The organism is Vibrio sp. 10N.286.51.B11 (assembly GCF_041469245.1).
Taxonomy (GTDB): Bacteria; Pseudomonadota; Gammaproteobacteria; order Enterobacterales; family Vibrionaceae; genus Vibrio; species Vibrio crassostreae_C.
The window spans coordinates 15017-72687 of sequence record NZ_JBFRKI010000037.1 but is presented as its reverse complement, the minus strand read 5'-3'; the positions used below and the strand labels follow the sequence as shown (position 1 = coordinate 72687).

Genomic DNA, 57671 nt, shown 5'->3' with positions numbered 1-57671 from the left:
AAGAGATTCAGTTTTTACTCGACCTGTCTGCTGACCTAAAAAAAGCTAAGTATGCAGGCACTGAGCAGAAGAAACTCAACGGCAAAAACATTGCTTTGATCTTCGAGAAAGCATCAACTCGAACACGATGTGCGTTTGAAGTGGCCGCCTTTGATCAAGGTGCTCAAGTCTCTTACCTTGGCCCTTCTGGTTCTCAGATTGGTCAAAAAGAATCAATGAAAGATACGGCGCGTGTATTGGGACGCATGTACGATGGCATCGAGTATCGTGGCTTTGGTCAGAGTATCGTTGAAGACTTAGGCGCTTATGCGGGCGTGCCGGTTTGGAATGGCTTAACCGATGAGTTCCACCCTACTCAGATCTTGGCTGATTTCCTCACTATACTTGAGCATGGCCGCGGGAAGCATCTACACCAAATCAGCTTTGCTTATCTAGGCGATGCACGCAATAACATGGGTAACTCTCTGTTAGTCGGAGCCGCGAAGATGGGCATGGATATTCGCCTTGTCGCGCCTAAAGCATTCTGGCCAGAAGAGCAGCTTGTTGAAGAGTGCCAAGCTATCGCGCAAAGCACAGGTGCCAACATCACGCTGACAGAAGACGTTGCTGAAGGTGTTCAAGGCTGTGATTTCCTTTATACCGATGTTTGGGTTTCAATGGGCGAGGCCCCTGAAGCTTGGGACGAACGTGTAGCGGTAATGAGACCATACCAAGTGAATATGGATGTCATTAAGCTCACTGGCAATCCTCAAGTGAAATTCATGCACTGCCTACCCGCTTTCCATAACAATGAAACCGTGATCGGCCAGCAAGTCGCAGATAAGTATGGAATGAACGGTTTAGAAGTTACTGATGAAGTCTTTGAATCGGATTACTCAATTGTGTTTGATGAAGCTGAGAATCGCATGCATACCATCAAAGCGGTGATGGTTGCGACACTGGGTCAATAGCGAATACTGAAAGTAAACAAAAGCTTGATGTAATCGCTTGCGCTCACAAATTGAAAGCGTATAATTCTCGGCAATTTGTCTGAGAGTAGTGAAAATGACGCCAACCAATATTGTGATAACACATAGTAATATTGTGAAAACACCAAATATTGCTCGTAAGCTAAGATGCTTACCAGGCCGTCTATTCTGCTTTTCAGCACTTTTTTAAAGCCTCCCATTATGGGGGGCTTTTTTATGGCCAAAACATTATTGTGGGGAAGAAGATCATGGCGAACTCGCTCTATCAAAAGCACATCATCTCAATTCCAGAGCTTTCTCGTGAAGAGCTAGAATTAATTGTTCAAACGGCAGGTCAGCTAAAGGCTGAACCAAACCCAGAACTCATCAAGAACAAAGTTGTTGCCAGCTGCTTCTTCGAACCTTCTACACGAACTCGTCTCTCTTTTGAAACTGCGATTCAACGCATCGGTGGTGATGTGATTGGTTTCGACAGTGGTGGTAACACTTCTTTGGCAAAGAAAGGCGAAACGCTAGCGGACTCGGTACAGGTTATCTCTTCATACGTTGACGCTTACGTGATGCGTCACCCTCAAGAAGGCGCAGCGCGTCTGGCTTCTGAGTTCTCAAACGGTGTTCCTGTTATTAACGCAGGTGACGGCGCAAACCAACACCCAACACAAACGTTATTAGACCTATTCTCTATCGCTGAGACACAAGGCCGCCTCGACAACCTAAACGTTGCATTCGTTGGTGACCTTAAGTACGGCCGTACGGTTCACTCATTGACTCAAGCACTAGCGAAGTTCGACAACATCTGTTTCTACTTCGTGGCTCCAGAAGCTCTAGCGATGCCAGACTACATTTGCGAAGAGCTTGATGAAGCGGGCATCAAGTACCAACTATTGACGGACATGGAAGATGTGATTCCTGAGCTCGATGTCTTGTACATGACTCGAGTTCAAAAAGAGCGCTTCGATGAGTCAGAATACGCGCACATAAAATCCGCATACATCCTGACCGCTTCGATGCTGGAAAATGCACGCGATAACCTGAAGGTTCTGCACCCTCTTCCTCGCGTTGATGAAATTACTGTCGATGTCGATAAAACACCTTACGCTTACTACTTCCAGCAAGCAGAGAATGGTGTTTACGCCCGTGAAGCATTGCTAGCCCTTGTTCTTAACGAAACGCTGTAGAGGAGAGATATCATGTCTAAAGAGACTCAATTAAAAGTTGAAGCAATCAGAAACGGTACTGTTATCGACCATATCCCAGCCAATATCGGGATCAAGGTTCTAAAACTGTTCGACATGCACAATTCTCATCAGCGCGTGACGATTGGCCTGAATCTACCGTCTTCTGCACTAGGCGGAAAAGACCTGCTCAAGATTGAGAATGTGTTTATCACAGAAGAACAGGCGAGCAAGCTGGCACTTTATGCGCCTCACGCAACAGTGAATCAAATCGAAGATTACGAAGTGGTTAAGAAACTACCACTAGAACTTCCTGAGCAAATCAACGATGTGTTCGAGTGTCCAAACACCAACTGTATTACTCACAATGAACCGGTTGAAAGTAGCTTTAAGATCTTTGAAAAGAAAGAAGATATTCGATTGAAGTGTAAGTATTGCGAAAAAGTCTTCTCTCGCGAGATCGTAACAGAAAGATAACGTCATACGGCAAAGCAGACCGAATGTAAAAACTATCAAATACCTCGCCTGTGCGGGGTATTTTGCGCTTTACCTATCCAAAGTTTGAAGGCACACTGAAAATTGATTTTTATCTAATAACTGATGGAATAAACCAATGACTAAAGTACTTCACACAGAATCTGCTCCAGCTGCAATCGGCCCATACGTACAAGGCGTTGACCTTGGCAACATGGTACTGACTTCTGGTCAAATCCCAGTAAATCCAGCAACTGGTGAAGTATCTGCTGATATCGCAGAGCAAGCTCGCCAATCTCTAGACAACGTTCAAGCGGTTGTTGAAGCTTCAGGCCTGACTGTAAAAGACATCGTAAAGCTAACAGTATTCGTCAAAGACCTAAACGACTTCGGCACAGTAAACGAAGTTTACGGTAAGTTCTTCGATGAGCACGGCGTTGCAAACTACCCTGCACGCTCATGTGTTGAAGTAGCTCGTCTGCCAAAAGATGTAGGTATCGAGATCGAAGCTATTGCGGTTCGCAAATAGGTTTTAATCTTTAGATTAAACACCTTCTAATAAACGACTTAGCGTAATACTGGGTGTTTATTAGATACAAAAAAAGGTTGCCCAGTTGGCAACCTTTTTTATTGTTCATCGTTTCGCTTAGATAATTACTTTTTATTAAGCTCAACCACTTCTTTGTCTAACTCTTCAAGTTTCGCAGCCATCTGCTCACGAGCTAGGTTAGCCAGTTCACGAACATTAGACTTGTCGTAGCCTTCAGTGCTGATTGGTGGCAGCATTTCAACAATCACGTGACCATTGTTCCAACGGTTTAGCTTCACGCCACCGGTTGAGCTACACACGATAGGGATGATAGGCAAGCCAGCACCAATCGCAGCATGGAATGCACCTGTTTTGAATGGCAGCAGACCACGGCCACGAGAACGAGTGCCTTCAGGGAACATCCAAACTGAAACATCGCTCTCTTTTAGACTCGTCACGACCTGATCAATCGTACCTACCGCTTTGCTACGGTTAGCACGGTCAATTAGGATGTTACCCGTCAACCAGTAAAGCTGACCAAATAGAGGCATCCACACTAGGCTTTTCTTACCAACAGTTACCACTTTTGGCGTTACCGCTGATGAAATCGTGAATAGATCCCAGCTGTTTTGGTGGTTCGCCACATAAACATGTTGGCCGCGAGAGTAGGCATCTTCTGGGATGCGAAGCTCTAACTTCATGCCGAAGATCTTCGACATGCGACCGAAATAACGGCCAAAGGTAAATACGTGTTTCGGGTTGCGTGGACTTAATAGGCAGTAACCACAACCAAATACAAACATAAGAATCGCAAATATCGCCACTGCGAAAATACGTAATATTGCTATCATTTTGTTCCTCACCGACCGCCAAGTTGATTCATCTATTCGCGCAAAAATGAGCAATAGATTTACTCGCGGTAAATACAACTATAAAAAAGCCGAAACCAAGGTTCCGACTTTTATGTTTTCATCTTACTGATTCATGAATCCACTAACCTAGGTTAGTTCGACTCACTAAATCGTGTAATGTTTGCGCCTAAGGCTGACAATTTATCTTCAATCTTATCGTAGCCACGATCGATGTGATAAATACGGTCAACGATGGTTTCACCTTGAGCAATACAGCCAGCAATAACAAGGCTCGCAGATGCGCGAAGGTCCGTTGCCATTACTTGAGCGCCGCTCAGTTTTTCCGTTTCACCACAGATAGCCGTGTTACCTTCGATTTCCGCTTTTGCACCCATTCGCTGTAACTCAGGAATGTGCATAAAACGGTTTTCAAAGATAGTCTCAGTGATAACACCACTGCCCTTCGCCATCATGTTAAGCAGAGTAAACTGTGCTTGCATGTCGGTTGGGAAACCAGGGTGAGGTGCCGTTACGATTTTCACCGCTTTCAGTTCACGACCCGTCATATCAAGACTGATCCAGTCTTCGCCCGTTTCAACCTTCGCACCCGCTTCTTCAAGCTTCGCTAAGGCAGCTTCAAGAAGATGAGCGTTGGTGTTGCGACAAACCACTTTACCGCCAGAAACAGCAGCAGCAACCAGGAAAGTACCTGTTTCAATACGGTCAGCAACCACAGAGTGTTGGCCACCACCAAGACGTTCAACGCCTTCGATAGTAATCGTATCTGTACCTGCGCCAGAAATTTTAGCACCCAGTTTGTTTAGGAAGTCAGCCGTATCAACAATCTCAGGCTCACGCGCTGAGTTATCGAGTACTGTTGTTCCTTCCGCTAGCGTTGCTGCACACATGATAGTAATGGTGGCACCCACACTTACTTTATCCATCACGATGTGCGCGCCTTTCAGACGGCCATCAACACTTGCTTTCACATAACCATCTTCCAACTTAATGGTCGCACCTAGTTGCTCTAGGCCGTGGATATGCAGATCAACAGGTCGAGCACCAATTGCACAACCGCCTGGAAGTGACACTTGGCCTTCACCAAAACGAGCGACTAGAGGACCTAAAGCCCAGATAGAAGCACGCATTGTTTTCACTAAATCGTAAGGCGCACAAAATTCATTAATTTCGCTGCCATCAACATGAACACTACCATTACGCGATACTTTTGCGCCTAAACGCTTAAGCAGTTCCATCGTAGTATCGATGTCACGTAGGTGAGGAACGTTACTTACTTCCACTGGCTCTTCAGCAAGAATTGAAGCAAATAAGATAGGTAGCGCTGCATTTTTTGCGCCTGAGATCGTCACTTCACCGCTTAGCGGCTTATCCGATCCAATAACTCGAAACTTTTCCATCATAAACCTTAAAGTGACATCAGTTTCTTATCACGTTCCCACTCTTCCGGCGTGAAAGCCTTAATAGAAAGAGCATGGATGTCATTGCGTTGAATGTATTCCATTAGTGGGCCGTAGATTAGTTGCTGCTTCTTAACTCGATTCATGCCGTCAAAACATGGATCAACCGCAACAACTTCGTAATGACTGCCTTCCCCTTTCACGAAAATTTCCTGAAGGTTCAGTGCTTCTGCTAATAATTCTTGTACTTTTGTGCTGTCCACAAATAGCTCCTGCCTAATTTTTTATGTGTTCTGCCATCATTGGCTGGATATTGCTCAATTGGAACAACGTTCGTAATTGTTCTGGCACGAAACTGAGCATTATATGACAGTTTTGATTTTTTGCATGCTCTAATAAGTGAATTAGCATCACCATTCCTGCTGAATCGACTCGATTTATATGGCTAAGGTCAATTTCAACGCTCGATTCCGTCGTTTGCCACTTTTCCAATATACGCCAGATTGCAGGGACACTGTCTCGGTCTAAATCACCGAACAGTTGATACTCTTTAGAGCTTAGTGCTTGCCATTGAGAATGGCTCATTATTTGTTACTCTCAAAACGAATCGGTTGTGCGGCTAATTTCTCTAGTTCGTCTGCAACTTGTAAGATGCCTTCTTGACGAATCTTAGTATTCCACTCCGATTGCTTGCTCGACAACAAGCTAATACCTTCGGCAACCATATCAAATGCTTTCCACTCGCCAGATTTCTTGTCTTTGCGAAGCTTAAATTCAAGCTTAATGTTTGGTCGCGGCGTATCGATGATGTCGACCTTGATACTGGTAATGCGGCTATCCGCTTTGATTTTTGGTTCTGGACCAAATTCAATCGTCTGATCTGTGTATTGAGTCAGCACTTGGGCATAAGAAGAAACAAGGTATTTACGGAATGAATCGATAAACACGCCCACGTCTTTTCTATCCGCGCCTTTCAAGTTTGGTCCAAGTAACTTAAGAGCTGCATATTGTGCATTCACATAAGGCATCAACTCTTCTTCCACGATGACCTTCAATAACTCTGGATCTTGGTGGATGTTGTCTTGTTCACTCTTCAAACGCTCAAATGCCACTTCGGCAACTTGAGTCATCATCTGGTAAGGCTGAGTACGGTCAATCGATTCTGCAGCAAAGGCTTGGGTAGAAATAAGCAACGCCATTGCCGCCATAAACATTGATTTCAAGTAACCAATAGCTTTTAAATAACTAATAGTTTTCAACATTATCTTATTCCTTAGCTTCGCTGTCATTAGAACCACCAACGCTATACAGCACTTGGCCAATCAAATCTTCTAGTACCAATGCTGACTTAGTGTCTTCAATTGAATCACCATCGACCAACATCTCTTCATCATCAAAAATGAAGCCTGGAACCAGACTAATGTACTGCTCACCAATTAAGCCAGATGTTAAAATTTGAGCACTAGAGGTATCTGGAAATTGTGAGTACTTCCCGTCAATAGACAGTTCAACGACAGGAAGGTAGCTCTCGGTATCAAGCTCAATGCTTTTAACTCGTCCAACAACGACGCCACCCACTTTCACTGGAGAACGAACTTTTAGGCTGCCAATGTTGTCAAAGGTCGCTTTTAGATTGTAAGTATGGTTCGAACCTATGCCTTTTACGTCAGCGACTTGAAAGATCATGATTAAGATTGCGCAAATTCCGGCAATAACAAAGGTGCCGACCCATAATTCTAATTTTCGAGTTTGTTGCATGATTAATTCCCAAACATCAATGCGGTAAGAACAAAATCTAGCCCTAGTACCGCTAGAGAAGAGTGCACTACAGTGCGTGTGGTTGCCTGACTGATACCTTCTGAAGTCGGTACTGCGTCATAACCATTGAAAAGTGCGATCCAAGTTACGGTGATAGCGAAGACCATACATTTGATCATGCTGTTACCAATATCTCGGCCAAGTTCTACTGAAGACTGCATCGCAGACCAGAAACTGCCGTGATCAATGCCTTTCCAATCAACACCAACCAGTTGACCGCCCCAAATACCTACCGCCATAAAAATCATAGCAAGCAATGGCATTGAGATAAGCCCGGCCCAAAGACGTGGTGCAATAATGCGTTTAAGAGGGTCAACGGCCATCATCTCAAGGCTTGAGATCTGCTCTGTTGCCTTCATTAACCCAATCTCTGCCGTGAGTGCTGAACCGGCTCGACCTGCAAATAATAACGCAGTCACCACAGGCCCCAACTCACGCAACAGTGAAAGCGCGACCATTTGACCAAGGTTTCCCTCAGCGCCGTAGTCAATTAACACAACATAGCCCTGCAGGCTGAGCACCATGCCGATAAACAGACCCGAAACTAAAATAATAGCCAATGACTGAACGCCAACGCTATAAAGTTGTTTTACTAATAAGGGGAAGTTTTTTAGTCGCGGGATGCCAAACAAAGCCCCAAATAACATCAGGCTTGCTCGACCAAATGACTCACAGCTCGCAAGTGTACGCTTACCGACACCCGCAATAGTTTTAACAATCATATTAAAACAAATCCTTTTCTAAGCTCTTCGCAGGGAATCTAAATGGTACTGGACCATCGGCTTCGCCTTGCAAAAATTGCTGCACTCTCGGATCGCTATTGTTGTACAACTCATCAGGTGTTCCAGCGGCAATAATCTTGCTATCTGCCATGAGGTAAACCCAATCAGCAATACTCATCACCTCTGGCACATCGTGAGAAACAACAATCGAGGTTAAGCCCAAGGCTTGATTGAGATTTCGTATCAATTCAACCAATACGCCCATGGTGATGGGATCTTGGCCAACAAACGGCTCATCGTACATGATAAGTTCTGGATCCAGTGCGATTGCGCGCGCCAGTGCGGCACGCCTAGCCATACCCCCAGACAACTCACTCGGCATTAATTGCGCTGCCCCTCGTAATCCTACCGCTTCAAGCTTAAGTAATACGATGGTACGAATGAATTTTTCATTAAGTTCAGTGTGCTCTCGCAGCGGAAACGCCACATTATCAAAGACATTGAGATCCGTAAAAAGCGCACCCGATTGGAATAGCATGCTCATTTTCTTACGTGCTTGATATAGCTTTCGACGTGATAATGCAGGGATATTGTCACCATCAAACCAAACTTCGCCTTCATCTGGCGGCAGTTGCCCACCGATCAAACGCAGTAAAGTCGTTTTGCCGATCCCAGACGGCCCCATGATGGCGGTTATCTTGCCTTGAGGCACCTCTAAACTGATGTCATCAAAGATAACGCGGTCACCGCGTGAGAAGCTGAGGTTCTTAACTTTCACAAGCTCAGTGTTCAACATATTTTTGTTGTTTCCTTGCTTTAAAAAACGCCAATTATGGCTGCAATAATAATGAGTCTACTTTAGAATTAAAAGCACTGTTCAATTAATTCATATTAAACAGGAATCTATGCAGGGATTTGAAAGCATTAGGAAATTATCTATTGATCTCTCTTTCTTGCCTGCTAACTGGTAATTAATTTGCCGAGTGACTTCCCTTTTATCTAGCAACAGGTCAAAATTAGCGGTTAATTCTCCGTTTTTATTAATTTTTTAGGAATCATCATGCTTGAAGCGATTGCGTTTCTTATTATCGGTCTAGGTTTTTTGGTGTGGAGTGCAGATAAGCTGGTTTACGGTGCCGCTGCTCTTGCTCGCAACTTCGGTATTTCACCACTAGTTATCGGTATGACGATCTTAGCAATGGGGTCTTCGGCTCCTGAAATGATGGTTTCTGCGACAGCAGCCCTTGATGGCAAAACAGATACAGCTGTAGGCAACGTACTGGGCTCTAACATCGCCAACATCGCGCTGATTTTAGGTATTACAGCCCTTATCAAGCCGTTATCGATTAGCTCAGGCGTGATTCGTCGTGAACTACCATTAATGATCGGTGTCACTCTGCTAGCGGGCGCCCTATTGTGGGATAACCATTTAGGCTTCTATGAAGGCGTGTTGTTGTTTGTTCTTTTTGCCGCGTTTTTGTTTGCTATGTTGCAAATCAGCCGCAGCGAGAAAAAGAACGGCGATGCTTTCCTTGATGAGCAAGAATCAGAGATCCCTGAAGGCGTAAGTAACCCTAAGGCTGCAATGTGGGTCGTGATTGGTCTAATCGTCCTACCTTTAGCTGCTGATATGCTGGTAGATAACGCTGTGATCATCGCGAAGTTCTTCGGCATGAGCGACCTTGTCATTGGTTTAACCATCATTGCTGTTGGTACTAGCCTTCCTGAACTTGCAGCATCACTAGCCGGCGTTATGAAGGGTGAAGATGATATGGCTGTAGGTAATATCATTGGTTCAAACGTATTCAACATCCTTGCTGTTATGGGTATCCCGGGCATCCTAAACCCTTCGATCTTGAGCGAGTTCGCTATGGGTCGTGACTTCTGGGTAATGCTAGGCGTATCGCTACTACTTGTTGTGATGGCACTAGGAAAATCTCGTAGTGTGAATCGTATTGAAGGCGGCGTGTTAATTGTGACGTTCGTGGCCTACCAAAGTTACCTATTAATGAACATGTCGGCTTAATTGTTGATTTAACTTCCCGTACTTGGAGTATTTGATGTCTCAGCCATTTGATTACCGCAGCGTTGCAAAACAAGTTTTGGAAACCGAAGTTGCAGGTCTCACTCAATTAGACCAATATTTTAATGATGATTTTTGTAAAGCTTGCGACCTTATCCTGAACAACAAAGGCAAAGTCGTTGTGATGGGCATGGGTAAATCAGGCCACATTGGCAACAAAATCGCAGCAACATTGGCAAGTACCGGGACATCGGCTTTCTTTGTTCACCCAGGCGAAGCGGCGCATGGCGACTTAGGCATGATCGAACCTGGTGATATTGTGATTGCAATATCCAACTCCGGCGAATCGGGAGAAATCCTCAGCCTATTTCCTGTGTTAAAGCGTCTGAGCATCAAGATCATCAGCATGACAGGCAAGCCAGCATCAAACATGGCAACCCTGTCTGATATCCATTTACAAATTTCTGTGCCGAAAGAAGCGTGCCCGCTAGGTTTAGCACCAACAACCAGCACAACAGCTACCTTAGTAATGGGTGATGCATTAGCCGTCGCACTTTTACAAGCTCGAGGCTTCACCGCTCAAGACTTTGCCCTGTCTCATCCTGGTGGCGCTTTAGGTCGTCAGCTGCTGTTGAAGCTCGACGACATCATGCACACAGGCGATTCACTTCCTGTTGTAGCACCCGACGCACTAGTAAGAGACGCTCTACTAGAGATATCTCAGAAAGGCTTAGGCATGACAGCAATCGTTGGTGAAGATGGCCAAATGGCCGGTATTTTTACCGATGGTGATTTACGCCGTATCTTAGACAAACGCGTTGATATCCATAACACGCAGATCGGTGATGTGATGACGCTAAACCCGACGGTAGCCGAGCCAAACATGCTCGCGGTTGAGGGCTTAAACTTGATGCAAGCGAAGAGCATCAATGGCCTGATGTTATGCCAAGAAGGTAAATTAGTCGGAGCGTTAAACATGCATGACTTACTGAAAGCAGGAGTAATGTAATGACACAGACAGTCGAAACTCTATACGGCACTGTTAATTCAGATGTATTTGCAATTGCAAAAGAGATCAAACTGCTGATTTGCGATGTCGATGGTGTCTTCTCTGATGGTCGCATCTACATGGGCAACAACGGTGAAGAGCTGAAAACCTTCCACACTCGTGACGGTTACGGTATCAAATCACTGATGAACGCAGGCATTGAAATCGCGATCATCACGGGTCGCAAATCTCAAATTGTTGAGAATCGTATGACCGCTCTAGGCATTAAGCTGATTTATCAAGGTCAAGACGATAAAGTTAAGGCATACCAAGATATTTGCGATAAGCTTTCTGTAAACCCTGAAAATACAGGTTACATCGGAGACGATCTGATTGACTGGCCTGTAATGGAAAAAGTTGGCTTGAAGGTCTGTGTGGCAGATGGGCACCCGCTACTTGCAAAGCGTGCAAACTACGTGACAACCATTAACGGTGGTCATGGCGCGGTACGTGAAGTCTGTGACCTTATTTTACAAGCAAGAAATGAACTCGACGTGCATAAAGGTTTAAGCATATGAGTTTTACTCGTATTATCTATTTAATACTCATATTTATTGCCTCTTGGTCGACCTATTACTTGTACGACAAAGAGCAAACATCAACGATACAAGTGGCTCCAAATTTGGAGCTGCCCGCGTTTAGTGGCAAAAGCCTGAACAACATTAGCTACGACGAAAGCGGTATTCGCAGCTATCAGGTTGAATCGACGTATTTAGAACACTACTCAGTAGTTGGCGATACGCACTTTCAAAACCCAGTTCTTTCGGTATTCCGTGAAGGGCACACGATTGAATGGCAAGTCACCGCTGATCGCGCGATTATGGATGAGAATCAAGTTGTCACGTTTTATGACAACGTCGTGGCAAAGAACCTGTTGCCAGAAGCCAGCTTCGATACAATGACCACAGATAAAATGGTTGTTGAGCTGCCTAGCCGAGATTTTTATTCAGAGACTCCGGTCCATATGATCGGTACATTTTTTGAAACTGAGGGACAAGCAATGAAAGGTAACTTCGGTACCAACAATGCAATCCTCTTTAATTCTGTTCAAGGTAGATATGAAACTCTTACACCTTAGTTTATTCGCTTTGACCCTTGCGGCACCTAATGTCTATGCTCTGTCTTCGGATAGTGAGCAACCTGTCTACATTGACTCAGACAGCCAGCAATTGGATATGAAAAGTAACCAAGTGACTTTCCTTGGTGATGTGAACCTTAAACAAGGCAGCATCAATATCAATGCCGATAAGGTTATTGTTACTCGTAACGCCGTAAACGGTGAGATTGAAGAAATTCAAGGCTTCGGTAAGCCAGCAACCTTCTCTCAGCTTACTGACGACGGTAAGACACTCTACGGTGAAGCTGACGACCTGCACTACCAGCTTGTTGCCGACCGACTGATCATGACTAAGAATGCGATGTTATCTCAAGATGGCAGCATCATTCGCGGTTCTAAGATCACTTACCAGATCGGTTCTCAGAAATTAGTCGCTGACAGTGGTGAAAACAAACGAGTGTCAACGGTTTTACAACCAACGGAAGTGAATAAGTAACGATGGCTGTTCTTAAAGCAAAAAACCTAGCGAAAACCTACAGTAAACGTAAGGTTGTTACCGATGTAAGCTTACAGGTAGAGTCAGGCCAGATCGTCGGTCTGCTTGGGCCTAACGGTGCAGGTAAAACCACATCTTTCTATATGATTGTTGGTTTGGTGGCGCGTGATGAAGGTACCATCAGCATTGATGACCGAGACATCAGTATCTTACCAATGCACAGCCGCTCTCGTCTTGGTATCGGTTACCTGCCTCAAGAAGCATCGATTTTCCGTAAGTTGTCCGTAGAGAACAACATCATGGCGGTTTTACAAACCCGTGATGAAATGACCAACGAACAACGCCAAGATAAGCTGGAAGACCTGCTAGAAGAGTTCCACATCCAACATATCCGCACCAGCAATGGTATGGCTCTGTCGGGTGGTGAGCGTCGTCGTGTAGAGATTGCTCGTGCACTAGCAGCAAACCCGCAGTTCATTCTATTGGATGAACCATTCGCCGGTGTTGACCCGATCTCAGTAATCGATATCAAAAAAATCATTGTTCACCTGCGTGATCGCGGCTTGGGCGTTTTGATTACCGACCACAACGTTCGTGAAACATTAGACGTGTGTGAAAAAGCTTACATCGTAAGCCAAGGACACCTGATCGCTGAGGGTACTCCTGAAGATGTTCTCAATAACGAACAAGTTAAACAAGTTTATCTAGGCGAACAATTCCGTCTATGATTATATAGAGAGTATCGAGAGTTCTAAGAATAATAACTAGGTAAGTCACACTGAATGAAACCCTCATTACAACTTAAGCTAGGCCAACAGTTAGCAATGACTCCTCAATTGCAGCAAGCGATTCGTTTGTTGCAATTGTCTACTTTAGATTTGCAGCAAGAGATTCAAGAAGCACTTGAATCTAACCCACTACTCGATGTCGAAGAAGGCAATGAAGATACGCCAACATCGGAAGAAAAACCTAGCAGTGACGAAAAAGAAACTGTTGAAGCCACAGAGCAAGACTTACCTGATAGCTCAGACTTAATCGAAAAATCAGAGATTGGCAACGAACTAGAAATCGACACAACTTGGGAAGACGTCTACAGCGCGAACACCGGTAACACGGGTATTGCGATTGATGACGACATGCCGGTTTATCAAGGCGAAACCACTCAAAGCCTGCACGATTACCTACTTTGGCAACTCGACTTAACGCCATTCACTGACACCGACCGAAGCATCGCTTTTGCATTAATCGATGCCATCGACGACTACGGCTACCTCACTGTAACTTGTGAAGACATCCTTGAAAACTTCGACAATGAAGAGATCGAGCTTGATGAAATTGAAGCGGTACGTAAACGAATTCAGCAGTTTGATCCGCTAGGTGTCGGTTCTGTCAACCTGCAAGATTGCTTGTTACTGCAACTGGCAACCTTTCCCCAAGATACGCCTTGGCTTAACGAAGCTAAGTTAGTACTTACTAGCCATATCGACCAACTCGGCAATCGCGATTACAAACTGGTTATCAAAGAGACCAAGTTGAAAGAAGCAGAACTACGTGAAGTTTTGCAACTGATTCAACAGCTGGACCCTCGTCCTGGCAGTAAGATTACTCCGGATGAAACTGAGTATGTGGTTCCAGATGTATCTGTCTTCAAAGACCTTGGCAAATGGTTAGTGACCATTAACCCTGATAGCGTGCCTAAGTTGAAAGTGAATCAGCAGTACGCTGATCTGGGCAGTAAAGGCAACAGCGCCGACAATCAATACATCCGCTCAAATTTGCAAGAAGCAAAGTGGTTAATTAAAAGCCTAGAGAGCCGAAATGAGACGCTACTCAAAGTTGCGCGATGCATTGTTGAACATCAGCGTGATTTCTTCGAACATGGCGAAGAAGCGATGAAGCCAATGGTTCTTAATGATGTTGCGTTAGCTGTTGATATGCACGAATCCACGATCTCTCGTGTGACGACTCAAAAATTCATGCATACGCCACGTGGCATCTTCGAGCTCAAATACTTTTTCTCAAGCCATGTCAGCACTGACAATGGCGGTGAATGTTCATCTACAGCAATTCGCGCACTCATCAAGAAGCTTGTCGCAGCGGAAAATACCGCGAAGCCTCTAAGTGATAGTAAGATTGCTGCTTTACTGGCTGACCAAGGAATTCAGGTAGCTAGACGTACCATAGCGAAATACCGTGAGTCTCTGGGCATTGCCCCATCGAGTCAGCGTAAACGCCTGCTATAAGCTCATTTAGTCGCTAGTTACTTAGCAACTATGATCAGGCAACCAACTGAAAAGGAAAGTCTATGCAAATCAATATTCAAGGCCATCACGTTGATCTTACCGATTCAATGCAAGACTATGTTCACACCAAATTCGACAAACTTGAGCGCTTCTTTGATCATATCAATAGCGTTCAGGTTGTTTTAAAAGTTGAGAAAATCAATCAAATCGCAGAAGCTACCCTGCATATAAATCAGGGGGAAATCCATGCGACAGCAACAGATGAAAGCATGTATGCCGCGATTGATTCATTGGTTGATAAACTCGTCCGCCAACTCAACAAGCACAAAGAAAAGCTAAGTAGTCACTAACATGCAATTAAGCGAAGTACTTTCATTGGACTGCACCAAAAGTGCAGTCCAATGCACAAGCAAAAAAAGAGCCCTTGAGCTCATCAGCCAGATAGCAGCTGAGAGCTGCGGTCAAGATTCAACAGAGCTATTTGAGTGTATGTTGAGCCGTGAGAAGATGGGCAGTACCGGTATTGGTAATGGTATCGCGATTCCCCATGCTCGTATGAATGTCAGTGATAAAGCGATAGCTGTATTACTGCAATGCCAAGATCCTATCGAATTTGATGCGATTGATAATCGTCCTGTCGACCTACTATTTGCCCTGCTTGTTCCTAGCGAACAATGCAAAGAGCATCTAAAAACCCTTTCTTGTATGGCAGAACGACTAAACGACAAGCAGACTCTTAAACAGCTGCGTAATGCTCAGAGCGATCAAGAGCTTTACGACATCATGATTCAAGTGCCAACTTGCGAGCAATAACATGCGATTAATCGTGGTTAGTGGCCAATCAGGGGCCGGTAAAAGTGTTGCGTTACGAGTCCTAGAAGACTTGGGGTATTACTGTGTCGATAATCTACCAGTAAACCTGCTCAACAACTTTGTCGAATCGGTACGCGAAAGCAACCAAAACGTTGCGGTAAGTATTGATATACGTAACCTACCGAAAGAGCCTCAGTTAGTCACCGACACGCTCGAGCAACTCGAGTCAGCTACAAACATCGATGTTGATGTATTGTTCCTCGATGCCAGCAAGCAGACACTCCTTAAGCGCTACAGCGAAACCCGCAGAATCCACCCTTTATCAATTGGCCAAGAAAAGCTCTCTCTTGAGCAAGCGATTGATTTAGAGAAGACACTTCTGACACCTCTCGCAGAGCACGCCAGCATTGTGATCGACAGCAGTGACTGCAACCTCTACGAATTGAGTGAAAAGGTTCGATTTAAAGTTGAAGGCAAAGAGAAGCAAGAGCTGATCATCGTCTTTCACTCTTTCGGTTTTAAGTATGGCTTGCCAAGTGATGCCGACTACGTGTTTGATGTTCGCTTTTTGCCGAACCCTCACTGGGAACCTGCACTACGACCACTAACCGGGCTAGATGCACCAATTCACTCCTTTCTAGAAGAACACTCAGAAGTTCTGGAACTCAAGCAACAGATCCAAGGCTTTGTTGAACAGTGGTTACCAATGTTAGAGAAGAACAATCGCAGTTACCTAACGGTCGCGATTGGCTGTACTGGCGGCAAACACCGCTCGGTTTATCTAACCCAGAAAATTGGTGAGTACTTTGAGCAACTTGGCCATCAAGTTCAAATCAGACACGCCTCCCTAGAGAAGCACCAACAGGGCTAACCATGGAATTAACTCGAACTGTACTGATCCAAAATCGCTTGGGTCTTCACGCTAGAGCAGCCGTAAAGTTGGTTGAGCTTGCACAAAGCTTTGATGCAACCATCACTATCCATAGCGAAGAAGATAAAACAGCAACAGCAGACAGCGTAATGGGGTTACTTATGCTGGAATCAGCGCAAGGGCAACATATTACGATTCAAGCTGCAGGTACCGATTCACAGCAAGCACTGGATGCCGTCTGTCATCTCATTGAAGACAAGTTTGATGAGGGTGAGTAGCGAAAACGCTTCACTCACAACGCCTAAGACTCAAACAACGAACCAACCAATATTAAATCTTAGTTCTATCTAAGTTTATGATTTAAATAAGCCCCAGAATTAAGTTACTATTCCAACCATTGTTAGAATAATGAGATAGGAGGAAAATATGGCAGAGCAATTAGAATTCGACCAAGCTCACCAAACCCTCCAAGAAGTCAGCGAAGCCCTAGAAAACGGCCGATTTGTTCACGTACGCCGACAACTTCAGGACATGGAGCCTGAAGATATTGCACACCTTTTAGAAGCCTCCCCTCGCAAAAGTCGTGACGTACTCTGGCAACTCACCGATCCTGAAGACTACGGTGAAATTCTTGATGAACTAAACGAAGACGTCAAAGATGCTCTTGTGTCGAAAATGGCACCTGAGACCTTGGCAGAAGCAACCGAAGGTATGGAAACCGATGACGTCGCGTACGTACTTCGAAGCCTACCCGACGATGTTTCTCGCGAAGTCCTTTCTCAAATGGACTCCGTCGATCGTGCATTAGTTGAAACTGCCCTGTCGTACCCTGAAGATTCAGCGGGTGCGATCATGAACACCGACGTAATCACGATTCGTGGTGATGTCGATGTTGACGTTGTATTGCGCTACATGCGTATGCGTGGCGAACTGCCGGATGCAACTGATGCTCTGTATGTTATTGATGAAGAAGAACGTCTTATCGGTAACCTATCACTTACCACGCTAGTAACGACTCAACCTGATGTCCCTGTTTCAGAAGTGATGGATGATGCCGACGAAGCGATCGCGGTAGAAACCAGTGCGTCAGATATCGCGAGCCTGTTTGAACGTCGTAACTGGGTTTCTGCGCCTGTCATCGATAGTAACCAGCACCTTGTTGGTCGTATCACCATCGATGACGTGGTTGATGTTATCCGTGAAGATGCCGAACACTCAATGATGAGTATGGCGGGTATGGACGATGACGAAGATACCTTCGCACCGGTCGTAAAATCTGCTCGTCGTCGTAGTGTGTGGCTTGGTGCTAACGTACTCGCAGCACTGGCGGCAGCATCTGTATCAAACATGTTTGAAGCAACGCTCGATCAAATGGCAGCGATTGCGGTTCTGATGACTATCGTGCCTTCGATGGGGGGTGTTGCGGGTAACCAAACCGTTGCTCTGGTGATTCGTGGTTTGGCACTCGGTCATATCGGTGACAGTAACAAACGCGAACTGCTACTCAAAGAGGCAGCCATCGGCTTCCTAAACGGCGTTCTATGGGCCGTTATCATTGGTGGTATCGTGGTGGCTTGGAAAGGTAACTGGATACTGGGAGGCATCATCTCAGCGGCGATGATGACCAACTTGATTGTCGCAGGTATTGCTGGTGTAACTATCCCAGTGATGTTGAAGAAGATGAATATCGATCCAGCCCTTGCTGGCGGTATGGCACTGACCACAGTAACCGATGTTATTGGCCTATCGGTGTTCCTAGGCTTAGCGACCATACTGATCTAGTTAGCATAAGCAGTTAGCCAATTTTTGGCGAAATACAGAAAACAAAAAGGGAGCCACGGCTCCCTTTTTTAATTCATCAGATTCGCTTTAATTGAATTACTCACCCGCGACTTTCATCGACTCAAGCAGGATAGAACCCGTTTGAATTTGCGAACGTGTTTCTACGTCGTTACCCACAGCAACAATCTGAGTAAACATGTCTTTTAGGTTACCTGCGATTGTTACTTCTGATACTGGGTATTGGATCTCTCCGTTTTCAACCCAGAAACCTGCAGCGCCACGTGAATAATCACCCGTTACGGTGTTTACGCCTTGGCCCATCACTTCAGTGACTAGGAAGCCAGTACCCAACTCTTTTAGCATCTGCTCAAAGTTTTGACCGGTCGATTTAACGAACCAGTTATGAATACCACCAGCATGACCGGTTGGCGTCATATCCATCTTACGTGCGGCATAGCTCGTTAGTAGGTAAGTTGCTAGCACACCGTCAGTGATGATTTCACGATCTTGAGTGAACACACCTTCGCTATCAAATGGGCTTGAAGCCAAACCACGTAGGATGTGAGGACGCTCAGAGATATTGAACCAATCAGGTAGGATTTTCTGACCTAAATGATCCAATAAGAAAGATGACTTACGGTAAAGGTTGCCGCCACTGATCGCCATCACAAGGTGACCGATAAGACCTGTCGCAACATCGTTAGCGAACATAATTGGGTATTGGCCTGTTGGTAGCTTTTTCGCATCCAAGCGGCTAATCGTCTTTTCTGCAGCTTCCTGACCTACACGCTCAGGCGTCCACAGTTCGTCACGGTGACGTGCAACGGTGTAGCTGTAGTCACGTTCCATTTCACCATTAGCGCCTTGCCCAATCACGCAGCAGCTCGTGCTATGACGGCTTGAAGCGTAGCTGGCTAGTAAGCCATGACTGTTACCGTAAACCTTAACACCGTAGTGACTGTCGTAGCTCGCGCCATCACTCTGTTTGATCTTATCGCTATAAGCGAGCGCTTGCTTCTCAGCTGCAATCGCAATCTCAGCGGCATAGTCAGGGTTAGGCTCGTCAGGGTGGAAAAGATCCAAGTCTGGAATTTCTTTTACCATGTATTCTTTTGCTGCAGGACCTGAAAACGGGTCTTCAGAAGTGTACTGAGCGATATCAAGTGCGGCCGCGACGGTTTGAGCAATCGCCTTTTCACTCAGATCAGATGTAGATGCGCTGCCTTTTTTCTGGCCGCGATAAACAGTAATACCTAGCGCACCATCACTATTAAATTCAACGTTTTCCACTTCACACATACGTGTTGAAACACTTAAACCCGTTGACTTAGTAATAGCGACCTCAGCTGCGTCTGCACTCACTGATGCCATATCCAACGCTTTAGCTACTGCGGCTTCTAGCTCAACTCTTTGCTGGGCGACTTGCTGTTTTACATCCATATCTATTCTAATTTTTTAGGTCAATATTACGTAGGATAACAAGAATTTCGCTTTCTCCCCAAGATTCTTGCTAAAATAGGCAATATATTCGTTTGAGATAGTGACATAGGCAGAAAAGATGGCTCGCAAAAACCAAAAAGCCCCATGGGAACCAGAAGAAGAAATCATCTGGGTAAGTAAGACAGAAATGAAAACCGACATGGAAGCGCTACAAAAACTGGGGGAAGAACTTGTTTCCCTGAAGCCTTCTGTATTAGACAAGTTTCCTCTGTCTGAAGATTTGGCACAAGCGATTAAAGATGCACAACGCTTTAAAAATGAAGCGAAGCGCCGTCAACTTCAATACATTGGTAAAGTAATGCGCAATGTTGATCCTGAGCCAATTCAAGCGGCTTTGGATAAAGTACGTAACAAGCACTCGCAAGCAACCGCTGAACTGCACAAGCTTGAGCAACTGCGTGATCGCGTTGTTGCTGAAGGCGATGCTGCCATTTCAGAAGTCATGGACATGTACCCTGAAGCAGACCGTCAGCGTCTTCGTCAGCTAGCTCGCCAAGCTAACAAAGAGAAATCAGCGAACAAGCCAGCAAAGGCTTCTCGTGAAATCTTCCAAATCTTAAAAGAGCTAAAGCTAGAAGACTAATCGTTATCTCGCTTTACTCATAGAGTGAATAAAAGACCTAGCACATGCTAGGTCTTTTTGTTTTTGACGTACTCGATATCAAGAAGCACTCAATATCAATAAATACTCACAGGAGTGATGAGTCGTCACTCACCCGCTTTAACAAATGAGCTTAATTCTGTCTGTGGATGATCCGCCGTCAGTGCCTCTATCGAGTCTTCAACCAACACCTTACCTAGCGCCACAAACACAAACTTATTCGCGATACTGCGTGCGTCACCTAAATGGTGAGTCACCATCAAGACCGTAATATTTCGCTCTGCCGCTAATCGCTTCACTAAGCTAAGCATCTCTTCACGCAGCAAAGGATCAAGCGCAGAGAAAGGTTCATCAAGCAGCCAAATATCATGAGGTTGGACAAAACAACGCGCTAACGCAACACGCTGGCGTTGACCGCCGGATAAGTGCTCAGGCAACCTATCCAAATACTCAGCGACGCCAACTTGCGCTGCGGCTTGCTCCACAGCTTGCTTTTGGGTTGCAGTAAGCTTTAAACCTGGATGCAGACCTAAACCAATATTTTCTCGCACCGTAAGGTGAGCAAACAGGTTGTGCTCTTGAAACAACATCGCCAACGGACGCTGATGTGCTTCTTTACCAATAAGCGACTGCCCAGCCACTGATATCTCACCCGATGTAGGCTCGATGAAACCAGCAACTAGCGCCAACAGTGTAGACTTACCCGCACCACTCGGCCCCATAAGCGCAACAATATCGCCCTGCTCAGCTTGAAAATCAAAGCTAAACAACTCTCTGTGATAGTGGTAATCCACATCTTTCATCACTAACATCATCGGTTCCTTAATTCTTTAGCATCGAGCTTAGATCTTCGAGTAAATAAGAATTCTATTAAGCTAAAGCTGCCGACACTCAATAACAGTAAGCTCACAGAAACCACCGCCGCAGCTTCCATTTGATAACTGCCTAACAATTGGAATAGGTACAAAGGCAGAGTTCTAAAATCTTGGCTACCAAACAAAGCAATCGCGCTTAAGTCACCCATCGCCAACATAAAGCTAATCGAGAAGGCTTGCGCCATCGGCTTACGCAGTGCTCGCCACTCCACTAACCTAAAACGCGTGAAACCTGTCATTCCCAAGCTTGCACACACATACTGATACTGCTGAGACAAATGCAGCATAGGTTGAGCTAGGGTTTTAATTACGTAAGGCAGCGCCATTAAGCTGTTGACGGCAATCACGATAAAGAAAGCTAAACTAAAGACATCGGTGAATGAACGCAGTAATAAGAAGATCCCCGTACTGATCACCAGCCCCGGAGTCACTAAGATAATAGTGCCAATCAGCTCGATTTTATCGGCTCGAAAATTCTTGTTCTGTAAACGCCATGCTCGGCTAGTCAGCAGTATGGCGATACCAATACCAACTGCGATAACACTTGCTAATGACGCGACTTTAACCGAGGTAATTAACGCCGCCCAAAACGGCTCGCTGCTGAGTACGGTTAATGCCTGCGAGTTAATTCCACTGACGATAACCATAGCTAATGGCGGCAATACCAGCATTGAGACTATTATGATCCAAAAGCTATCCCAAGCTTTTGACCACCAGCTGTCCTTAACCAAATATTTCTCTTCAGACAACTGACTGGCCGTCACTGAAATAGGTTTCGATAGCCGTTGAATGCTCACTGCTAGCACACCACACAGCAGCATTTGCCATATCGCGAGCAAGGCACCAGCTTGAAGGTCAAAGTCGAATTTAATCGCCTGATAAATAGCGAGTTCGATAGTGGTTGATTTAGGTCCACCGCCTAGTGCCATCACGGTAGCAAAGCTGGTAAAACACAGCATGAAGACTAAGCCACACACATGAGGCAATTGCTGTCTTAAACGTGGCCATTCAACCCATCTGAATTTGTTCCAATGACTCATACCCAAATGAGCACAAAGCTTGTGTTGCTCGGCAGGCACGGTATCTAAGGCTTGTAAAAGTAAGCGACTGGCATAAGGCAAGTTAAAGAAAACGTGCGCCAGCAAAATACCATTCAATCCGTATATGGAAAATGGCAATTCAATATCGAAGCTCGCCAAAAACTTAGCTAACCAACCACTATTGCCATAGATCGCAAGTAAGCCAAATACGCCCACTAACACAGGCAGGACTAAGGTCGACGCGAACAGCCTTAACAACAAAGCGCGTCCAAAAAATTGCCTACGACACAGCGCATGAGCAATAGGTATAGCAAAGCCAACACTCAGCACTGTTGAGAGTGTCGCTTGATAAAAGCTGAATTTCGTTACATGCCAATAGTAAGGATCGGACCATACTTGGCTGATATCAAGAGAAGGGGCATTGCTAAGCAATGCCCCAACTGCTGAAACCACGAAGGCAGTAATGAGTATCGCTACCCAAATCCCAACCTTAGGTGTTTTCTTTATCATAGATTGTTTTTTACCGTAAATGGTTCGCTCAGTTAACATCGAACAAACCTTTAAATACAGAAAGTTAGAAAGCTAATTTTTTAAAAGCAAATTAAAAAGTAAGTGCACTCTGCCATTCACGAATCCATGGCTTACGCTTAGCTGCAATTTCTTCGGGTGTAAAGCTTAGCGCTTTCTGAGGAACCGTAAGTTGCTCGAACCCTTTTGGAAGCTCAATATCGGTCACTGGGTACATCCAGTTACCTGTTGGCATCGCCGTTTGGAATTCATCACTTAGGATAAACGCCATAAACTCATCAGCAAGTTTCTCGTTCTTACTGCCTTTAACCTTGGCGGCCACTTCCACTTGAGTGTAATGCCCTTCTTCAAAGCTTGCTGCTGCGTACTTAGAATCGCTCTCAGCAATAATGTGGTAAGCAGGAGACGTTGTGTAAGACAAGACTAAATCCGACTCGCCTTCTAGGAACATTGAGTAAGCTTCAGACCAGCCTTTGGTTACAGTCACTGTTTTCTGAGCAAGCTTCTTCCATGCTGCTGTCGCTTCATCACCGTATACTGATTTCATCCAAAGCATCATGCCTTGACCTGGTGTTGATGTACGTGGATCTTGGTAGATAACCTTAAGATCATCACGCTGCTCAACCAACTCTTTAAGGCTCTTCGGTGGGTTTACCAACTTCTCTTTGTTGTAAACAAAAGCAAAGTAGCCAAAGTCATAGGGTACAAAAGTGCTGTCGTTCCAACCATTAGGAAGCGTTACTGATGAAGTATCAACATTATGCTCAGCCAATAAGCCCGTCGCTTTCGCTTCAGCCATCAGGTTGTTGTCGAGACCTAGCAAGATATCGGCTTTGCTGTTACCGCCCTCAAGACGTAAACGGTTCAGAATAGACACGCCATCTTCTAGAGCGACAAAATTCACATCACAACCACACTTCTCTTCGAATGCTTTTTCAACGGCAGGACGAGGGCCCCAATCCGCAGCAAAAGAATCATAGGTGTATACGGTCAAAGTGTTGTCTGCAGCAAAGGCAGAAAAAGAAATAGCTGTAGTAACAGCAAGGGTAGTTAATGTGAATTTCACTGGACGCTCTCCATGGTCTGAGCGGCACAGGTTTGAGGGAGGAGAACGGTAGAGGTTGTTCCTAACTCAATTCCTACGCCAGCATTATCTGGTTCAGGTTTACGGGTCCCAAGCATCTGCTTGATCTCAGCTCGCATTCATTATTTGAATGGTTCGCTCCCCGATGAGTGTTCAGAATTGTAATTTGATTTTTAACAATAAGCTATCAAGTTTAGATCAATTACGTTGATCGTAGCCCCAACGTGGCACTAAACCTTGTTCGATACCTAAGTGATCAAGGATACGCGCTACCATAAAGTCGACCAGATCTTCAATTGACTTAGGTTGATGATAAAAACCTGGGGCTGCAGGCATGATCGTCACGCCCATGGTCGAAAGCTTATGCATGTTCTCTAGATGAAGCGTCGAAAATGGCGTCTCACGAACCACCAACAACAGCTGTCCTCGCTCTTTCATGACTACGTCTGCTGCTCGCTCAATCAGGTTATCCGACAATCCATGTGCAATCGAAGCCAAGCTTCCCGCGGAACATGGGCAAACGACCATCTGCTTCGGTGCAGCTGAACCAGAGGCAACCGGCGAGAACCAATCATCTTTGCCACACACCACCAGCTTTTCAGGGTCGCAGCCAAGATGTTTAACCAAAGCTTGTTTCGCCGCATCTGGCCCAGCAGGTAACTTAAGTTCATGCTCGGTCGCCAATACCACTCGCGCTGCCGATGAAATCAGCAAGTAGACCTGATAGTCGGCTGCCAAAAGGCATTCAAGTAAACGCAGGCCATAAGGCGCACCAGATGCGCCAGTGAAAGCAAGGGTTATCGCTTTATCGTGTTTTGTCATGTTCTCAATTACTTCAAATTATAAGGTCGTGGATGCCGTTAGCCTTTGAGTGCCAATCCATCCAACAGTTTTTGATGAATGCCACCAAAGCCACCATTACTCATTACCAAAATTTGGTCGCCAGCTTGTGCCTCTGAGACAATTTTAGCAACGAATGCATCCATGTCATCACTCACGTGTGCCGGTTGGTGACAAGCGTCTGCAACATCTTGAACTGACCAATCAATGTTATCCGGTTGGAATAAGTAGGTAGAATCCGCCTGCTTCAACGAATCAGCCAGTATTTCTTTGTGCACACCACGTTTCATGGTGGCAGAACGAGGCTCTAAAACGGCAATGATTTTCTTAGTGTCGACCTTATTACGTAATCCCCCGAGCGTAAGTTCAATCGCCGTTGGATGATGAGCAAAATCGTCATAAACAGACACACCTGCCACCTCGCCTTTAAACTCCAAACGGCGCTTAGTATTAATAAAGGTAGCTAGTGATTCACAAGCAAGGTCAGGTGTCACGCCCACATGACGTGCAGCTGCAATCGCCATCAAAGCATTATTTACGTTGTGGTCGCCCACTAAATCCCAATTTACGGTTCCAACACATTCATTTTGGAAGTAAACCTCAAATTGAGAGCCATCTTTGACCAGTTTCTTGGCATCCCAGTCGCCTTGCTCGCCACTCGATTCAGTTTCACTCCAGCAACCGCGAGCTAGAACATCTTCAATAGCGCTGTCTTGCTTAGGTGAGAAAATGCGACCATTGCTTGGCACAGTACGCACCAAATGATGAAATTGTCGCTTAATCGCTTCAAGATCGTCAAAGATGTCCGCATGATCAAACTCTAGGTTATTCATCACTAAGGTTCTTGGGTGGTAATGAACGAACTTAGATCGTTTATCGAAAAAAGCACTGTCGTATTCGTCGGCTTCTACCACGAAGAACATGCTTTCACCAAGGCGAGCAGAGATACCAAAGTTACCCAACACTCCGCCAACTAAGAAGCCCGGTGCATAGCCACAGTCTTCCAAGATCCAAGCCAACATGCTTGATGTCGTGGTCTTACCGTGCGTTCCCGATACCGCTAACACCCAACGGTCATGCAGTAAGAACTCTTGCAACCACTGAGGACCAGAGGTGTATCTAAGGTTGTTATCCAACACATACTCAACACACGGATTACCGCGGCTCATTGCGTTACCGATAACCATGAGATCTGGCCTTGGTTCTAATTGGCTAGGGTCGAACCCTTCAATAATTTCAATCCCTTGTGATTCCAACAAGGTGCTCATTGGTGGGTAAACATTCGCGTCACTACCCGTAACCTTGTGACCTAATTGACGAGCCAATACCGCAGCACCACCCATGAAGGTGCCACAAATTCCTAAGATATGAATATGCATAAATTGCTTCCAAACGCTTGGCTAAATAAACAGTGCCTAATTAAAACGGCTTGCACTCATTATCATTAAATGGCGCTTAAAAGCGAGCGGCAATGCAAAACAAATTGAGTCGACATAGTAAGTGAGATCTGTGTCGCTTAGTTCATTACCATTAAAAAGATCTAACCTTTAGAATTTAGGTAAGCGTCTAGATGAATAAAGCCCACTCAAGAGGCCGAATCTACAGTGCTCAAATCCCCCCTAATATTGAGAGAAGTTTAAGGAAATAACATGTCTGAGATGCGCACCCTTGGTGAGTTCATTGTTGAGAAACAGAGTGACTTCCCCCATGCAAGCGGTGATCTATCATCCCTTTTGTCGTCTATTCGACTTGCTGCAAAAATTGTTAACCGTGAGATCAACAAGGCTGGCCTAGTCGACATCACTGGCGCTGTTGGTACAGACAACGTGCAAGGTGAAGAGCAGCAAAAGCTAGACCTTTACGCGAACGACAAATTTAAAGCGGCTCTAGAAGCCCGTGACCAAGTTTGTGGTGTTGCAAGTGAAGAAGAAGACGAAGCTGTCGCCTTCAATAAAGAGCTCAACAAAAACGCAAAATACGTTGTACTGATGGATCCACTAGATGGCTCATCAAACATCGATGTAAATGTATCGGTTGGTACAATTTTCTCTATCTACCGTCGAGTATCACCGATCGGTACACCACCAACACAAGAAGATTTCTTACAGCCAGGACACAAGCAAGTAGCCGCGGGTTACGTGATTTACGGTTCTTCAACCATGCTTGTATACACAACAGGTGCTGGCGTAAATGGCTTCACCTACGACCCATCACTGGGTACCTTCTGCCTATCTCATGAAAACATGATGATTCCAGACGAAGGTAAGATTTACTCAATCAACGAAGGTAATTACATCCGCTTCCCTACGGGTGTTAAGAAGTACATCAAGTACTGCCAAGAAAATGAGCCAAGCGACAACCGCCCTTACACATCACGTTACATCGGTTCTCTAGTATCAGATTTCCACCGTAACCTTTTGAAAGGCGGCATCTACTTGTACCCAAGCACGCAAAGTCACCCTCAAGGTAAACTGCGTCTGCTTTACGAGTGCAACCCTATTGCTTTCCTTATGGAGCAAGCTGGCGGTATTGCATCAGACGGTGCACAGCGTATCATGGATATCAAACCAACTGAGCTACACCAACGTGTGCCTTTCTTCGTTGGTTCAACAAAAATGGTACGTAAAGTAGAAGAGTTTCTTGAGCTGAACCCTGAGTAACCCTCTCATTTCATTCTCAAACTAACGCTATTAAAAAGCCAGCACCTCAGTGCTGGCTTTTTGTTGTCTCGTAAGGTGATTAACTAGTTAGGAATCATTGTTCCGCTGACACCAGTTACCCGAAAGTATTTCTTTATTAGCTGTTAGATCAAGCTGATACAAATATACCCATGCTAATCCAAATATAGTCTCTATTTGCTCGCGACGATACTCAACAGGAACATCTTCTAGCCGATCGAGCGACTCTAAAATTTCGTCGTTAATGATATAGACCTCACCAGCGACACTTTTCTTTCCCAAAATCATCGCCGGATAGACACCTAAATCAAAAAGTGCGTATTCCTTAGGTGTATCAAACTGCCCTAATAAATCGCAGCCCTGCAAATAATGGTGATTGGACTGACCTTGCCTCAAGGTTCCATAGACAAAAACAAGATGCTGCATATGCCCTCCCATACGGCTCTACTCGAACTCAAATTGATAGAGAAGATCCACAGCACTGTCTAGGCCAGAAACAGCTTCAACATAGAGATCCTGCATCAATCTATAACGAACGGTAAACTCACCTAACGAGTTAAAGATACCCACACCATACTTCACCTGTAAGCCAGGCAGGATGTAACCACTTACCGTCACTTGAGAGTCATCGCCAGAGCCTGCAGTATCCAGTTGCAAGTCCTTTACACCAAAGGCTTCACCGATTTCACCAACAACCTTACCACTCTTCGCTAAACTCAAACCGATTAAAGTCGTTGTCATCGAACCGCTCGACTCACCGTCGATATCTTGGCCACGCAAAATATAAGACAGTGCGTTCGCTTGTGGCATCGCTGGGTCAGAATAAATCTCGATGGTAGGCTCTGTCGCAGGGCCAGTCACTCGAATACCAGCGGTCACGTCATCCTGAGTATTATCAGGATTACGAATCGCGTTGATGGCTACGTATGGCTGATCCGGTGGTCCATTCATTAGGATCTTACCCTCTTCGATCAAGAGGTCTTGCCCGAATGATTGATAAGTACCATCGACGATGTTCACTTCACCTGTAATAAATGGACCTTGGTCTTTTTGAGCCACGTTGAGCTTACCGACCAAATCACCTTCAAGACCGAAGGCAGACAGTTTAAAGTCATCACCAATGGAGATATTAATATTCGTCATCACATTGAATGGAATCGTATCTTCGTTTTCTGGCTCTAGATCTTTATTCAAAATAACCTGATCAGAAGAGACGCCAACCGCTGACGGTGGTAAATCTTCAACAACAATTCGTCCCCATGGTAATGCAATATCACCGGTGATTTTCGCCAGATCTGGTGTGACATCAATAGTCATATCAGGTACGACCTTCACCTTAACCATCGGTGGGATATCAACCATCAACTCATCAGCGAAAACTCTAACGTTCGAATGCCATGCTTTAAGATCTTGCCAATCTCCGGTTCCCTCAATATCAAGGTGACCATCAGGTGTTTCGACATTCGCATCCAGTTTTGCACTATAACCATCAAAGTCGAGGTCGATGCGGCCATCTTTCACATCAACAGGCGTAACATCGCCTTTGACTTGAATACCATCAACAGAGAATTGACCAAAGACTTGAGGGTGCATCAGAGAGCCTTTAACTTGAAGATCACTCTCAAGGTCGGCTTTCAATAAGCTGTATTCACCTAGAATTGGTTGTAAGAAATCAAGATGGAACGTGGTCAGCTTAATTGCCGCATCGACCATTTTGTCTTCGGCAAGAATATCCGGTAACGACACCGTGCCAGACAGGTCACCATTGTCGGAAACATCCAACTTAAAATCGGCATCCAGTTTGTTGTCTTTCAGTTGGGCATTCAATGCAACGCTTTCCCAACCCAGTGTGATTGGCTCACCCACTTGTTGAACAACCTGACCTTTCGGCATATCAACGCTTACCGTGACTTCAGGCTCATCTTGTTCAGACCACTTTGCATGAGCAGTCGCATTGACTAAGCCCTGTAATTGCGTCTCTTTAGGCACAAAGGCTTTAATCTGCTCGAAATCGAATTGATTGATGGCTACCTTGGCCTCACCCGATTTTCCGGCACGAACGTCTTCATCCAAACACACGCTCGAACCCGATTGTTTCCAACAGTGCGCTTGAACATCGGCAAACTGTTTATCAACATCCGCATTTATCGCGACAGGTTGCTCTAACACCCAAGGACCTTGCTGAGTGGTGATTTTGACTCTGTCTAACGATCCATACCAAATAAGAGAAGGCTTTTGAATCAACTCTCCGGAAATAGCTAAGCTTGTAGACACGATGTCGGATATCACATCAAGTGTCACTGTGTGTTTCTTCTCACCACCACTCACCGTGAGATCAATGCTTTTTACGCTCTGATCTTGATAGGTTAGGTTGTTAGCTTTTAATTCAAGATCAGCTTGAGCTTCAGGCAATGGCAGAGGAACCACAGAACCATTAAGCGACAAGGATTCTAGTGTTGCTTCGTTATTCCAATCTACCTTATCCACATTTAGAGCGAGATCGACTTCAGGCTTTTTCGTTGGACCACTGAGCTGGATGTTACCAATCACTTTACCTTTCAAATCAGGGACGCTTTTTACAAGCTCAGGGAAGTGAATCTCAACACCCATGTCCCATTTCTTATCAAGCTCACCCTGAGCCTTAATCGAGTTAACACCGTGAGCTAAGCTCAAACCACTGGTTTTCAGTTTTGGTTCACCGCTCGCGCTGCGATCCGACGCTGACAACTGACCTTCGATATCCAGAGGGTATTCTCGCAAGATCCCTTCAATATCCAATTTAGGCAGTTCAATCGCCCAGCCGCCCGCTTCCGTCAACTCACCTGAGGTGACGATGTTTCCACTAATGTTGCCCTCAGCTTCTGGCCACTGCAGACCCGGTTGAATATCTTTGAGTGTCACGTCAGCTTGCCAGTTAACGAGACTCTTCCAGTTCGCTTTAACGACACCGTTAAGCTCACCGCCTAGCGTGTTGAGCTTTAGACGCTCGAGAACAATTTGTTCCGTCGTGCCTTTACCCTGTAGATCGATGGCTAATTCAGGGATTTCCTTACCATCGGCTTCACCTTTAAGAAGAACATTAAAACCATCTAGTGAGCCATCAGCTTTAAATTGCTCAATTGTCGCTTGGTAATCGCTTTTTCCGGTAAGGGGCCACTGTGCTTGTCCGCCCTCTAAAAGAAGGTCAAATGGCAGAGTCGGTTCTAAGGGTTGAATATCCCCAGACAACTTTGCCTCAATCAGCTCAGAAAATTGGGAGTCTAGGTTTAGCTTAGCCACGCTGCCTTGTGCTTTCAGAGACAACTTCTGCCCAACAAGGTCGGTTTCTTTCACCAACGCATCCAAAGAAAGTTCTAGCGGGTAACCGCCCTTGAGCTCAACCTTCGTGGTTAGATTGGCGCTTGCTTGTGGCATATCGAGTTCGAGAGTTGAAACATCAACCGTGTGTTTGCCCGCGCGAGCTTCTAGCCCAAGGTGGTTAACAACGATTGGTGTTTCTTGTTCTAAGGTGAAACGGTTGAGGTCAAAACGCTCCAACACAACCTGCAGAGGAATCCAGACTTCCGGCAATTCGATAGCCGTTTTAACGGCAGCTTTTGGCTCAACCTTTTCTGCTTGCGGTTCTTCTGTCGACTCAGCGAGTTTAACCTTAAGATCATTGAATAAGGTTGGCGATACAGTTAGCTTTTCGCCCTGCATACTCAAAGCCGTAGAGAACAAGCTCCATTCAATTTCATGCCCTAAGATATTCAACTTGATATCAGACAAAGCGATACGGTTGATTACGATTGGCAACGGTGTTTTTACCGATGTTACGGGCGGAGTAGGTTCTGTTTCTTCTGTAGAGGCCGGAGGCAGTTCAGTAAATGCGAAGTCCAATCCTTGAATCGCTAAACGATCGACACACAACTTAGGGTCGAGCAGACAGCGAGGATTAATCGCCAAGTTCAGCTTTTGAACTTTGGTGTCTATATGCAGGCTGTCATCTTTAAACTGAACATTATTAAGCGTAAAGCTCGGGAACAGAGCCCCTTTAGTGCTTTCCACTTTAAGCTGTGGCAACGCTTTTTCAGCGCCCCACAACACAGTGTTCAACCCTGGATTGGTGAACAAAACAAAACCTAGCAAGGCTATCAACAACAGCAAAATAGACGTCAATGAGATCGACGTCCACTTGATGCACTTGCCCATCACTTTGATCATAATTCTGGCCCTAAACTAAAGTGTAACTGGAACTCATCACCTTTTGCTGCATCTAGACCCCAAGCAAAATCTAAGCTCACAGGGCCGACGGGCGACGCCCAACGAACCCCGACGCCGGTACCATGTTTCCATTCAGGTTTATCATTGAAGGCATCACCAATGTCGTAGAATGCTGCGCCCCACCAGTTTCCAACCAAGCGGTATTGGTATTCAAACGAGCTGGTTGCAATGAATTTGGCACCCGTTAGTGCGCCACTTTCATCTCGAGGAGAGATCGACTCATAACCATAACCACGAATGCTATTGTCACCACCAGCAAAGAATCTTAGGGAGGGAGATAGCTTATCAAACTCGTCGGCAAAGTTGCCGCCAAATTGAAGTCGAGTTAAGCCTCGGTGATTGTCGCCAATGCTTCGAATCCAAGCGGTTTGACCTTGAAAACGAACAACCTTAGTTTCAGATAACAAGGTATCATCACCCGCTTCAACCATAATGGTTTGTTTATCGCCCCACATCGGCATCGAACCGCCTCGCGTTCGAGTGCGTGAGAAAGAGATACCCGGCAGCACAAATTGCGCTAAATCATCCTGCAAACCTTGCTCATAGTTTTCGACCAAGTATCGAATGAAGACCGTGCGTTGCCAACCGTTATCCAGTCGCCAATATCTTTCTAGCGCTAAGTTTGACTCCAAACTCTTGGTATCACGATTATCCAAGTTTTTCATACCGTACTTAACTTGATAGTAGTCGTTCAGCACGTCATCCAGAGGGATTTTATAGGTAGCGGTAATTGTCTGTTCAGGTTTAGAAATCGACAGGCTGCTATTGAAGCTATGGCCTTGTTCATTAACCCAAGGTTTTTTCCACTTCAGAGTGCCTTTTACGCCAAGGTCGGTGGATACACCGATACCCGTTTCGATTTGGTTACGAGCTTGCGGAGCAAGGCTAACCTTCATCGGGATCTCTCGGCCTTCGCCTAACTGGCTTAAATCTGGTTCAACAAATACCGAGGAGAACCAATCCGTATTGGACAGGTTTTGGTTGTACTCACCGACTTTGGTGATTGAGTAAGGTTCGCCATCCTCAAATGGTTTAAGTGACTGCACCTTATCTTCTTCTATCTGGCTACCAGTAACCTGAGTAGTACCAAAGTGATAGCGGATACCACTGTTATAATGAAGACGAACATAAGCGCGGTTCAATTCAGGAGCGACTTCTAGCTTACTAAGATCATAAGCACCATCGAAGTAGCCTTTCGCTAAGCCAAGGTTGCGGATCGACGATTTCAAAGAGTCATAATTACCATGATTCAGAGTCGAACCTTTAGACAAGCTACTCTTCGCTATCAAGGCTAAAAAGTCTGGGTCATCCTTGGCTTCACCAGTTAGAACGATATCTGAAGTATAAATAACAACAGGCTCTCCCGGCTCAACCGTAACGGTCATTTCGGTATCATCTTCGGAGTGAGTAAATGTGATTTTAGGGTGGTAGTAGCCTAACGCATTCAGGGCTTCTTTAATCATAGATTCCAAGCGGGATTGGAATCTTAGTGAAACCGAATACTCTTCTTCAGGGATCGCACTCAGATAAGCATCAACATTATCCTCAAGCGCTCCATCTAGCCCTTTGATTTCAAGGGAAACGTCAGCGAAAGCGAGCGTCGATGACAATAGAGTGCCAATCAGAACTGGTAAAGTTTTTCTTATCATGTTTAATTGGTGAAGAAGTTATCAATACGTTAATAAGTGAAAAGAAATAATACCGCTAAATAGGCATTGAGTCTGTAATAAATCCTGGAATAACACGGTCTAATTTAAAGACTTATTCAATATTGACCAACAGTTAATATGAACCCACGTTAAATAAAAGCCAGCGCGGTAAACGTATGCGAAAAGGAATATAACATGCTAAACAAACAACAACTGGTTTCTGCAGCAACCGCACTACCGGGAAATGCTGACCCAATTCGAATCACTGAGCGCCATTTCGTCAATCAAACCGACCTGCTCGATGCACCCACGGGCTCTCAACAAGAAGTCCTGTTTGGTATGGGGTGCTTCTGGGGAGCTGAGCGTTTGTTTTGGCAATTGGATGGCGTTATTTCAACATCCGTTGGTTACGCTGGCGGATACACAGTTAATCCCACTTATGAACAAGTATGTACTGGGCAAACCGGCCATACCGAGGTCGTTCGTGTCATATTTGATAGTGAACAAACCTCTCTAGCTCGAATACTTGAAACCTTTTGGGAGCGTCATGACCCAACTCAAGGGATGCGCCAAGGCAACGATTTAGGGACTCAGTACCGTTCTGCGATTTACACCTTCAGTGAAGAACAACAATCTATCGCTGAGCACTCTAAACGTGAATATCAACGAGCAATGACTGAATCTTTAGGCAACGAGATCACGACGGAAGTTCTGCCTGCTGGAAAATATTTTTTCGCAGAAACCTACCACCAGCAATACCTAGCTAAAAATCCGAATGGGTATTGCGGGTTGGGTGGAACAGGTGTGTGCTTCCCTCCACAATAAAGTGCCGTTCGACATACCATCGTGAACGACACGCATTAAAAAAGGGCTTCCATCAGGAAGCCCTTTTCATTGTTAATCTATTCGGTGCAAGACAAATCGATAAAGCTCAGTTACACCGGCAACGCTGCAATGGTGCCGTTAACTTCTTTAAAAATAGTGAGCTTTTGTTTGTCTGAAACTTCAGGAAGTAGCACCTTGCCTTGGTCGAAGCGAAACTCTCCAACACCTTCAATAGCAAATTGGCCTTTGAACAGGACTTTAACGAAACGCGCCACCTGACGTGGACGGTAAGTAGAAAATTTTCTTAACATAATACAACCTCAATTCCATTTGAGTACTACAGTCACATACCTGAACAGCGTCGCTGTTCAAAGCACATTTAATCGCTAATTCCTTTAGCAAACAGCAAGATAATCTATTGTTCATCTTGATATTGATGCATTATACCTTTTGGTAACAAGCCTGCAACTTCTTTCTACGTCGTACGATAAAAAAGTTAAAGAGGCATTTTTCAAATTTCATATTATACTTCCTGTGCAAACCAATAAGCGGAACAAAAATATAATGAAAAACAAAACTCTACTGGCTTTTCTAGCCGCAGCCTCTCCACTCTTCGCCAATGCTCACAACCTATCAGTAGGCGCTACCCTGCCTGCCGTCGATGTGAGTAACTATGGTGAGATTGTTCTAAACGACGGAAATACTGGATATCAAGCTTGGGCAACCAATGATCTTCTAGGTAAAGTTCGCGTCGTTCAAGCTATCGCTGGCCGCAGCAGCTCTAAAGAGCTCAACGCACCACTGATGGCAGCCATTACCGCATCGAAATTCTCAGAAGACAGCTACCAAACCACCACTATCATCAACCAAGATGATGCGATTTGGGGTACTGGGTCTTTTGTTAAGTCCTCTGCCGAAAGCAGCAAAGAAGAATTTCCATGGTCTTCTATGGTCCTAGATGAAGACGGCGCCGTTGCGTCAACATGGGCTCTAAAAGAAGAAAGCTCAGCGATTATCGTTCAAGACAATCAAGGTAAAATCTTGTTTGTAAAAGAAGGTGCATTAAACGAATCAGAAGTCACTCAAGTCATTGAGTTGATTAAAGCGAGCCTTTAATAATATATTCGCGTCTTTTTCGAGACCTAACCAAAGGATATTGTTATATTATAACAGTATCCTTTTTTTAATTCTGTGGTTAATCATCCTGATGTGGCAAAACACACCCAACAATGTGAAACGCAAAACAGGCTTCTTGCTTGGGCTTATGCTCATGTTAAGCGTGTTAGCCGCAACACACATTGTGGATATCGCACCAGAGCACCACACCTCACACCATTGTGAGCTGTTTTCGCTTAATCAGTTCATCACAGCGCACTCACTACCACAGATTCCAGAGTTCCATTCGGAATTTACTGTCGCTATCACAGAGTCAGTAACTTCACTACAGCGGCTATATTTCGCTTATTTGGCACGCTCACCTCCTGTAAATATCGCTTAATTACCACTACTTTTTAATTAACCTTTATTCAGGAAAAAACATGAAACCTACTTTTTTAGCCGTTGTTATCGGCATGACTGTCTCTACAAATGTTCTAGCTAACGAAGAATTCCGCTCTCATGATGCACACGTACATGGCCAAGTTGAAGTAAACATCGCGCAAGATGGGCAAGAATTGCTTGTTGAAGTAACAGCTCCAGGCGCAGATGTGGTTGGGTTTGAACATGCTCCAAAAACTGCAGAACAGAAGAAAGTGTTTGAACAGGCTATCGCACAATTAAACAAGCCAGAAGAGCTGTTTAGTTTTAACAATGCGAGTTGTACTCTGAAGTTCAAGTCAGTAGCAAACACCTTAGAAGGCGGTCATGACGACCATGAAGGCCATGACCATGCGGAACACGGTCATGGCGACCACAAAGACCATGATCACGCTGAACACGATCATGACGACCACAAAGACCATGACCACGCTGAACACGATCATGATGACCACAAAGACCATGACCACGCTGAGCACGATCATGATGACCACGAAGGTCACGACCACCACGATCATGAAGGCCACGATCACTCAGAAGGTGGCCACGGTGAGTTCACTGTTGAGTACCACTATGAATGTTCAGATGTTGCTAAGCTAGACACAGTTAGCACTCAGTGGTTCTCTAAGTTCAGCAACACTGAAAAAATGACGGTGAACCTACTAACAGACACAGCTCAAGTACAAGAAGTGCTTAACGCAGAGCGTATTAGTTTCCGATTCTAATCACTCCTAGATCGGATTAAACGTAAAATAAACAGCCAGGTAAGTCATCGCTTACTTGGCTGTTCAAATCGGTGTGTTCCTGGGAATTTATGTTTCAAATTACTGTCCAGTAGATACACCGCTTTAATTATTGGAGCTAGCATGTCTTCTGACAGTTCATCACTTGTGGTCAAACTCGAAAATATCAGCTTTCGTTGGAAGCCTGAATTACCACCAACGCTAGAGATCCCCTCTCTTCACATCCAAGCCCAAGAGCACCTTTTTATTAAAGGGCCAAGTGGTTGTGGAAAATCAACTTTGTTAGGGCTACTGACCGGAATCAACCAAGCTGAGCAAGGAGAAGTCTCTATCCTTGATCAAGACCTCACTCAGCTTACACCTCGTCAAAGAGATAAATTCAGAGCCGATCATATTGGTTATATTTTCCAACAATTTAACCTGCTTCCTTATCTATCAGTTATCGATAACGTGACGCTTCCTTGCCAGTTTTCACAGATACGTAAACAGCAAGTCGCTGAAAGCCAGAAAAGCTTACAAGAGACGGCTCGAGAGTTGTTACTCAGATTAAAGCTACCTCAAGCTTTAATGGACAAGCCCGTTACCGAGTTAAGCATCGGTCAACAACAACGTGTTGCTGCCGCTCGTGCTTTGATCGGCCAACCCAAAATCATTATTGCCGACGAGCCAACCTCGGCTTTGGATCATGACAACCGAGAAGCTTTTATCGAACTGTTGTTAGAACAAGCCAACCAGGCAGGTTCTACTCTTATCTTTGTTAGCCATGATCCAACACTAGAAAAGTTGTTCACTCGAACCATAGATTTAAAAACCGTTAACCAAGCTAAGGTTGTCGTATGAAAGTAATTACTCACTTAGCCTTAAAAAGCGTACTCAACCGTAAAGCCACAGCCATTCTAACTATTCTCACTGTGGCTGTATCCGTCATTCTATTACTCGGTGTGGAACGTGTAAGAACCGAAGCTAAGAGCAGCTTCGCCAATACGATTTCAGGTACTGACCTTATCGTCGGTGGCCGCTCTGGTCAGGTAAACCTGCTGCTTTATTCCGTATTTAGAATCGGTAATGCGACCAACAACATCGACTGGAAAAGCTATGAAGAATTTAGCCAGCACAACGCTGTAAAGTGGGCGATCCCAATCTCATTGGGTGATTCACATAAAGGCTTCCGCGTAATGGGCACGAACCATAGCTACTTCGAGAATTATCGCTATGGAAGTAAGCAACCACTTACTTTTCAGCAAGGCAAAGAGTTTAATCAGCTATTTGACGTAGTGATTGGTGCCGACGTCGCGAAGAAGCTAGATTACAAAATAGGTGATCAAATCATTCTTGCGCACGGTATCAGTGATGTTGCGTTTAGCCGTCACGATAATCTGCCCTTCAAGATTGTGGGAATACTCGCGCCAACAGGAACACCAGTAGACAAAACCGTACACGTATCGCTAGAGGCAATCGAAGCAATTCATGTTGGCTGGGAATCAGGTGCCAACCTCGGGCACACACCGAATGCTGAAGCGCTAAAGCAACGTGACTTCCAACCGAAGCAGATTACCGCGATGATGGTTGGCCTTAAATCGAAGATCCAAACCTTCGCACTGCAACGAGAAATCAATAACTACCGCCAAGAACCTTTAAGCGCCATTATGCCGGGCATTGCGCTTCACGAATTGTGGGGAATGATGGCTGTAGCAGAACAAGCATTACTGATTGTTTCAGGGTTTGTTGTTGTCGCCGGATTATTGGGTATGCTCAGTAGCCTACTCACTAGCTTGCAAGAAAGGCGTCGAGAGATGGCTATCCTACGTGCGATGGGCGCAAGACCTCGTCATGTGTTTGGTTTACTGATCAGTGAAGCCAGTGCACTAACCTTCCTTGGCATTACATTAGGTGTTGCAGTGCTGTTTGCGCTGATCGCAGTGGTTGCTCCTATTGTGCAACAAAGTTATGGTATCAACATATCGATATCCGCAATCACACCGCATGAGTGGAAACTGCTTATGCTGGTACAAGTTGCCGGAATCATTATCGGCTTTATTCCCGCTTTCAGGGCTTACCGCCAGTCATTGTCTGATGGCATGACGATTCGAATCTAAAATAGGAACCTACGATGCAACGCAAATTCCTACTGATACTTGGGCTACTTCTGTTCCCATTTATCAGTACAGCTCACGCTGAAACCACTCAGAATGACGAATCGGTATTAACACTTGAATGGATTGATTTGATTCCAGAATCAGAACGTGCTCAGCTAGATTCATTTGGTATGCCGATGGTTGACCACAATAGTATGGACAAACCTCAACAATCGACACTTGGTGCTGTTCGCCCAGAGCTGAATGGCAGCACAGTGAAGATTCCTGGCTTTGTGATTCCATTGGAAGGTGATGAGAATATGATCACTGAGTTTCTGCTGGTACCGTACTTTGGCGCATGTATCCACGTGCCACCGCCGCCACCGAACCAAATCATCTACGTGAAGTTCCCGAAAGGTGCACCAATACAGCAGTTATGGGATGTGATCTATTTGGTCGGAACGCTGAAAACTGAGTCAATCAGCCATGACTTAGCGCAAACCGGTTATCTTATTGAAGGTACTGCGATTGAAGAGTATGACGACATGTAGTCATTAGAAGGGTGGCTCAAGGATGAGCTGCCGTCACTGAACGAGTGTGATCATTCAATAACAGTTTAATAACGATAATTTTCTTCTGAATTACGCGATGTAATTAGATAAGTAAGCTAGAACAGCGACATAAGTCGCGAGTAATAACCCTATACTAAGCTGTTTCTTCAGCTTGTTATCATTGGCTTGATTCATAACTCCTCCTTGAGAATTACAACAAATTTAACATTTTATTATCACTAGCAAAAGTAAAATTTTGTTGAAACCTTCAACTCTGCACGCAAAATCTAGCCACCAATAAGATAAAGAGTTACATTTTAGACAGTTATACCAATCACAATAAGTAAGTGTTCAGAAATAGCGTAGAAAAAAGGCTTGAGAACCAGGCGGAGCTTTTTGATAAGTGGTTATTCTACAATCAAAAATTGTAGCTCAGTTATCAAGCGTTTTAACAAGCTAGAGCGAGCAATTATTTACTACGATTGGTCTTGAGTCGTCTCCTAACGGTACTCTTATGTCAGAAACCAAACAGCCAGTGATCATTGAGCATGCTAGCGATACACAGCAAAAGCATGAGAAAAAGCCTCATATTGCCGACAGTGCCAGCAGAATGCTGCACATCGCACAAAGCTTCGGCCTCGATTTCTTAATTAGTCATAGTGCCAAGCCAAAGGATAAAGCTGAGAGTACGCTTATCGAACGGGCACTATTGCGAGAGAAAAAACGTAGAGAGCTTCGCCAAAAGAACCTAGAACAGATTCTAAAGTTGGCGCACTCTTCATGTAAGGATGAAGCGGCTGGAGACCCGGATCAGGACTGGCTATACCGTTTCTTCGACATGGCACAAGAGATCCACAATACATCGATGCAGAGGCTATGGGCTCAAGTACTGAAACGAGAAGTCACCAACCCAGGCTCGACGTCGATGAAGGCACTGCAAATCTTAAAAGACATGACGCCAAAGGAAGCACTGACCTTACAAAGAGCAGCTTCATTAGGCTGCAGTTTTGGTAGCGATAACAGCAGAAAGCTCTTACTCGGCTTTAAATCTCATGCTGGGCTATTCAACTTTGGCAAAAGGGACACCACCAACACCATCAACCTTGGTGGGCACAACCTGCCCTACTCCAGCTTGCTCCACTTGATAGAGCTCGGGATTATTCTGGGCACAGAATTAGAATCCGGAGAGATTGATTTCGATCCAGCCCTGCACCTAACCTATCAAGGTAAGAGCATGTCACTGGCACCATTATCAAAAGGCGTGAAGCTGGTTTACTACCGATTCAGCCCTACAGGCAATGAGCTTTGTACCTTGCTCGGTAACAAGCCAAACACGCAGTATTACGATCAACTGATTGCACTATTGAGCCAGAAATTCACAGTACAGACAGAAGTGAAAAGCAGCGTGAATTACACCGTCTAGACACTCTACGGAGCTAAAATAGACGATGTAAGAAGTGAAGTATTAAGAGGAATAAAGAGAATCTAGGGGATAGGTTTCTTGTCTCGGTAAACCAAGGCTGTACTACTTATCAGTCATGAATAAGTCGATAAGTAAGTGAACAGCCTTAGTCGTACCAACGATCTCAATTGGCTAAAATATTTCGCTTCTCCAACGCATCAATACACAGTTCGACCAATTCATCGAGTGTCTTCTCACCTGCAGGTAGATCAATCTCAGGGTTCTGAGGCGCTTCGTACACTGAACTAATACCTGTAAAGTTCGGGATCTCTCCGGCACGTGCTTTCTTATACAGACCTTTAGGATCACGCTGTTCGCAAACCTCTAATGGCGTATTGACGAACACCTCAAGAAACTCACCTTCCGGCAATAAATCTCTCACGAGTTGCCTTTCAGCTTGATGCGGAGAAATAAAGGCTGACAACACGATCAAGCCTGCATCTGCCATCAATTTAGCAAGCTCACCAATACGACGGATGTTCTCTCGACGATCTTGCTCAGAGAAGCCAAGGTCACTACATAATCCATGACGCACATTGTCGCCATCCAATAAATAAGTATGGTAACCAATCTGTGCCAAGCGATTTTCTAATGCTCCAGCGACTGTCGATTTACCAGAACCAGACAACCCCGTGAACCAGAGCACGGCTGGCTTTTGTGATTTCAGATCCGCGCGAAATGTTTTATCAATCGAGTGTTGATGCCACACAACATTCTCATCTTTGGGTTTGAGTACTGCGGTCATAATTAGTCCTTTAAATAAACAGCATTAAAATGGGAAAAAATAAGGAATTAGGGTCAGCACCAAGCCCGAATATACAATCGAGATTGGTATGCCGATACGTAGGTAATCCGTTAAATGGTAATTACCTACGCTATAAACAAGTAAGTTGGTTTGATAACCGTATGGAGATATAAAACTGGCACTGGCACCAAACAGTACCGCCATGATGAACGGCATAGGGTCAACGCCATAACCTACTGCCATACTGTAGCCAATCGGAAATGAGAGTGCTGCAGCCGCATTATTGGTCACCAGCTCTGTCAAAACCAAAGTCATAAAGTAGGTAGCAACTAACGCACCGAATACGCCCCAGCCATTAAACGCCTCCATAAACATCAGCCCCATCCGCTCAGATAAACCCGATGAAATCATCAGTTGAGCTATAGAAAGTGCAGAGCCCACGATCACCACAATATCAACTGGGAAACGGCGGCGGAGCTCACCCAGCTGCACCACGCCAAATGCCACCAGCAACAGTAGAAAACCAGCTAAGCCTTTGATAATCGGTACTGCATCGACAAGGGCTAAACCAATCACGCTAGCAAAGCCGAGCAACACGAACGTCGATTTGTCGGCATCAAGCTTGGCACTCGAATCTAAGTCATTCATCAACACAAACTCTTTGTTGTGTTGTTGGCGCTGTTCTTCAAAGCGTTTACCTGGAACCAAAATCAAGGTATCACCAGCGGTCAATGTGATATTCCCTAGCCCACCTTCTAGGCGTTCATGGCCACGACGAATAGCAACCACAACCGCATCGAAACGGTCTCTAAACTGGCTAGTTTTCAGGGTTTTGTTACAAAAACTTGCTGATGAACTCACCACCACTTCAACAAAGCTCTGGCCATTCAAATGATGCTGACCAAACAGAGTCAGTCCTTGAATTTCTTGCAGTGTCGCCACGCTCTCAACATCACCACAAAACAGCAATCGGTCACGAGCTTGAAGAATAAAATCAGGGTCAATCGACGCGGTGGTTTTACCGTCTCGAATCACTTCGGCTAAGAACAGTTTTCTAAGAGCTCTAAGATTATTTTCACTGACGCTACGGCCAACTAATGGAGAACCTGGCTCAACTCGCGCCTCGAGAAAGTAAGGCAGATCATCTTGAGAACCATCATCGTAGCTGGGTAGAAAATAGCTAAGAGGAATAAGGATCAATACCCCACCGACCAAAACCGCTAAACCGATCAAGGTAGGTGTGAAAAAGTTTAAGCTCGGTAAACCTGCATCTTCAACAAAACTATTGATGATCAAATTGGTAGAGGTGCCGATCAATGTCAGGGTGCCACCTAAGATGGCAGCGTATGACAAAGGGATAAGTAACTTAGACGGCGCGTGCTGTTGATTACGTTTGATCGCCCCGATCAAAGAAACAACCACCGCGGTGTTATTAGTAAAAGAAGAAAGTAACGCTGTAGAAATACCCAACTTCGCAACCACGGTACCTAGCCTACCTTCAGAGATATTGCGGCTAACCCAGCTGATTAAGCGAGTTTTCTCCAACGCACTTGATGCGAGGATCAGAAGAATTAAAGTCAGTAACGAGGAGTTAGTGAAGTTATTAGCCAAGCTCGACAAGTCGATCATGCCAGCCATAAAAGCAATAAACGCCGCGCCAGCAAAGATAAAGCTTGGCTTAATACGGGTAACGAGCAGGCAAGTAATGATGCCGAGCAAAATCGCTAATACAAATCCTTGTTGCCACATATACTCGTCCTTTATGGCGGAAACGATCGGTTTCCGCCTGATTCAATAAGCTGTTACTTGGTCGTTTATGACTTCAGTAGTTGGCTTAGATCTTTGGCATCCCAATGAGGGAAATGTTTGCGAACCAATGCGTTGAACTCAAGTTCAAATGCAGAGAAGTTACCGACTTGCTGTTCAACAGAGTCCAAACGGTCTCGAATCAAACCCGCGCCAACCGTCACGTTGGTTAGTCGGTCGATAACGATGAAGCCACCGGTATCGGCACTTTCACGGTATTTATCCAGCGCGACAGTCTCGTTCAGTGACCATTCACACAAGCCAATGCCATTCAATGGCAACTCATCGACAGCGTGAGTCGATAGGTTGTTGATGTCGTATTGGTGACGAACCGTTTCAACCTGACCAACGGTTTTCTTGCCTGCGATCTTGATGTCGTAAGCTTTGCCCGGTTGCAATGGTTGCTCTGTCATCCACACGATGTCAGCCAATACGTGGTTAGTGGATTCAATCTGCGCGTTTTCTAGCACAATCAAATCACCACGACTGATATCAATCTCATCTTCAAGGGTCAGTGTTACTGCCAAGCCCGCTTGCGCAGACTCCAAATCACCATCAAAAGTTACAATGCGTGCAACCTTAGAGGTTTTACCCGACGGCAGCGCCTTGATTTCATCACCGACACTGACACGGCCAGAGGCAACGGTGCCAGCAAAACCGCGGAAGTCTAAGTTAGGACGATTGACGTACTGAACTGGGAATCGGAATTCACCTGCCGAACGCTTTTGGTCAATGTCGACGTTCTCTAACACTTCTAGCAGAGATGGGCCTTCGAACCATGCAAGCTCTTTACTTGGTGCAGCAACGTTGATGCCTTCAAGCGCCGATACTGGCAAGATCTGAATATTGGTTTCGCCTTCTAGGTTTTCTGCAAACTCTAGATATTGATCGCGAATTTCTTCAAAACGATCTTGCGAGTACTCCACCAGATCCATTTTGTTGACTGCGACGATGAAATGCTTCAAACCAAGTAGGTTAGAAATAAACGAGTGACGACGGGTTTGATCCAGAACGCCCTTACGAGCATCAATCAAGATCACAGCCAGATCACACGTTGAAGCGCCTGTTGCCATGTTGCGCGTGTACTGCTCATGCCCTGGGGTATCAGCAATAATGAATTTACGCTTTTGAGTCGAGAAGTAACGATAAGCCACATCGATCGTAATCCCTTGCTCACGCTCAGCCTGCAAGCCATCAACAAGCAGTGCTAAATCAGGCTTCTCACCTGTGGTACCCACTCGTTGGCTATCCGAGTGAACCGCTGCTAGCTGATCTTCATAAATCTGTTTTGTATCATGGAGCAAGCGACCGATTAACGTACTTTTACCGTCATCTACCGAGCCACAAGTTAAAAATCTAAGCATAGATTTATGCTGATGCTGACTTAGATAACCTTCAATCCCTAGTTCAGCCAATTCGGCTTCTACTGCACTATTCATTTTTCTTTCCTTAGATTCTTAGAAATAACCTTGGCGCTTTTTCAGCTCCATAGAGCCCGACTGATCATGGTCAATCGCTCGACCTTGACGCTCACTAGACGTCGCCACCAGCATTTCTTCAATAATGCCTGTTAGCGTATTCGCCTCAGATTCAACCGCTCCGGTTAATGGGTAACAGCCTAAAGTACGAAAACGAACGCTTTTCTCTTCAATCACTTCACCTTCTTGCAGCTCCATACGGTCATCATCAACCATGATCAGCATGCCATCACGCTCAACTACAGGGCGTTTGTCTGAAAGGTAAAGTGGAACAATATCGATGCTCTCTAGATAGATGTATTGCCAGATATCGAGCTCAGTCCAATTAGATAGCGGGAAGACACGAATGCTTTCGCCCTTATTAACCTGACCGTTGTAGGTGTGCCAAAGCTCTGGACGCTGGTTTTTTGGATCCCACGTATGGTTCTTATCACGGAAAGAATAAACACGTTCTTTCGCACGAGATTTTTCTTCATCACGACGCGCACCACCAAAAGCCGCATCGAACCCATACTTGTTTAACGCCTGCTTAAGGCCCTGTGTTTTCATGATGTCAGTGTGCTTCGAAGAACCATGTACAAATGGGCTACAACCCATCTCAATACCTTCTGGGTTCTTATGTACTAAAAGGTCGAAGCCGTACTTTTTAGCCGTACGATCACGAAACTCAATCATCTCGCGGAATTTCCAATCCGTATCTACATGCAATAGCGGGAATGGAATCTTGCCTGGATAAAACGCTTTGCGAGCTAAATGAAGCATCACAGAAGAATCTTTTCCGATGGAGTACATCATCACTGGGTTATCAAACTCAGCCGCTACTTCACGGATAATATGAATACTTTCCGCTTCGAGCTGTTTTAGGTGGGTTAAACGTTCTTGGTCCATTTCAGTGCTTCCTTTAAGGCTCGCGTTACGAGCAATTCATTACTTGGTCTTGCCAAGCAAGGGATTTAACTCATCCACTTGAGTGAATGGGAGTATTGGCACTAGAAGAAAACAGAAGCTTCGTTTTGAGCTATCCTTGCTATTCATCTGCCTGATACGTCCTTGATATAGGCATTATGACGAGCCTCTCATATTACTGGAAATTCTAAAATTTCATTTTTTATTCGAAAAGCTGATAAGGGATTGGATTTACCGATAAGCAGGTGAAATGAATGGACTAATATTATCGATATCAGTTGCGCATCGATTGAGCAGCTTTGTGAGGCGTCTTGCAGAACACCATAAAGTAATCGATCTAAGTCACGAATTAACATTCGTTGTAATCATTGTTTCATTCGGTTTTGTTACATTACGCAACGAATTTTCTACTATCCACTTTGGAGCTACAAAATGAAAGTTGCAATGAAACCTTTGTCATTGGCTGTACTTGCGGGTCTTGGTTTGACTTTAGCAGGCTGCACAACAACACCAGATACCGATGAAGTGATTAAATTACGTGTCGTAGAAACGACGGATATCCATACCAACCTAATGGATTACGACTACTACAAAGACAAGCCATCGAAAAAAATCGGCTTAGCACGTACTGCAACTTTAGTAAAAGAAGCTCAAAGCGAAGTAACCAACAGCGTTTTAGTTGATAACGGTGACTTGCTACAAGGTAGCCCAATGGGTGACTACATGGCAGACAAAGGCATCGAAGCTGGCGAAGTTCACCCTGCATATAAAGCAATGAACCAACTAAGCTACGACGCTGCAAACCTAGGTAACCACGAATTCAACTACGGTCTTGAGTTCCTAGAAGAATCTATCAACGACGCTGATTTCCCGTACATCAGTGCTAACGTTTACGACGCAGAAACCAAAGAACACTACTTCACGCCTTATATCATCAAGACGCACACGTTCGAAGATACTGCTGGCGTAGAGCACGAAGTAAAAGTGGGTTACATCGGTTTTGTTCCACCACAAATCATGACGTGGGATAAGAAGAATCTAGAAGGCAAAGTGATCGCTCGCGATATCATTGAGACGGCTAACGAGTTAGTGCCTCAAATGAAAGCGGAAGGTGCAGAGGTTATCGTTGCTATCCCTCACTCAGGCGTATCAACTGACCCATACAAAAATGGCGAAGAGAACTCAACGTTCTACCTATCTGAAGTAGACGGCATCGATGCGATCGCATTCGGCCACTCTCACGCAGTTTTCCCAGGTAAAGGTTTTGATGACATTCAAGGCATCGACAACGAAACTGGCACCATGAACGGCGTTGCGGCAGTAATGCCTGGTCGTTGGGGTAGCCACGTTGGTGTTATGGATCTAACACTTGCACAAAAAGACGGTAAGTGGGAAGTTGTTAAAGGCCAATCAGAAGCGCGCCCTATCTACGACAAAATAGAGAAGAAATCGCTTGCTGCAGCTGATGAAGGCATCGTAACAGCACTAGAAAAAGACCACGCTGGTACTCGTGAGTTTGTTAACCAACCGATTGGTAAAGCAGACGATGTGATGTACAGCTTCCTGTCTCTAGTACAAGACGATCCAACAGTTCAAATCGTTAACCTTGCGCAAAAAGATTACGTTGAGCAGTTCATCCAAGGTGACCCTGACCTAGATGGTACGCCAGTACTTTCCGCGGCTGCACCATTCAAGGCCGGTGGCCGTAAGAATGACCCAGCGAACTTCACTGAGGTTGAATCTGGCCAACTGACATTCCGTAACGCAGCTGACTTGTACCTTTACCCGAACACGCTAGTTGCGATGAAGGTAACAGGTCACGAAGTAAAAGAGTGGCTTGAGTGTTCTGCAGGTCAGTTCAACCAAGTGGATGTTAACTCCACAGCACCACAACAGTTGATTGAGTGGGATAACTTCCGTACTTACAACTTCGATGTTATCGACGGTGTTGATTACCAAATCGACGTAACTCAACCTGCTAAATACGATGCAAACTGTAAAGTCGTTAACCCTGACTCACAGCGTATTGTTGGCCTAACTTACCAAGGTAAGCCAATCGACATGAAGCAAGACTTCCTGATCGCAACCAACAACTACCGTGCATACAGCGCTAAGTTCCCAGGTACAGGTGAAGACTTCATCGCATTTGATGCACCAGATGAGAACCGTACTGTTCTTGCAAACTACATCTCTCGCGTAAGCAAAGAGCAAGGTCAAGTGAGCCCAAGCGCGGATAACAATTGGTCATTTGCGCCAATCAAAACAGATAACAAGCTAGATATCCGCTTTGAAACATCTCCAAGCGACAAAGCAGCAGAGTTCATTAAAGAGAAGGGTCAATACCCGATGAAACGTGTTGCGACTGACGATGTTGGTTTTGCTGTTTACCAGATTGACCTAACTAAATAGGTTGCTTAAGTAATCTATAGTTAACGTTATGAAAGGCTGAGTTTAACGACTCAGCCTTTTTCTTTTCTTATAAATGTTCAGTCCAAAGCTCTAATTTGTCGAACGACAAACTCTCGTTCAACCCGCTTCCAAATGCCACGCCTTTAGCTTCAAACAGCAGTCAAACAGCAGTCAAACAGCAGTCAAACAGCACGACTCAAACCACCAATTGAATAAATCCAACACAAAAAAACACTAATCAGCTGTAAGTTTTTATCTGCTCCTCCTGTCTATTTAATTTACTACACTCAATGAATGGTGGTTAAGCCATTCATCTATAGGATAGATAAGGACATTTGATGAACACCGTCGAGAGCATTCAAGCATGGTTACATTCAGGAGAGGAATCGCTGCTATGGCTGATGCTTGGCATCATCGCGCTTTCTTACCTGCTTGAAGATCTTGCGATTGTTACGGCGGCAGGTATAGCGACTCAAGGTCTAATACTTCCTCAATATGCGCTGCTTGCTATTTTCATCGGTATTGCCACGGGTGATCTCGGTCTTTATTACTTAGGGAAGTCAGGACGTTATTTCCGAGGTGTTCGATATAAAGCCCTCACCAATAAGTACTTTCGTTCGCTTCGTACCAAATTACGTCAGAACGCATTCAGCAGCCTTTTTGTTATCCGCTTTATTCCAGGGCTTCGCACCGTCGGGTTTACCTTAAGTGGCTTTTTCGCCATCCCACTGCCTACTTTCTTGTTTGCTGTCATCAGCGCCACCGCGATCTGGACTGGCATTGTCTTCTCTGCCATCTACTATTTAGGGACATCAGCGTGGCTGCAAGCCTCTGAATATCAATGGATCATAATCCCGTGTGCCATCGCTTTGCTGTTTATCGGTAATCGATTAATGAATAAAACCTACTCTAGAGGATTATCATGAGTTCACCGCAAGATATTCGCATCATTCCAGCACATCAAATCAATGCAGGCATGCCTTTGCTTGAAAAAGATACCGTGCGCAGCGTCTCTCCTTATGAGTTTCTTCCAACTTGGTTCTTCTACACGCCAGTTGTGATTCAAAGCCTGATGCAAGGGTTACGGCACTTTGACTGGGCACTGCCGCTCATCGCCAACCCAAGCATCAAGTTAAGCGGTATGGTAGGCGAATCAAAACACGAGATATTAAGCCTTGCCGGATCTTCAAGTCAGCGTTGGATCTCTCCGTTTATCACCCTCACCAAAACGGATCTCAGCGGTAAGAAACAAGCTGAAGATGCACGCAGCGCACTCATACAATCCGATCTTGATTTCCCGATTGTAGCGAAACCAGATCTTGGCTGTCGAGGCGTTGGCGTCAAGCTGATCAACACACAAGATCAACTTGAGCAATATGTTGAATCTTTCCCAAATAATGCTCGCTTTCTACTGCAAGAAAAGGCGCCTTATCAGGCAGAAGCTGGCGTTTTCTATGTTCGTTACCCAAACAAAAAGCAAGGCGAGATCATCTCGATCACACTCAAATATGCGCCAATGGTGATGGGTGATGGCAAGTCGACACTCAAGCAGTTAATTGAAAATAGCCCGCGTGCTGGGCAACTCAGCCACCTGTATCTACCAAGGCATGAAGATAAATTGGATCAAGTGCTCGCAGAGGGTGAAGAGTTCCAACTCGCGTTTGCAGGCAGCCATAGCCGTGGCTGTATCTTCCGAGACGGTAATCAATACATCACTCAGGCTCTAACAGAACGCTTAGACGAGATATTCGACGACTTCGATGGCTTTCACTTTGGTCGACTCGACGTCAAGTTTAAAGACATGTACAGCCTAATGAACGGTGAGGATTTCACGATTCTTGAGGTCAATGGCGCAAGCAGTGAGGCTGGACATATCTGGGATCGCAACACCCCATTACGAGAGATATTTTCTACGCTACTCCTGCAATATCGCATTCTTTTTGATATTGGCGCTCAGCAAAAACAACGAGGCCACCAATCCCCTTCTTTCAAGAGCTTATTTGCGGCGTGGCAAGAAGAGCGACGTCTTGTTCAACAATATCCGACTACCGACTAACTTTGCACGAGGATCATGAATGAACCCCATAGCCCAACCGAGCGCCCTTACTTCTTTCTCTCCTAGTATCAAGGGAGCGGTAGAGATATTGAATCAGGGTCTAGAGTTTTTGTTAGCGATTTCTGACAGCGATTACCTGACACGAGCAAAGCCACACGTTACAAGCTCTATCGGTGAACATACTCGTCACACACTGGATCTTTTTCACGCCTTGATTTTAAAAGAGGATGAGGCCGTTGATTACAACACTCGTCGTCGTGGTCATCCTGTCGAATACGACCGCTCTATTGCAGTCAAAGAGATCCACTATGTGATCAACTGGCTTGAACGATTAGACCGTCGAGATCTCGAAGCGCCTATCATGATCCAAACCGAGGTTTCGATGGATGCTCAAGTGTTCGCAAGCCTGCCTTCAACGCTCGAAAGAGAGGTCACCTTTGCCGCACTGCATGCCAATCATCATTACGCGATGATCAAGGTGATCACCACCTTCCTAGACGTCGAGACCTGCAACACCTTGGGTTATGCCCCAACCACCAACAGCTATCTGAGGGAGCAATAATCATGTGTTCAGTATCTTGGCTGCTTGAAGAGAATGGTTATCAGGTCTTTTTTAATCGTGATGAACAAAAGACGCGAGCACTGGCAATGCCACCCAGACAATATCGAGTCAACGGTGTCGATATCATTATGCCACTCGACCCAACTGGCGGCGGTAGCTGGATAAGTATTAATGAGTTCGGGCTTTCGCTATGCCTACTCAATAACTATCAAGGCACAGTGCCCGTTGGTCCTTTAGTAAGCCGCGGTTTGCTACTTAAAAACCTATCATCGAGTCGTAATATCAGTCAGCTCTCTGAAGCGTTTCACAAGCTAGACCTACACTCTTTTGCCCCATTTACCTTGCTAGCTTTCGCGCCCAATCTAACCCAACACAATGGTCTGGTTATCGCCTACATGTGGGATGGTATTCAACAGAAAATAGTCGACACTGATTCTCCACTCTTCTCATCCGGTGTTGATTTAGAGCGAGTGCAAGCCTACCGACAAGCAAAATATGATCAGCTCATGGCGGCAGGTAAGAATCAACAGAACTTACTGATGTTCCACTCTCACCATCACAATGAGCAACCTCATTTAGCGACCTGTATGCATCGCGAAGACGCACATACCGTGAGCTTTACACACTTACGTAACCTGCATGGTCAAGCCTCTATGTTTTATGCACCCGGCTCACCATGCGAACCCATTAAACCATGTCAGATAAATCAGCAGCGCTTTACCTTTGATTTATCACCCGCAATCAATCTATAGATGGAGTCCATCATGAGAAAACTATTCACCATGGTTCTGCTACTTGTTAGCCCGTACGTATTTGCCGCCGATGAAATCTATACCGGCTTCTTTAGCAGTAAGGCACTCGATGGCTACGATACCGTGGCTTATTTCACGTCTGGGAAGCCTGTTGAAGGGAGCAAGAAGTTCAGCACAGAGTACAAAGGCGCGGACTGGTATTTCTCTTCTGAAAAGAATCTGACTTTATTTGTTAATAATCCTGAAAAATATGCCCCTCAATATGGTGGTTATTGCGCATGGGCCGTTTCTGCCAAAAACGACTTCGCACCAGGTGACCCACAGTATTGGACCATAGTTGATGACAAACTTTATCTTAACTACGACCAAGAGATTAAGCAGCGCTGGGAACAAGACCAAGCACAGCATATTCAACAAGCCGATAAAGTTTGGCCGCAACTGATTAAGTAAGGTAATTTCATTATGATTGATAGTCCTTTTCGTTTACCACGTTACACGCCTTTTGGTTTAGGTGAGTCTGTTGTCGAGTGGGCAACTGGGCTATCTAAGCTAGACCGACTCTACCAAGATCGTAAAAACGAGTTATCTAGCTTCGAATTCATGAATTACACTCTGTCGGCGCTCAATATCGACTACTCGGTTGCATCGGGAAGCACGGAAAACATCCCGGAAGAAGGGCCTGTCGTGATTGTGGCGAACCACCCGCTTGGCGCCATCGAAGGCGTGATCCTTGCCGATCTCGTAGGATCAGTAAGAAAGGATGTGAAGGTGCTGGCCAATGAGTTACTTAAGCGCCTGCCTGAACTGGATGATCTTTTCATCGGTGTCGATGTCTTTAACAGTAAAGAATCGAAACGCACCAATGCCAAAGCGATTCGAGATGCCAATCGTCATTTGGCTGATGGTGGACTATTGATTGTATTCCCAGCAGGTGAAGTATCAAGCTACCGTAAAGGGGCAAAAACACTGACAGACATCGAGTGGAGCAAGTCGGTAGCGAAATTCGTCAAACGTCACCAAGCCACCACGGTACCTATCTTTATCAATGGCAAGAACAGTGAGCTTTTCTATCAAGCGGGTCGTGTTCATCCACTGTTGAGAACCGCTCTACTCGGGCGTGAACTTCTTAATAAACAAGCGACAACTATCTCTATCTCGATTGGCTCATCGATTCCGTATTCAGAGATAAAATCGTTTGAAAAAGAGATGGATATCGTCAACTACCTACGACTTAATACCTATCTAATGAGTCAACAAGATAGTCCGAACACGCCAATCCACGCGCCCTCTTTCGATACCCAAGTGATAGCGCCTATTCCACCAGAAGTCTTATCAATAGAGATAGACTCACTCCCTGAAGAGATGAAACTGCTCGAGCAAGGGAACTTTGAGGTCTACTGCACGCCTAGCCAATCCATTCCTAACTTAATGCGCGAGATTGGTCGAGTAAGAGAAGAAAGCTTTAGAGAAGTCGGAGAAGGCAGCGGGCTGGCCTGTGATTTAGATGAGTATGACCTTTACTACCATCAACTGTTTGTGTGGAATAAAACCAAGGCAGAACTGGTTGGCGCGTATCGACTCGGTATGGTCGACAAACTCATCGCTGAGCACGGGCTTGATCAGCTCTACTCTCGTAGCCTGTTTAACTACAACCAAGAATTCATTGATACTCTAGAAAACAGCATTGAGCTTGGGCGATCGGTAGTAAGTAAACCTTACCAAAAGAGCCTGAACTCACTGTTACTATTGTGGAAAGGCATTGCGACCTTTGTGTCTCGTCACCCTCAATATACCCATCTGTTCGGCCCAGTCAGTATCAGCAATGATTACAGCCACAATGCGCGTCTGTTGATCGCGACCACGTTATCAATCCACCATTATGATGAGGAAAAGGCGAATTTGGTTTCACCTTCGTCACCACTCAATACCAGCAGTCATGTGTTCTGGCAAAATCACCTGCTCTCTTCACTGGCGAGTGTGCCTCTGCTCTCTAAAGTGTTAGCACGCATGGAGCAAGGTAAAGGCCTGCCGGTACTGCTGCGCCAATATCTAGGGATGAACGGTAAACTGGTGTGTTTTAATGTCGACCCATCGTTTAATGATGCCTTGGATGGCTTGATTGTGGTGAACCTTAAAAAGGTACCACTGAAGACTCTGGGTAAATACATGGGCAGAGAGCTTGCTCAAGATTACCTAGAGCAACACGCACGCCGCTGATTTATCCCGCTCTGTACCTCTCTCCAAATAAGTGCGATGATTTCGGCACTTATTTGGGTTAGGTTATTTTCATGCACACCTCTTTTATCGAACAACTACAAAGCTTTGACTTCTCTGAGAGTCAGATTGAATCTCTATTAGCTGTCGCGAAGCCGCTTGAGCTGCCGACCCGACACATCCTGATCAATCAAGGTGAGACGGCGAGTTCGATCTACTTTGTACTTGAAGGCTTATGCCACGCTTGTTATCTCACTTATGACGGTAAGCAATACAGCAAAGAATTCTACTGGGAACAAGACTGGATCATCGGCTTTGAGAGTTTGATAAAGAACCAAGCGTCCCCTTACCTACTAGAAACGCTCACACCCATCACTATGTTAGAACTGCCAATGAATGCGGTTATCGAGTGGCGTGCATCAAATAACCCTCTGTATTTAAAGCTGTTAGAAACTCAGCTCATGCACAAGGAAAACAAAGAACGCTTTATGTTGCTTTATACCCCAGAGCAACGCTACCAACTGTTCTGCGAACATTACCCCGACCTTGAACAGCGCTTGAACGACAATCAAATTGCGGCTTACCTCGGTATAACCGCTATCAGCCTGAGCAGAATCAAAGGTCGAATTAACAATAGTTAATGCCAACAATCATCGCACATAGTACATTCAGAGCATCGATAATCTCTGGATGTAAACATGATCACTTGGCACTCAATTCCCTTCTCTGAACTTTCAACACAACAGCTTTATCAATTACTTAAATTACGAGTCGATGTGTTCGTTGTTGAGCAAGATTGCCCTTATCCAGAGCTCGATGGTAAAGATACACTCGCAGGTGTTGAACACTTGCTTGGCTATGCTGATGCAGAGCTAGTGGCGTGTGCCCGTTTGTTACCACCCGGTACCTCTTACGACAATACCAGCATAGGCCGAGTGGCGACCAAGCAATCAGCAAGAGGTGATGGCTTGGGTCATCAATTGATCAAAGAAGCGTTAACACGCTGTGAGACTCTTTGGCCGAGCAAGACCATCGATATTGGCGCGCAACAACACCTAGAAAACTTCTATGCGAGCCACGGCTTCAAAACGATCTCTGAAATGTACTTGGAAGACGATATTCCGCACGTCGATATGAGATTAGAAAAGTAATGACGAATATCACTGTCGGTATTCTATTGTTGGTTGCAGGTAACTTGTTTGCCTCACTTTCCGACGTAGCGGTAAAACTATTGAATGGCGAAGTACCGCCCTTACAGTATATTTTTTTCCGACAGTTGATATCTCTGCTCATCATCACCCCTTTGTGGCTACAGCAGAAAAAAGAACAACGGCGCTTACAACAAGCTAAAGTGACCTTTATTCGAGGACAACTGATCCTAATCGGCAGCGGATGTATGGTCGTCGCGATCACCCACCTTTCTTTAGCTACCGCCAACGCAGTATTTTACGTCGCGCCCCTGTTGATGTTACCTCTCTCTATGTTTCTACTCAAAGAGCAACCGGCACTTGGCAAGGTTATCGCCACCACTATCGGTTTTATTGGTGCATTGATTGTCTTGAGGCCATCACAATTTCATTGGGCAGCACTGTTTGCTTTGGGTACAGCACTCACCCTCGCACTATTCAATGTATTGGTAAGAAAGCTTCCTAGTGAGCAAACTGTGGTTACTACGCTGTGGTGGACAACGTTATGCTCTATTCCAGCCTCATTAGTACTGTGCTTCTTATACTGGCAGCCGGTGTCTGTGGAGCATTTGGGATACATAGCATTAAGTGCGACGCTAATTTTAAGCTACAACGGACTTGCGGTCGCTGCCTACCAAAAAGCACACTCTAGTCAAATTGCCTTGGCTGAATACTCAGGCTTAGTGTTTGTCGCAATAATAGGCGCGATATGGTTTGATGAGATTCCAGATACGTTAACCTTTATCGGAATTATGCTCATCATCTTACCGCTTGCACCTTTCAAGCGACCAAAAAAAAGAGCTAATCATTAGCTCTTTTCTATCGACTGTCTGTATCTGACGAAGCGCTTTAACGCAGGCTCAGTATTGAGCTATTTACTACGGCCAAAGCCACCGTCTGACAATCGGAAAAACATCACCGAAGTGTTGCCTTTTTCTAGCTGAAGAATGTCTAGTTTCCCGGTCTCGGCGAGTTTGAATCGAACCAGCTGGCCTTTACGAATCTGACTAAGTGGTTTGTCTGCCCCTTCAATACGCACTAGCGCGTTCAAGTCAGACAACGGTAAGTCGTTATTTCGAAAAACCTGCGCTAACGTATCCCCTTGCTTCACAAGATACTCTTGCCAATTGTTGTTACTCGGTTCTGATGAACTGCTCTTGGCATTTTGCTGTTCGCTTAAGCCAACCGTGTTTATCTCAAGCTCGACGCGCGATGTTGCTGGGGCTGCGTCTACTTTAGGTTCTGGTAGCGGCACAAAAAGTAAGATCAATACGATCGGCGAAATCACCATCAATAGTCTCTGGTGTAATTTCGGCAATGATCCCCAGGCCTGCACGGTTGAGGTTTTCATTTTCTTGATATCGATCGAACTTAATTTATCTTTGACCTGATTCAGTCGATCCTTGAACTCTGCTAAGTGGTCTACTTTCTGTTTTTTCTTTTGACGACGATTCATGCCACTGCGTCCTATACATTGAATAACTACAGTATAAAAACCAAAGTACCAACAGTATAGATCTTTCCGTCACAACAAGGCCCAAAGCGAGAAAATTGACATGGCTGTGATTTGGGCACGGTAAAGCGCAAGTGATCAGGGACTAGCCGTTTCTTCACGCTGCTAATACTGGTATTCTTACCCTTTTCGTACTGACAAAAAGAGTGACTTTTCATGTCTGAAGTAAAATTTGAAACTGTAGAGCAAAAAGCTAGCTACGGTATCGGTCTACAAATGGGCCAACAACTTGCTGGTTCTGGTCTTGAAGGCCTAAACGTTGACGCAATCGCTGCTGGTATCGCAACAGCTCTAGTTGGCGACATGCCAGCTATCGAAGTTGACGAAATCAACAACGCACTACAAGAGCTACACACTCGTGGTGAAGCTGCACGTCAAGAACTAGCTAAAGCTGCTGCTGCTGACGGCGAAGCTTTCCTAGCTGACAACGCTCTTCGTTCAGAAGTAACGGTTCTTGAGTCTGGTCTTCAGTACGAAGTACTAACTGAAGGTACTGGCGAAATCCCAACTGCAGACAAGCAAGTACGTGTTCACTACCACGGCGAACTAACTGACGGTACTGTTTTCGACAGCTCTGTATCTCGCGGTCAACCTGCTGAATTCCCAGTAACTGGCGTAATTCAAGGTTGGGTACAAGCTCTACAAATGATGCCTGTTGGCTCTAAGTGGAAGCTATACATCCCTCAAGATCTAGCATACGGTGAGCGCGGCGCAGGTGCTGCAATTCCACCATTTGCAGCTCTAGTATTTGAAGTAGAACTTCTAGCTATCCTTTAATTTTTATAAAAACCTTTAGTAAAACAAAATACTATAGGTAAATAAAATTGAAATAATCCAACGGCGATGTGACTACATCGCCGTTTTTCGTTTATAGTGAAAGAGTAAATTACTTTATTACTTAAGGACGAATAATGAAGAAAGTACTCATCACAGTTTTAAGCAGCCTTGCTGTTGTCTCTTGCGCTAGCACTAGCGACTCTGAACAAACCAGTTCATCATCAGATACCAACTATTCCCAACTATCCCAAACTGCACTGATGACTGCAGTGAATATGTGGTCTCAGCAGAACGAAACAACACCGCTTGTGGATACGGTAGCTGACCAAGCTTCTGTTACCAGCGACCAAGCAGTTGGCGGTATTGGTTCAATGTTAGCCCTTGCACAAAACTCTCTTGGCACAGCCGACAACAAAGAACTCGCGACACTTATTCCGGGTATGTCGAGCCTTGAGTCTACTGGTCTATCATCGCTACTAAGCTCACAAGGTGCCGTTGAAAGTGCGTTTTCTGGATTAGGTATGGATCCATCAATGGTTACAACATTTGCACCCATCATTCTTCAAGCACTGCAGTCACAAGGTGCAACGAGCGGCCTGATGGATTCACTTTCAGCTATATGGCAATAATCGTTAGTTATTAATAGCTAGCTTAAAATCTAATAAGGGCACTTCGGTGCTCTTTTTTGTGCGTGGAAGAAAAGATATTTGAGATACGAGATACGAGAT

The 57671-nt window shown here is 45.2% G+C and carries 61 protein-coding genes and 1 riboswitch (1 of these 62 cut by a window edge); of the genes, 38 read left to right on the top strand and 23 right to left on the bottom strand.

Annotated elements, in window-relative coordinates; all coding sequences use genetic code 11:
• The 4 genes from AB4154_RS17770 to AB4154_RS17755 all read left to right on the top strand — a co-directional run.
• On the top strand, positions 1-950 hold the 3' portion of the coding sequence (locus AB4154_RS17770) for an ornithine carbamoyltransferase (protein WP_372123715.1). It extends 55 nt beyond the left edge of the window; the window shows 950 of its 1005 coding nt (coding positions 56-1005); the start codon falls outside the window, past its left edge; its stop codon occupies positions 948-950.
• Between the two features lie 266 nt (positions 951-1216).
• Positions 1217-2146 (top strand): aspartate carbamoyltransferase, encoded by a 930-nt coding sequence (gene pyrB / locus AB4154_RS17765; RefSeq protein ID WP_012604860.1) that lies wholly within the window; start codon positions 1217-1219, stop codon positions 2144-2146.
• A 12-nt stretch (positions 2147-2158) separates the two neighbouring features.
• A complete protein-coding gene (gene pyrI, locus AB4154_RS17760; RefSeq protein WP_017058927.1) occupies positions 2159-2620 on the top strand; it encodes an aspartate carbamoyltransferase regulatory subunit in 462 nt (153 codons plus the stop codon).
• 136 nt (positions 2621-2756) lie between these two features.
• Entirely contained in the window at positions 2757-3146 is a 390-nt protein-coding gene (locus AB4154_RS17755) for a RidA family protein (RefSeq protein ID WP_004735319.1), read from the top strand.
• Between the two features lie 125 nt (positions 3147-3271).
• On the opposite strand, the gene AB4154_RS17750 is transcribed toward AB4154_RS17755, so the two are convergent.
• From AB4154_RS17750 to mlaF, 8 genes are all read right to left on the bottom strand, one after another.
• Positions 3272-3997 carry a 1-acylglycerol-3-phosphate O-acyltransferase gene (locus AB4154_RS17750; protein WP_017058926.1) on the bottom strand — a complete coding sequence of 242 codons (726 nt, stop codon included), beginning with the start codon at positions 3995-3997 and terminating at the stop codon, positions 3272-3274.
• 152 nt (positions 3998-4149) lie between these two features.
• Entirely contained in the window at positions 4150-5415 is a 1266-nt protein-coding gene (gene murA / locus AB4154_RS17745; protein ID WP_017058925.1) for a UDP-N-acetylglucosamine 1-carboxyvinyltransferase, read from the bottom strand.
• A gap of 8 nt (positions 5416-5423) precedes the next feature.
• On the bottom strand, positions 5424-5678 hold the full coding sequence (ibaG, locus tag AB4154_RS17740; protein WP_017058924.1) for a BolA family iron metabolism protein IbaG: 255 nt from the start codon (positions 5676-5678) through the stop codon (positions 5424-5426).
• Positions 5679-5691: 13 nt separating this feature from the next.
• Positions 5692-6000, bottom strand: coding sequence for a lipid asymmetry maintenance protein MlaB (locus AB4154_RS17735; protein WP_017058923.1), 309 nt, complete (start codon positions 5998-6000; stop codon positions 5692-5694).
• Entirely contained in the window at positions 6000-6629 is a 630-nt protein-coding gene (locus tag AB4154_RS17730; protein ID WP_120459707.1) for a phospholipid-binding protein MlaC, read from the bottom strand. Before AB4154_RS17730 ends, AB4154_RS17735 begins: the two co-directional genes overlap by 1 nt.
• Positions 6630-6681: 52 nt before the next feature.
• Positions 6682-7173, bottom strand: coding sequence for an outer membrane lipid asymmetry maintenance protein MlaD (gene mlaD, locus AB4154_RS17725; RefSeq protein ID WP_017058921.1), 492 nt, complete (start codon positions 7171-7173; stop codon positions 6682-6684).
• Between the two features lie 2 nt (positions 7174-7175).
• Entirely contained in the window at positions 7176-7955 is a 780-nt protein-coding gene (gene mlaE, locus AB4154_RS17720; protein ID WP_017058920.1) for a lipid asymmetry maintenance ABC transporter permease subunit MlaE, read from the bottom strand.
• Position 7956: 1 nt separating this feature from the next.
• On the bottom strand, positions 7957-8751 hold the full coding sequence (gene mlaF / locus AB4154_RS17715) for a phospholipid ABC transporter ATP-binding protein MlaF (RefSeq protein ID WP_017058919.1): 795 nt from the start codon (positions 8749-8751) through the stop codon (positions 7957-7959).
• A 264-nt stretch (positions 8752-9015) separates the two neighbouring features.
• On the opposite strand from mlaF, the gene AB4154_RS17710 reads away from it, so the two are divergent.
• The 12 genes from AB4154_RS17710 to mgtE all read left to right on the top strand — a co-directional run bounded on the left by AB4154_RS17710 (position 9016) and on the right by mgtE (position 18288).
• Positions 9016-9981: a calcium/sodium antiporter gene (locus tag AB4154_RS17710; protein WP_017063737.1), complete on the top strand. Its 966-nt coding sequence runs from the start codon at positions 9016-9018 to the stop codon at positions 9979-9981.
• A 34-nt stretch (positions 9982-10015) separates the two neighbouring features.
• The gene (kdsD, locus tag AB4154_RS17705; RefSeq protein ID WP_372123713.1) at positions 10016-10987 is read left to right on the top strand and encodes an arabinose-5-phosphate isomerase KdsD; all 972 of its coding nucleotides are present in this window, start codon (positions 10016-10018) and stop codon (positions 10985-10987) included.
• Complete coding sequence (kdsC, locus tag AB4154_RS17700; RefSeq protein WP_017058916.1) at positions 10987-11544, top strand: 3-deoxy-manno-octulosonate-8-phosphatase KdsC; 558 nt, start codon at positions 10987-10989, stop codon at positions 11542-11544. Before kdsD ends, kdsC begins: the two co-directional genes overlap by 1 nt.
• A complete protein-coding gene (gene lptC / locus AB4154_RS17695; RefSeq protein WP_017058915.1) occupies positions 11541-12104 on the top strand; it encodes an LPS export ABC transporter periplasmic protein LptC in 564 nt (187 codons plus the stop codon). Before kdsC ends, lptC begins: the two co-directional genes overlap by 4 nt.
• The gene (gene lptA, locus AB4154_RS17690) at positions 12085-12579 is read left to right on the top strand and encodes a lipopolysaccharide transport periplasmic protein LptA (protein WP_017058914.1); all 495 of its coding nucleotides are present in this window, start codon (positions 12085-12087) and stop codon (positions 12577-12579) included. Before lptC ends, lptA begins: the two co-directional genes overlap by 20 nt.
• Positions 12580-12581: 2 nt before the next feature.
• Complete coding sequence (gene lptB, locus AB4154_RS17685; RefSeq protein ID WP_004735304.1) at positions 12582-13307, top strand: LPS export ABC transporter ATP-binding protein; 726 nt, start codon at positions 12582-12584, stop codon at positions 13305-13307.
• 54 nt (positions 13308-13361) lie between these two features.
• Complete coding sequence (locus AB4154_RS17680) at positions 13362-14822, top strand: RNA polymerase factor sigma-54 (protein WP_017058913.1); 1461 nt, start codon at positions 13362-13364, stop codon at positions 14820-14822.
• Between the two features lie 62 nt (positions 14823-14884).
• A complete protein-coding gene (gene hpf / locus AB4154_RS17675) occupies positions 14885-15172 on the top strand; it encodes a ribosome hibernation promoting factor (protein ID WP_009847742.1) in 288 nt (95 codons plus the stop codon).
• A 1-nt stretch (position 15173) separates the two neighbouring features.
• Complete coding sequence (ptsN, locus tag AB4154_RS17670) at positions 15174-15635, top strand: PTS IIA-like nitrogen regulatory protein PtsN (protein ID WP_004738707.1); 462 nt, start codon at positions 15174-15176, stop codon at positions 15633-15635.
• Between the two features lies 1 nt (position 15636).
• Positions 15637-16506, top strand: a complete 870-nt coding sequence (gene rapZ, locus AB4154_RS17665) for an RNase adapter RapZ (RefSeq protein WP_372123711.1) — start codon at positions 15637-15639, stop codon at positions 16504-16506.
• Positions 16507-16508: 2 nt separating this feature from the next.
• Positions 16509-16784: an HPr family phosphocarrier protein gene (locus tag AB4154_RS17660; protein WP_017066670.1), complete on the top strand. Its 276-nt coding sequence runs from the start codon at positions 16509-16511 to the stop codon at positions 16782-16784.
• Positions 16785-16932: 148 nt separating this feature from the next.
• A complete protein-coding gene (mgtE, locus tag AB4154_RS17655) occupies positions 16933-18288 on the top strand; it encodes a magnesium transporter (protein ID WP_017058911.1) in 1356 nt (451 codons plus the stop codon).
• A gap of 96 nt (positions 18289-18384) precedes the next feature.
• On the opposite strand, the gene pmbA is transcribed toward mgtE, so the two are convergent.
• Positions 18385-19728, bottom strand: a complete 1344-nt coding sequence (pmbA, locus tag AB4154_RS17650) for a metalloprotease PmbA (RefSeq protein ID WP_171733234.1) — start codon at positions 19726-19728, stop codon at positions 18385-18387.
• A 118-nt stretch (positions 19729-19846) separates the two neighbouring features.
• On the opposite strand from pmbA, the gene yjgA reads away from it, so the two are divergent.
• The gene (gene yjgA / locus AB4154_RS17645; RefSeq protein ID WP_017069408.1) at positions 19847-20371 is read left to right on the top strand and encodes a ribosome biogenesis factor YjgA; all 525 of its coding nucleotides are present in this window, start codon (positions 19847-19849) and stop codon (positions 20369-20371) included.
• Positions 20372-20496: 125 nt separating this feature from the next.
• Here yjgA and thiQ read toward each other — a convergent pair whose 3' ends face one another.
• The 5 genes from thiQ to mpl form a co-directional block, all read right to left on the bottom strand.
• The gene (gene thiQ / locus AB4154_RS17640; protein WP_017071293.1) at positions 20497-21201 is read right to left on the bottom strand and encodes a thiamine ABC transporter ATP-binding protein; all 705 of its coding nucleotides are present in this window, start codon (positions 21199-21201) and stop codon (positions 20497-20499) included.
• Positions 21201-22814: a thiamine/thiamine pyrophosphate ABC transporter permease ThiP gene (gene thiP, locus AB4154_RS17635; protein WP_136973684.1), complete on the bottom strand. Its 1614-nt coding sequence runs from the start codon at positions 22812-22814 to the stop codon at positions 21201-21203. Before thiP ends, thiQ begins: the two co-directional genes overlap by 1 nt.
• A gap of 91 nt (positions 22815-22905) precedes the next feature.
• Positions 22906-23898: a thiamine ABC transporter substrate binding subunit gene (gene thiB / locus AB4154_RS17630; RefSeq protein WP_372123709.1), complete on the bottom strand. Its 993-nt coding sequence runs from the start codon at positions 23896-23898 to the stop codon at positions 22906-22908.
• A gap of 53 nt (positions 23899-23951) precedes the next feature.
• A riboswitch (TPP riboswitch) is annotated at positions 23952-24071 on the bottom strand.
• Between the two features lie 43 nt (positions 24072-24114).
• Positions 24115-24738, bottom strand: coding sequence for a flavin prenyltransferase UbiX (locus tag AB4154_RS17625; RefSeq protein WP_016787846.1), 624 nt, complete (start codon positions 24736-24738; stop codon positions 24115-24117).
• A 38-nt stretch (positions 24739-24776) separates the two neighbouring features.
• Positions 24777-26135: a UDP-N-acetylmuramate:L-alanyl-gamma-D-glutamyl-meso-diaminopimelate ligase gene (gene mpl / locus AB4154_RS17620; RefSeq protein WP_372123707.1), complete on the bottom strand. Its 1359-nt coding sequence runs from the start codon at positions 26133-26135 to the stop codon at positions 24777-24779.
• 270 nt (positions 26136-26405) lie between these two features.
• Between mpl and fbp the strand changes: the two genes are divergently transcribed.
• Complete coding sequence (fbp, locus tag AB4154_RS17615) at positions 26406-27416, top strand: class 1 fructose-bisphosphatase (RefSeq protein WP_017063728.1); 1011 nt, start codon at positions 26406-26408, stop codon at positions 27414-27416.
• A gap of 87 nt (positions 27417-27503) precedes the next feature.
• Here fbp and AB4154_RS17610 read toward each other — a convergent pair whose 3' ends face one another.
• The 3 genes from AB4154_RS17610 to AB4154_RS17600 are packed head-to-tail and all read right to left on the bottom strand — an operon-like array spanning position 27504 to position 33346.
• Complete coding sequence (locus AB4154_RS17610) at positions 27504-27860, bottom strand: gamma-glutamylcyclotransferase (protein ID WP_136973682.1); 357 nt, start codon at positions 27858-27860, stop codon at positions 27504-27506.
• Between the two features lie 18 nt (positions 27861-27878).
• The gene (locus AB4154_RS17605; protein ID WP_136973681.1) at positions 27879-31637 is read right to left on the bottom strand and encodes a translocation/assembly module TamB domain-containing protein; all 3759 of its coding nucleotides are present in this window, start codon (positions 31635-31637) and stop codon (positions 27879-27881) included.
• A complete protein-coding gene (locus tag AB4154_RS17600) occupies positions 31634-33346 on the bottom strand; it encodes an autotransporter assembly complex family protein (RefSeq protein WP_065584316.1) in 1713 nt (570 codons plus the stop codon). The genes AB4154_RS17605 and AB4154_RS17600 overlap by 4 nt, the downstream gene beginning before the upstream one ends.
• 195 nt (positions 33347-33541) lie before the next feature.
• Here AB4154_RS17600 and msrA point away from each other — a divergent pair, with 195 nt between their 5' ends.
• A complete protein-coding gene (gene msrA, locus AB4154_RS17595) occupies positions 33542-34171 on the top strand; it encodes a peptide-methionine (S)-S-oxide reductase MsrA (protein ID WP_017058899.1) in 630 nt (209 codons plus the stop codon).
• 110 nt (positions 34172-34281) lie between these two features.
• Here msrA and AB4154_RS17590 read toward each other — a convergent pair whose 3' ends face one another.
• The gene (locus AB4154_RS17590) at positions 34282-34482 is read right to left on the bottom strand and encodes a DUF1107 family protein (protein ID WP_017058898.1); all 201 of its coding nucleotides are present in this window, start codon (positions 34480-34482) and stop codon (positions 34282-34284) included.
• A 253-nt stretch (positions 34483-34735) separates the two neighbouring features.
• On the opposite strand from AB4154_RS17590, the gene AB4154_RS17585 reads away from it, so the two are divergent.
• The 7 genes from AB4154_RS17585 (at position 34736) to AB4154_RS17555 (ending at position 40499) form a co-directional block, all read left to right on the top strand.
• Complete coding sequence (locus AB4154_RS17585; RefSeq protein ID WP_017058897.1) at positions 34736-35287, top strand: YtfJ family protein; 552 nt, start codon at positions 34736-34738, stop codon at positions 35285-35287.
• Positions 35288-35378: 91 nt separating this feature from the next.
• Positions 35379-35669 (top strand): DUF2607 family protein, encoded by a 291-nt coding sequence (locus AB4154_RS17580; protein WP_017063722.1) that lies wholly within the window; start codon positions 35379-35381, stop codon positions 35667-35669.
• Positions 35670-35709: 40 nt separating this feature from the next.
• Positions 35710-36432 carry a DUF2796 domain-containing protein gene (locus AB4154_RS17575; RefSeq protein WP_017058895.1) on the top strand — a complete coding sequence of 241 codons (723 nt, stop codon included), beginning with the start codon at positions 35710-35712 and terminating at the stop codon, positions 36430-36432.
• A gap of 141 nt (positions 36433-36573) precedes the next feature.
• Positions 36574-37290 carry an ABC transporter ATP-binding protein gene (locus tag AB4154_RS17570; protein WP_017058894.1) on the top strand — a complete coding sequence of 239 codons (717 nt, stop codon included), beginning with the start codon at positions 36574-36576 and terminating at the stop codon, positions 37288-37290.
• A complete protein-coding gene (locus AB4154_RS17565; protein ID WP_017058893.1) occupies positions 37287-38546 on the top strand; it encodes an ABC transporter permease in 1260 nt (419 codons plus the stop codon). The genes AB4154_RS17570 and AB4154_RS17565 overlap by 4 nt, the downstream gene beginning before the upstream one ends.
• A gap of 14 nt (positions 38547-38560) precedes the next feature.
• Positions 38561-39076, top strand: a complete 516-nt coding sequence (locus tag AB4154_RS17560; protein WP_017058892.1) for a DUF3299 domain-containing protein — start codon at positions 38561-38563, stop codon at positions 39074-39076.
• Between the two features lie 514 nt (positions 39077-39590).
• On the top strand, positions 39591-40499 hold the full coding sequence (locus AB4154_RS17555; RefSeq protein ID WP_017058890.1) for a TIGR03899 family protein: 909 nt from the start codon (positions 39591-39593) through the stop codon (positions 40497-40499).
• 163 nt (positions 40500-40662) lie between these two features.
• On the opposite strand, the gene cysC is transcribed toward AB4154_RS17555, so the two are convergent.
• The 4 genes from cysC to cysD form a co-directional block, all read right to left on the bottom strand.
• Complete coding sequence (gene cysC / locus AB4154_RS17550; protein ID WP_017058889.1) at positions 40663-41283, bottom strand: adenylyl-sulfate kinase; 621 nt, start codon at positions 41281-41283, stop codon at positions 40663-40665.
• A 24-nt stretch (positions 41284-41307) separates the two neighbouring features.
• The gene (locus AB4154_RS17545; protein WP_050622153.1) at positions 41308-43032 is read right to left on the bottom strand and encodes an SLC13 family permease; all 1725 of its coding nucleotides are present in this window, start codon (positions 43030-43032) and stop codon (positions 41308-41310) included.
• A 65-nt stretch (positions 43033-43097) separates the two neighbouring features.
• Positions 43098-44528 (bottom strand): sulfate adenylyltransferase subunit CysN, encoded by a 1431-nt coding sequence (cysN, locus tag AB4154_RS17540; RefSeq protein WP_017063719.1) that lies wholly within the window; start codon positions 44526-44528, stop codon positions 43098-43100.
• Positions 44529-44546: 18 nt separating this feature from the next.
• Positions 44547-45491, bottom strand: coding sequence for a sulfate adenylyltransferase subunit CysD (gene cysD, locus AB4154_RS17535; RefSeq protein WP_226088532.1), 945 nt, complete (start codon positions 45489-45491; stop codon positions 44547-44549).
• A gap of 414 nt (positions 45492-45905) precedes the next feature.
• Here cysD and AB4154_RS17530 point away from each other — a divergent pair, with 414 nt between their 5' ends.
• The 10 genes from AB4154_RS17530 (at position 45906) to AB4154_RS17485 (ending at position 55465) form a co-directional block, all read left to right on the top strand.
• On the top strand, positions 45906-47882 hold the full coding sequence (locus AB4154_RS17530) for a bifunctional 2',3'-cyclic-nucleotide 2'-phosphodiesterase/3'-nucleotidase (protein WP_017069395.1): 1977 nt from the start codon (positions 45906-45908) through the stop codon (positions 47880-47882).
• Between the two features lie 338 nt (positions 47883-48220).
• Positions 48221-48808 carry a DedA family protein gene (locus AB4154_RS17525; protein WP_136973677.1) on the top strand — a complete coding sequence of 196 codons (588 nt, stop codon included), beginning with the start codon at positions 48221-48223 and terminating at the stop codon, positions 48806-48808.
• The gene (locus AB4154_RS17520) at positions 48805-49938 is read left to right on the top strand and encodes a D-alanine--D-alanine ligase (protein ID WP_372123703.1); all 1134 of its coding nucleotides are present in this window, start codon (positions 48805-48807) and stop codon (positions 49936-49938) included. Before AB4154_RS17525 ends, AB4154_RS17520 begins: the two co-directional genes overlap by 4 nt.
• Before the next feature lie 19 nt (positions 49939-49957).
• Positions 49958-50500 (top strand): hypothetical protein, encoded by a 543-nt coding sequence (locus AB4154_RS17515; RefSeq protein WP_372123701.1) that lies wholly within the window; start codon positions 49958-49960, stop codon positions 50498-50500.
• A gap of 2 nt (positions 50501-50502) precedes the next feature.
• Positions 50503-51252: an NRDE family protein gene (locus AB4154_RS17510; RefSeq protein WP_017058882.1), complete on the top strand. Its 750-nt coding sequence runs from the start codon at positions 50503-50505 to the stop codon at positions 51250-51252.
• Between the two features lie 12 nt (positions 51253-51264).
• Positions 51265-51702, top strand: a complete 438-nt coding sequence (locus tag AB4154_RS17505; protein WP_017063714.1) for a YHS domain-containing (seleno)protein — start codon at positions 51265-51267, stop codon at positions 51700-51702.
• Between the two features lie 12 nt (positions 51703-51714).
• Entirely contained in the window at positions 51715-53469 is a 1755-nt protein-coding gene (locus AB4154_RS17500) for a lysophospholipid acyltransferase family protein (RefSeq protein WP_017058880.1), read from the top strand.
• Between the two features lie 71 nt (positions 53470-53540).
• Complete coding sequence (locus AB4154_RS17495; protein ID WP_136973673.1) at positions 53541-54107, top strand: Crp/Fnr family transcriptional regulator; 567 nt, start codon at positions 53541-53543, stop codon at positions 54105-54107.
• 57 nt (positions 54108-54164) lie between these two features.
• Positions 54165-54617 (top strand): GNAT family N-acetyltransferase, encoded by a 453-nt coding sequence (locus AB4154_RS17490; protein WP_372123699.1) that lies wholly within the window; start codon positions 54165-54167, stop codon positions 54615-54617.
• Positions 54617-55465 (top strand): DMT family transporter, encoded by an 849-nt coding sequence (locus AB4154_RS17485; protein ID WP_017096572.1) that lies wholly within the window; start codon positions 54617-54619, stop codon positions 55463-55465. Before AB4154_RS17490 ends, AB4154_RS17485 begins: the two co-directional genes overlap by 1 nt.
• A 59-nt stretch (positions 55466-55524) precedes the next feature.
• On the opposite strand, the gene AB4154_RS17480 is transcribed toward AB4154_RS17485, so the two are convergent.
• The gene (locus tag AB4154_RS17480; RefSeq protein ID WP_065207478.1) at positions 55525-56109 is read right to left on the bottom strand and encodes a LysM-like peptidoglycan-binding domain-containing protein; all 585 of its coding nucleotides are present in this window, start codon (positions 56107-56109) and stop codon (positions 55525-55527) included.
• A 213-nt stretch (positions 56110-56322) separates the two neighbouring features.
• On the opposite strand from AB4154_RS17480, the gene AB4154_RS17475 reads away from it, so the two are divergent.
• Positions 56323-56943 carry an FKBP-type peptidyl-prolyl cis-trans isomerase gene (locus AB4154_RS17475; RefSeq protein WP_008220519.1) on the top strand — a complete coding sequence of 207 codons (621 nt, stop codon included), beginning with the start codon at positions 56323-56325 and terminating at the stop codon, positions 56941-56943.
• A 134-nt stretch (positions 56944-57077) separates the two neighbouring features.
• Complete coding sequence (locus tag AB4154_RS17470; protein ID WP_372123696.1) at positions 57078-57572, top strand: DUF2780 domain-containing protein; 495 nt, start codon at positions 57078-57080, stop codon at positions 57570-57572.
• Positions 57573-57671 lie beyond the last annotated feature (99 nt).

Coding starts and splice junctions, on each gene's coding strand:
- lptB (WP_004735304.1), top strand. CDS start 12,582: ATGGCTGTTCTTAAAGCAAAAAACCTAGCGAAAACCTACAGTAAACGT.
- fbp (WP_017063728.1), top strand. CDS start 26,406: ATGTCTGAGATGCGCACCCTTGGTGAGTTCATTGTTGAGAAACAGAGT.
- lptA (WP_017058914.1), top strand. CDS start 12,085: ATGAAACTCTTACACCTTAGTTTATTCGCTTTGACCCTTGCGGCACCT.
- AB4154_RS17575 (WP_017058895.1), top strand. CDS start 35,710: ATGAAACCTACTTTTTTAGCCGTTGTTATCGGCATGACTGTCTCTACA.
- AB4154_RS17755 (WP_004735319.1), top strand. CDS start 2,757: ATGACTAAAGTACTTCACACAGAATCTGCTCCAGCTGCAATCGGCCCA.
- yjgA (WP_017069408.1), top strand. CDS start 19,847: ATGGCTCGCAAAAACCAAAAAGCCCCATGGGAACCAGAAGAAGAAATC.
- AB4154_RS17580 (WP_017063722.1), top strand. CDS start 35,379: ATGTGGCAAAACACACCCAACAATGTGAAACGCAAAACAGGCTTCTTG.
- AB4154_RS17475 (WP_008220519.1), top strand. CDS start 56,323: ATGTCTGAAGTAAAATTTGAAACTGTAGAGCAAAAAGCTAGCTACGGT.
- AB4154_RS17500 (WP_017058880.1), top strand. CDS start 51,715: ATGATTGATAGTCCTTTTCGTTTACCACGTTACACGCCTTTTGGTTTA.
- kdsC (WP_017058916.1), top strand. CDS start 10,987: ATGACACAGACAGTCGAAACTCTATACGGCACTGTTAATTCAGATGTA.
- AB4154_RS17490 (WP_372123699.1), top strand. CDS start 54,165: ATGATCACTTGGCACTCAATTCCCTTCTCTGAACTTTCAACACAACAG.
- AB4154_RS17605 (WP_136973681.1), bottom strand. CDS start 31,637: ATGATCAAAGTGATGGGCAAGTGCATCAAGTGGACGTCGATCTCATTG.
- thiP (WP_136973684.1), bottom strand. CDS start 22,814: ATGATAAAGAAAACACCTAAGGTTGGGATTTGGGTAGCGATACTCATT.
- AB4154_RS17565 (WP_017058893.1), top strand. CDS start 37,287: ATGAAAGTAATTACTCACTTAGCCTTAAAAAGCGTACTCAACCGTAAA.
- AB4154_RS17495 (WP_136973673.1), top strand. CDS start 53,541: ATGCACACCTCTTTTATCGAACAACTACAAAGCTTTGACTTCTCTGAG.
- AB4154_RS17545 (WP_050622153.1), bottom strand. CDS start 43,032: ATGTGGCAACAAGGATTTGTATTAGCGATTTTGCTCGGCATCATTACT.
- AB4154_RS17735 (WP_017058923.1), bottom strand. CDS start 6,000: ATGAGCCATTCTCAATGGCAAGCACTAAGCTCTAAAGAGTATCAACTG.
- ptsN (WP_004738707.1), top strand. CDS start 15,174: ATGCAATTAAGCGAAGTACTTTCATTGGACTGCACCAAAAGTGCAGTC.
- mlaD (WP_017058921.1), bottom strand. CDS start 7,173: ATGCAACAAACTCGAAAATTAGAATTATGGGTCGGCACCTTTGTTATT.
- AB4154_RS17585 (WP_017058897.1), top strand. CDS start 34,736: ATGAAAAACAAAACTCTACTGGCTTTTCTAGCCGCAGCCTCTCCACTC.
- AB4154_RS17520 (WP_372123703.1), top strand. CDS start 48,805: ATGAGTTCACCGCAAGATATTCGCATCATTCCAGCACATCAAATCAAT.
- AB4154_RS17680 (WP_017058913.1), top strand. CDS start 13,362: ATGAAACCCTCATTACAACTTAAGCTAGGCCAACAGTTAGCAATGACT.
- AB4154_RS17555 (WP_017058890.1), top strand. CDS start 39,591: ATGTCAGAAACCAAACAGCCAGTGATCATTGAGCATGCTAGCGATACA.
- pyrB (WP_012604860.1), top strand. CDS start 1,217: ATGGCGAACTCGCTCTATCAAAAGCACATCATCTCAATTCCAGAGCTT.
- cysN (WP_017063719.1), bottom strand. CDS start 44,528: ATGAATAGTGCAGTAGAAGCCGAATTGGCTGAACTAGGGATTGAAGGT.
- AB4154_RS17600 (WP_065584316.1), bottom strand. CDS start 33,346: ATGATAAGAAAAACTTTACCAGTTCTGATTGGCACTCTATTGTCATCG.
- AB4154_RS17590 (WP_017058898.1), bottom strand. CDS start 34,482: ATGTTAAGAAAATTTTCTACTTACCGTCCACGTCAGGTGGCGCGTTTC.
- AB4154_RS17660 (WP_017066670.1), top strand. CDS start 16,509: ATGGAATTAACTCGAACTGTACTGATCCAAAATCGCTTGGGTCTTCAC.
- pmbA (WP_171733234.1), bottom strand. CDS start 19,728: ATGGATGTAAAACAGCAAGTCGCCCAGCAAAGAGTTGAGCTAGAAGCC.
- AB4154_RS17750 (WP_017058926.1), bottom strand. CDS start 3,997: ATGATAGCAATATTACGTATTTTCGCAGTGGCGATATTTGCGATTCTT.
- mlaE (WP_017058920.1), bottom strand. CDS start 7,955: ATGATTGTTAAAACTATTGCGGGTGTCGGTAAGCGTACACTTGCGAGC.
- AB4154_RS17560 (WP_017058892.1), top strand. CDS start 38,561: ATGCAACGCAAATTCCTACTGATACTTGGGCTACTTCTGTTCCCATTT.
- hpf (WP_009847742.1), top strand. CDS start 14,885: ATGCAAATCAATATTCAAGGCCATCACGTTGATCTTACCGATTCAATG.
- lptC (WP_017058915.1), top strand. CDS start 11,541: ATGAGTTTTACTCGTATTATCTATTTAATACTCATATTTATTGCCTCT.
- AB4154_RS17710 (WP_017063737.1), top strand. CDS start 9,016: ATGCTTGAAGCGATTGCGTTTCTTATTATCGGTCTAGGTTTTTTGGTG.
- AB4154_RS17515 (WP_372123701.1), top strand. CDS start 49,958: ATGAACCCCATAGCCCAACCGAGCGCCCTTACTTCTTTCTCTCCTAGT.
- murA (WP_017058925.1), bottom strand. CDS start 5,415: ATGGAAAAGTTTCGAGTTATTGGATCGGATAAGCCGCTAAGCGGTGAA.
- msrA (WP_017058899.1), top strand. CDS start 33,542: ATGCTAAACAAACAACAACTGGTTTCTGCAGCAACCGCACTACCGGGA.
- AB4154_RS17610 (WP_136973682.1), bottom strand. CDS start 27,860: ATGCAGCATCTTGTTTTTGTCTATGGAACCTTGAGGCAAGGTCAGTCC.
- AB4154_RS17480 (WP_065207478.1), bottom strand. CDS start 56,109: ATGAATCGTCGTCAAAAGAAAAAACAGAAAGTAGACCACTTAGCAGAG.
- AB4154_RS17530 (WP_017069395.1), top strand. CDS start 45,906: ATGAAAGTTGCAATGAAACCTTTGTCATTGGCTGTACTTGCGGGTCTT.
- AB4154_RS17570 (WP_017058894.1), top strand. CDS start 36,574: ATGTCTTCTGACAGTTCATCACTTGTGGTCAAACTCGAAAATATCAGC.
- AB4154_RS17625 (WP_016787846.1), bottom strand. CDS start 24,738: ATGACAAAACACGATAAAGCGATAACCCTTGCTTTCACTGGCGCATCT.
- AB4154_RS17510 (WP_017058882.1), top strand. CDS start 50,503: ATGTGTTCAGTATCTTGGCTGCTTGAAGAGAATGGTTATCAGGTCTTT.
- AB4154_RS17525 (WP_136973677.1), top strand. CDS start 48,221: ATGAACACCGTCGAGAGCATTCAAGCATGGTTACATTCAGGAGAGGAA.
- AB4154_RS17730 (WP_120459707.1), bottom strand. CDS start 6,629: ATGTTTATGGCGGCAATGGCGTTGCTTATTTCTACCCAAGCCTTTGCT.
- AB4154_RS17470 (WP_372123696.1), top strand. CDS start 57,078: ATGAAGAAAGTACTCATCACAGTTTTAAGCAGCCTTGCTGTTGTCTCT.
- kdsD (WP_372123713.1), top strand. CDS start 10,016: ATGTCTCAGCCATTTGATTACCGCAGCGTTGCAAAACAAGTTTTGGAA.
- mlaF (WP_017058919.1), bottom strand. CDS start 8,751: ATGTTGAACACTGAGCTTGTGAAAGTTAAGAACCTCAGCTTCTCACGC.
- thiQ (WP_017071293.1), bottom strand. CDS start 21,201: ATGTTAGTGATGAAAGATGTGGATTACCACTATCACAGAGAGTTGTTT.
- mpl (WP_372123707.1), bottom strand. CDS start 26,135: ATGCATATTCATATCTTAGGAATTTGTGGCACCTTCATGGGTGGTGCT.
- AB4154_RS17505 (WP_017063714.1), top strand. CDS start 51,265: ATGAGAAAACTATTCACCATGGTTCTGCTACTTGTTAGCCCGTACGTA.
- AB4154_RS17485 (WP_017096572.1), top strand. CDS start 54,617: ATGACGAATATCACTGTCGGTATTCTATTGTTGGTTGCAGGTAACTTG.
- pyrI (WP_017058927.1), top strand. CDS start 2,159: ATGTCTAAAGAGACTCAATTAAAAGTTGAAGCAATCAGAAACGGTACT.
- mgtE (WP_017058911.1), top strand. CDS start 16,933: ATGGCAGAGCAATTAGAATTCGACCAAGCTCACCAAACCCTCCAAGAA.
- rapZ (WP_372123711.1), top strand. CDS start 15,637: ATGCGATTAATCGTGGTTAGTGGCCAATCAGGGGCCGGTAAAAGTGTT.
- cysC (WP_017058889.1), bottom strand. CDS start 41,283: ATGACCGCAGTACTCAAACCCAAAGATGAGAATGTTGTGTGGCATCAA.